The organism is Actinoplanes awajinensis subsp. mycoplanecinus (assembly GCF_001509495.1).
GTDB lineage: Bacteria > Actinomycetota > Actinomycetes > Mycobacteriales > Micromonosporaceae > Actinoplanes > Actinoplanes palleronii.
Genome location: NZ_LLZH01000289.1, coordinates 1 through 57,671, shown reverse-complemented (window position 1 = coordinate 57,671; position 57,671 = coordinate 1). Strand labels below are relative to the sequence as shown.

The window sequence follows — 57,671 nt, the reverse complement described above, 5'->3', positions numbered from 1 at the left end:
GCCACGCCGACCTTCTCGGTGTAGAACGACGTGATCCGCAGCTGCCCGACCTGGCCGCCGCCGGGCAGCGGCACGATCCGGGCCTTGAGCACCCGGTCCAGACCATCCGCAGCGCTGTCCGGGACAGCCTCGTCGAGCGAGGTGTCCCGCAGCAGATCGGTCTTGATCTCCCGGGTCAGCTCGGTGCGCAGGCTCATGCCGAGCCCCCGGGCGGACCCGCCACCGACGATCTCCGGCGGCAGGGGCGGCGACTGCTCCACCCACCACTCGGCCCGGCAGCTCACGGTCTCCGGCCCGGCCGGCCGGCCGAACCGCCACCAGCGGCGCTCGCTCTCCGGCCGCTGGTACTCGATGTGCACCCAGTTCTCGGCCGGCAGCGGTGACAGCGCCACGTGGCGGGTGGTGAGGCTCTCCAGGCCGCGGGCGAACCGGGCGGCCGGGTTGCCGCCCGCCTCCACCTCGGCGTTCTGCCGCACGGCCACCTCGATCGGCATGCCGTTCCAGTTGATGACCTCCGCGCCGACCGGGATCTTTTCCTGGTACGTAACGGTCCTGGACTTCGACACGACGAAGTGCGGCTTGCCCTTGTCGTCCCAGTACCGCTCCAGGGTGAAGCCGAGCAGTGCCCGCCCGCGGTGCGGCTCCGGCGGGATGTAGGTGGTGTGCATGTCCCGCAGCCCGTCGAAGATCCGGCGCAGTTCGCGGTGGAACGCCGCCTCCGGCATGCCCTGCTGATCCCGGCGGGCCAGCAGCCGCAGCTGCTGGCTCGCGTCGATGCCGTACATGGCCCGTTTCTGGGGCAGGTGTACGTAGACGTCGTCGATCAGCGTCCGGGCCTGCTCCACGATCAGCCGCCGCTCCGCAGAGGTCAGCGGCTGACCGTCGACAGCGGTCCGGAAGTTCTCGAGCAGGGCCGGTTCCTTCGGGCCCAGCGCCGGGACGAGTGTGGTGGTGTCTGACATGACGTGCACCTCCGGAAATCGTGAGAGTCAGGCGCAGAGGCCCAGGTCGGCGGGGACGACGCCGGTCTCGTCGAGCAGCAGCCCGAGCCGGTGCAGCGCCCGCTGCCGGACCGGGCCGATCGCGCCGACCGGCATGGACAACGCGGCGGCGATCTCCTGATAGGACCGTTCACCGTCGGCGAACAGCGCCCGGAGCAGGTCCGCCTGGCGGGCGGGGAGCAGGCCGACCGACCGCCACACCGTCGCGGCCAGCTCGGCGGTGACCACGGCACAGTCCACCGCGGCGGCCCGGTCGGCGACCAGGGCCGGTAGGTCGTCGACCGGTGTCTCGTACCGTTGCCTTTGCAGGATCCGCAGGCAGTTGCGTCGCATGGTGGTGGCCAGCCAGGCACCCACCCGGTCGTGGGAGTGCAGCGCGCCCACGTGGTGCACCAGGGCGACCCAGGTGGCCTGCATGGCGTCCTCGGCGTCGCTACGGCTCAGCCGGAACCCGGCGGCGACCGCACGCAGCCGCCCGCTGTGCTCCCGGACGAGGGTCTCCCAGGCCTGCTCGTCACCCGCTGCCGCCTGCTCGACGATTCGGCCGGGTTCCACTGTCCCAGACATGACATCTCCTAGCTGTCGGCATCGCGTCCCGTGCGCATCACGGAACCGACAGCAGCGTCGCCGGGGACGCTGGAGCGATCACTGGACCGCGCCCTGGAACGGCTACGGATCGGGCAGTCCAGCGAGGGCCGGCGGCGAGGTGACGTCGCTCAGGGCGTCGAGTTTCGCGCGGACCCGGGCGACGTCCGGGTGCCGCAGCCGCCGGAAGATCGTCAGCGCGTGCCGCCACGCCTCGCCGGCCGCCTCGGTGTCCCCGGCCGCCATCGCCGCGTCGCCCAGCGAGGCCAGGGTGTCGGCCTCGTTGTACCGGTCGTCGAACTCCCGGTACAGCTGCAGCGCCCGCTGGTAGCAGTCGGTGGCCCGGTGCGCCTGACCGGCGTGCCGGTACAGATATCCCAGGCTGTCCCAGGTCTCCGCCTGCCCGAACCGGTCGTCGGTGGACAGTTGCAGGTCGAGCGCCGCCCGGCAGTACCGCAGCGCCTGCTCGTGGTCGCCCAGCTTGATGTGGAACCAGCCCACCGCGTTGAGGGCACGCGCCTCGCCGCTGCGGTGCCCGGCCGAGCGGAACAGCTCCAGCGCCCGCTCGGCGTGATCCAGCGCCTCCCCCGGGCGGTCCAGGTTGTCGAGCCGCCAGCACATCTCGCGGTGGGTGTGCGCCTGGCCCGCCAGGTCGCCCAGCTTGGTGTACTGCTCCAGGGCCGCGTTCAGGTACCGCGCCGACTCGTCGTGGCGGCCCAGCCGGATGCAGACCCGGCCCAGCAGCCGCTGCACCAGGGCTTCGTACCCGGGGCCGCCGTGCCGCCGGGACGTCTCCAGCGCCTCGCGCCACTCGCGCCACTGGCCCTGGTATTCCAGGAACGGGCTCAGCTCGCAGATCAGCTGCCAGCGGTGCGGCTCGATCCCGGCCTCGACGGCGGCCGCCATCGCGGCCATCAGGGCCGGCCGTTCCCCGGCGAACCAGTCCAGTGCGGCCTCGTGGCCGACGATCCGTTCCGGATGCACGCCGGGCTGGATCGCCGGCAGCTCCAGCGCGACGTCGACGTGCGGGTTGAGCAGCAGCTGGGCCCGCGCGGCGGTGTGCAGGTAGTGGTCGAGCAGCCGGCGTACCGCGATCTCCCGCTCGGCCGGGGCGTGCTGCGCCTCGGCGAGCTCGGCGGCGTACGCCCGGAGCAGGTCGTGGAAGGCGAACCGGCCCGGCATCCGCTCGGTGACCAGGTGGGCCCGGGCCAGCTCGTTCAGCGGCCGGCGCGCCTCGGCCGGTGGCAGGCCGGCCAGGCTCGCGGCCGCCGCCGCCGAGATCTCCGGGCCCGGGATCAGGCCCAGCAGCCGGAACAGCCGGGCCGCCGGCGCCGGAAGTGCCTGGTAGGACCAGGAGAACACGGCCCGGATGTCGGTCATCGGATCACCCGCGTCGAAGGCGTCCAGCCGCCCCCGGACCTCGCGCAGCTCGGCGGCGACCCGGGCCAGCGGGAAGGTGCGCCGGCTCGCGGCGTGCGCCGCCGCGATGGTCAGGGCGAGCGGCAGCCGCGCGCAGGACTCGACGATGTCGTCGACCGCCTGCGGCTCCGCCCGGGTACGGTCCGCGCCGAGCCGCCGGTCCATCAGGCCCCGGGCCTCGTCCGGCGCCAGCAGGTCGAGCGCGACCGGAACGGCGCCGGCCATCACCAGGCCGGGCAGCTCGTTGCGGCTGGTCACGATCACCAGGCAGCCGGGGCCGCCGGGGATCAGTTGCCGCACCTGGTCGCCGTCACGCGCGTTGTCCAGCAGGATCAGCGCCCGGCGGTCGGCCAGCAGGCTGCGGTACAGGGCGAACTGGCTGGCCGTGCTGCTCGGCAGCCGGTGGGCCGGCACACCGAGCCGGTCCAGGAAGCCCTGCACCGCGTCGGCCGGGTCGGTGACCGGCACCGCCGGGGCGAAGCCGTGCAGGTTGACGTAGAGCTGCCCGTCCGGGAAGAGGTGGCGGACCCGGTGTCCCCAGTGCACCGCCAGCGCGGTCTTGCCCACCCCGGCGGTGCCGGTGATCGCCACCACCGCCGTGCCGTCCTCGGCGAGCCGGCCGTCGGCGAGCAGGGACGCGAGATGCTCCAGGTCCGCCTCCCGGCCGACGAAGTACGGGGACCGGCGCGGCAGCTCGGCCGGCACCGCCGCCAGCTCCGGCCGGGTGGCGGCCTCCGGCTCGGCGGCCGCGCCCAGCGACGGATCACCGCTGAGGATCTGCTCGTGCAGCCGGCGCAGCCGTACGCCGGGGTCCACGCCCAGCTCGTCGGCCAGGTGCCGGCGCGCCTCCCGGAACGCCTCCAGCGCCTCGGCCTGCCGCCCGGACCGGTAGAGGGCCAGCATCAGCAGGCCGCGCAGCCGCTCGCGCAGCGGGTACGCGCCGACCAGCCGGCGCAGCTCCAGGATCGGATCACGGACGGCTCCGGTGGTCAGGTCGACGTCGATGCGCTCCTCGATCAGGTCGACGCGCAGCTCGGCCAGGCGGACCCGTTCGGCGTCCAGCATCGGGCTGCTCAGCCCTTCGAAGGCCGGGCCGCGCCAGAGCCCGAGCGCGGCGTGCACGGCGCGGGCGACACCCGGCAGGTCGCCGGCCGCGCGGGCGGACCGGGCCTCGGCGATCAGCGCGTCCAATGACGACAGATCCAGGCAACCGGCCGGCACGGCCAGCCGGTACCCGGCGTCGGTCCAGGTCAGCGCGTTCTCGGCGCCGGGCGATCCGGCCTGCAACATGCGGCGCAGGCCGGAGATCCGCTTCTGCAGGAGATTTATCGCGTACGCCGGCGCCGCCTCACCCCAGACCGCGTCGATCAGGCGCTCCCGGCTGACCCGCTGGTTCGGGTGCAGCAGCAGGACGGCCAGCACCACCCGCTGTTGCGCCGTACCCGGACTCAGCTCGTCATCACCGTGCCGGACGAGCAGAGGACCCAGGGCCGCGAATCGGATCGACCCCCCGGGATCGCCCATGATCGTCTCCTGCCGCTGAGCAATCGAGTCCAAGCTATCCCGAATCGCTGCGGCAGTCAGTCGTCCTCCCGGCGGTCCTCACCCGCCGGGTGGCTCAGGTGACGCGACGCTCGGCGGCCGCGTCGTTGTCCGCGCGGGCCTGCTCGCGGGTCTCGGGCAGGACGCAGACGTGATCGTCGGCGACCGCTTCGCGCCAGACGAAACCGGTCAGGCAGGTGTCCGGCCCGTACGCCCCGCCGGCCGGGTCGCGCCGGTCGCCCGCGGCGGCGTTGTCCACGGCCGCCTGGTCGCGGGTTTCCGGCGTGACACAGACCTGGTCGCCGGGCACCGCTTCCCGCCAGACGTAGCCGGTGAGGCAGGTATCCGTCTTCTCCGAAGGCGAGGGCGAGGGTTCGGGGCTGGGCGTCGCGCTGGGCAGCACGGTCGGCGTCACGGTCGGCTCCACACCTCCGGCCGGCACGTTCTCGCCGCTGGTGCCGTTGCGCTGGTTGCTCTCGTCGCTCTCGCTCAACGCGAACGTGCCGGACCGGTCCTCGGCTCCCGGGATCACCGGCTGGCCGGCCGCGCCCTCGGTCACCTTGACCCCGGTCAGTGTGATGGCCAGCGCGGCGACGCTGAGGATCAGGATCGCGGCGGCCCGCACCCGGCCGTGCTCGCCGGTCAGCTTCGTCGAGAAGACCGTGCTGACCACCGGGCCGACCGCGGCCCCGGCCAGCGAGCCCCAGGGGCCGCTGCCCATCGCGGTGGTCAGGATCGTCCCGACCAGGGATCCGCCGACGGCCAGCAGCAGGGCGGCGCCGGAGAAGCCCGGCGTGTCCTGGAGTTCCTGCCGCAACGACGGCGGCGTGTCCGCCCCGCCGGCCACGGTCACCGGCCGGCCATAGATGCGTCCGGACATCGGTACCCCTCCCATCAGGCTGACGTTCGGGAGGTAGAGGCGCCGGCGGAGCGACCCTGATACACCGGCCGCGTATCAGCGCGGCCCGCCCGGAACTCAACGCTCTGTTCACACGAGAAGGGCGATACGTGATGACCAGCGAACTTCCGCGTCTGCTCGTGGCCGGCCCGATCGCCGCGCTCCTGCTCGGCATCGCGGCGCCGGCCGGGGCCGCACCGGCCGGCACGCTGCCGGCGGTCACCCCGGAGCAGCGGGCCGTCGAGCCTGTCGAGCCCGCCGTCGTCATGGTCCGCAGCGACTGGACCGTCCTGGTGACCGGCTACGTCCGGGGCCGCACCCGATCGACCCTGGTCCGCTTCGACACGGCCTGTTCCGGAACTGTCGTCAGCGGCACCGGGCACATCGTGACCGCGGCGCACTGCCTGACCGCCAAGGACCACCGCAACGCGGCCATCGCCGGCGCCGTCGGTGACCTCGTCGACCGGGGCGTGATCCGGTCGAGCCGGCGGGACGCCGTGTACCAGGACGCGATCACCGGCACGGACCGCTGGAAGGTGACCGACCCCTACTCGTCGGCGGCACCCGAACCGGACGTGCGGGTCCAGCTCGGCGGCGGCCCGGCCGGTGACGCATCGGTCAGTGTCGACGCCCGGACGCTCGACACGCTGTCGTGGCGTCAGGGTGACGTCGGATTGCTGAAGGTGGAGCGCGGCGGCCTGCCGGTGGCGTCACTCACCGGGCACGACGCCGTGTGGGCCGGCCAGCCGGTCGTCACGACCGGCTACACCGGCGGCGCTGAGGGTGCGGTGAGCGGCCGGATCAGCGCGCCCGCCGGCACCGGCACGTCCGGGCCCGGCCGCCTGTTCTACCGGACCAGCGCACCCGTCACGCCGGAACTGAGCGGCGGCCCGGTGGTCGACCTGGCCGGCCGGGTCGTCGGCATCGCCAGCCGCCGGCCGGCCGACAAGACCGGCTTCATCGTGCCGGTCGAGACGGTCAGCGGGCTTCTGGCCTGGCACAACGTGTCGAACCGGCCGGGACCGATCGACACGGCCTACGCGCACGGGCTGGACGCGTTCCACCGCGGCTACTACACCGACGCCGTCAAGGACTTCGACCGGGTGCTGGCCGCCATGCCCGCGCATCACCCGGCGGCGGAGAAACGCCGGCAGGCCGTCGAGTACCGCTCCCGCTACGGCGACCCGTCGATCCTGAGCGGTCCGTACCGCACCCGCGTCCTGCTCGCCGCCGGTGCCGTACTGCTGGCCCTGCTGGTCGCGGTGGTCCTGGTGCTGCGGCGCCGAGCCGCGCAGGATCCCGGCACACCCGAGCCGCCCGCCGCCGAACCGGTCAGGTCCCGGCCGGTCCCGGCCGGCCCGCGACCGGCCCGGATGGACGAACCCACCGAGACCATCCCCGCCCAGGACGACGACCGGACCGCGTTCATCCCCGCGCTCCGCGACGCGTTCGCCCGCTGGCAACAGGACGACCGGCCCCGCTCGTGGTCCGGCCCCGGTGACACCCGGGCGACCGCGCCGATCCTGCCCCGATGCCGCTGGTGCGGCCGGACCCACCCGCCCGGCGCCACCTACTGCCCGTCCTGCGGCCGCCACCTCACCGACCACTACCCGTCCGACCGGCAATCCGACGGCGCGGCACCGTCCGCCACCCACGGCCCGCCCGCCTGACGACCGACACCCGGCGCCGGACAGACGGCGAGCCCGGACCGCTGAAGCGGAGGCCGGGCTCGCCGAGGGTGTGCGGGTGGGTCAGCGGCGTTTCTTGGGCAGGTCGAACTGGTCGGCGGCCCGGCAGTCGGCGTGATTGCCGATCGCCGACTTGCCGAGCTTGTCGAGGGCGTCCCGGGCCCGCGCGCGGCCGAGGTTCCACGCGTACCAGGGGTCGGGCTCTTTCAGGTCGTCGGCGATCCAGCTCAGCGTGCAGCGCCGGACCGGGTCGGGCAGGCGGGTCAGGGCCGGGGTCGCGTCGGCGGAAAGGGCCCGCAGGTACCAGGCGTCGATCTTGCCGGTGGCCTCGTAGCGGACGGCGTTGCGGCTGGCCGCGTAGCCCTCCGGGTCGAGGACCGCGAGGCCGAGCAGCATCAGCACGGCGAGAGCGACGGTGGTCTGCGGGATCCACCGGCCCTGCCAGCGGATCCCGGCCACCGCGATCATCACGAAGATGACGCCGAGCAGGATCTCCGACGACATCACGAAGATGCGCTCGCCGGTGAAGCTGTAGACCCGCTGGTACTCCCACATCCGGGACAGCGCCGACACCACGATGACCACGCTCAGCGCGCAGAGCAGGCCGAGCAGGACGCGGAGCAGGATCCGTTCGATCGGCTCGTCCCGCTTGGCCCAGCGGGCCAGCGCGGCGAGCAGGGCCAGCGAGAGCAGCGTGACCGCGACCAGCTGCCAGAAGCCGCTGCGGGCGTACTCGGCGTAGCTGAGCCCGGAGGTCTTCGGCACGTGCCCGGAACCGCCGAACAGCGAGGTGAACTGCACGACCACGAACCCGGCGAACAGCAGGACCAGCGCGGACGCCATCGGCGCCCACTCGACCAGGCCGAACCGGCCCCGGCCCGGAGTGTCCAGGCTGGACGTCGCGGGCGGCGCCGACAGCGTGTAGATGCCGGAGACCGCGACCAGGCCACCGACCACGGCCAGGAAGATCCACTGGAACACCGAGCCGACGTTGAAGTCCGGCACCGCGTCGTCGAGCCACTCCGAGAACACCGCGTCGGCGGAGGACAGCAGCGCGCCGAAGACGAACAGGACCACGAGGGTGAGGCCGGCCGAGAAGCCGATCCGCCGGGCGATCCCGGTGTTGCGGCTCGCCCGGACGTGCTTGCGCACCCACGGCAGGCCGCGGAACGCCGCGTACGGTGCGGCCACCAGGCTGAAGAGGATCGACCGGACGAGCCGCCCGCCCACGATCGCGAGGGCCGCGCAGCCGAGCGCGCCGAGGACGCTGAAGGTCACCAGCCACCACGCGTTGCGGAACGCCGGCACCAGGAGCAGGGCGAGCGCCGCCGCGGCCCATCCGGACCGGATCCAGCGTTCGGAGTGCGGCAGGTCCGCGGAGCGCCGGACGGCGGCCACCACACCGGCGGCGAGCACCAGGAAGCCGAGGAACCAGCCGATGCCGGTGCGGCCCAGCGGCACGAACGCCGCGACGCCGAGCGCGCCGGCGAGCACGCCCGCCGGGACGGTCCAGCCCTTGACCGCGACCGGGCCGGGCCAGTGCTTCTCCCGGAACGTCTGCCAGGCGGTGGGCTGCGGCTCGTAGCGGCGGTAGGGGTGCACCGGCTCGCGGGCCGCGTTCGGCCGGGTCCCCGGTGCGGAGGAGACCCGCGCCGGAACCGGAGCGAAAACAGCCGGCCGTTCCTCGTCCACGTCGTCTTCAGCCGGAGCGACAACAGGAGCAGGAGCGGCAGCAGTCTCAGCCGGGGCCTCGGCAACAACCGGGGCCTCAGTAACAACCGGGGCCTCAGTAACAACCGGGGCCTCGGGAACAGCCGGCTCAGGCACCACCGACGGCGCTGGCACCGAATCGGCGACCCGCGGCACCGCGGCGGGCGACGCCGCGGCCGCGGGCTGCAGAGCGACCATCGGTACGAACAGCGCATACCCCCGAGTCCCGGCCGGGATCTGCACCGGGATCGCCCACGCGGTCTCCCCGTCCGCACCGGGCCAGACCATCGACGGGATCGCGTCGGTCGGGGGCATCACCAGCAGTTGGGGCGCCTCGGTCGCCGCGGGTCTCGCGGCATCCGTCGGAATACGTTGCTCGGGTGGCGGCTCTGCCACGGAACCCTCCTCGATCGATCGGTTCGCACACTGTAGGGCGCGCGAGCCTGATTTTCTACGTTGGGACGGGTCCGTTCCGCCGCGACGTTTTCGAGGGAGGTTAGCAGGGGTGTTCAAGTCCCGTCAGCGCTGCACCGGGATCCCATAGCCCTGCTCGACGATCCGCTGTGCCATCGGCGTGTAGTCCTCGGGCGCGGGCGGTGCGAACGTCCCGAGCCCGTCCACATAGCGGTTGAACATGCAGAACGCAGCCGCGATGAGCACCGTGTCGTGCAGCTCGAGGTCGGTGGCGCCCTCGGCCCGCGCCGCCTCGATCAGCTCCGGGGTGACCGCACGGCCGGTCTGCTGGACCGCGCCGGCGATCCGCAGCAGCGCCTTCAGCTTCGCCGTCACCGGCGCGCTGTCGAGATCGGCGCGGACCTGCGCCACGATCGAGGCGCCGTCGGCGGTGTCCGCCGCGGCGTACTGCGCGACCGCGAACGCGGTGTGCGAGTTGCAGCAGAACTCGCACTCGTTCCGGCCGGACACGTACGCCGCGATCAGTTCCCGGTCCGCCGCCGGCAGCGAGTGGGGCGCCCGCAGCAGCACCTCGGCCAGCTCGTTGAGCGGCTTCGCCGTCTCCGGCCGGTAACTCATCGGTCCGGTGATGCCAGGGAAGGTCTTCTCGTCCACGCCGAGATCGATGTATGCCATGCGCCGACTCTGGCAGCCACCCCAGGTCAGCCACATCTTCCAGCGTGCTCGGCGAACAGGCCGGTGGGCCAGCCATGATCATGGCTGGCCCACCGGCGGGCAGGGGAAACCGTCAGTCAGTGACCGTGAACGGCACCTCCACCGTGGTCGCCGAGTCGGTGCCGGCCAGCGTGACCCCGGTGACGCCCGGTGTCGCCGCGCCCGGCACGCTCACCGTCGCGCCGGAGACGACGCCGTCGCCGTTGGCCCGCAGGGTGGTGACGGTCAGCCCGGCGCCGAAGCTGCCGGTGACGGGCTCGTTCGGCGCGAAGCCGGAGCCGTCGACGGTGATCGCCGTGCCGCGCGGTCCCTCGGTGACCGAGAGCGTCACCTGCGGGGCGTACACCGGCGGCGCGGATTCACCGGTCAGGTCGACGGTGGCCGCCCTCGCGGACGCCGTGGTGGCCTTGCCGACGGTCACCGTGCTGGTCACCGTGCTGCCGGTCAGCGTGTCCCACGCGGTGACGTGCACCGGGTAGGTGCCCGGCTGGGCGTACGTGTGGGTCCCGCTGATCGCTCCGGCCGCGTCGACCGTGGCGTCCTCCGGAACCGTGCCGTCGCCCCACTGGACCCGGGCGTGATAGCCGGTGGTCCCGGCGACCCCGCCGGTCACCGTGCCGAGGGTCGCGGTGAGCGGTTGACCCGCGGTCGCTGTCTGGTCCTTCGCCGCCGAGACGACCAATGGGGTACGCGGGGTGCCGTCGTCGGCGACCACGAACACGTGGATCCGTCCCGCCGAGCCGGGGTCACCGGACTGCGTCGGGAGCGTCACCGAGACGAGCGTCTTGCCGGCCGGGATGACGTACGGAGCCGTCGCGAACAGGAACGGCTGCGCGCTGTCCCGGTCCGAGCCGTGCAGCCGGTATTCCGACTTGGCCACCACGACGTTCCCGTACGAAGGAGTGCCGTTGGGGTTGCCCCCGAGCGTCCAGTCGCTCATCTGGATCGGGATGCTCGCGGTGCTCCCGTCGCTGAACGTCGCCGTGCCGGTGGTGCTCTGGTTGCCCTGCGTCCCGGCGCCGATGAACGCGATGCTCGTGGCGTCGGCGGGCAGGTTCAACGCGATCGTCTTGCCGTTGCCGATCGCGTTGTCCGGCTGCCCGGCCGGGGTGGCGGGCAGCGTGAACCGCAGCCCGGTCCCGGGGACGGTCACCGGCTTGCCCTGCGTGACTCCGGCCGCCGCGAGCGCGGCCCGCGAGTACGCCCAGGTCTTCGCGTCGCAGTTGACGCCGAGCACCCCGTCGTCACCGATGCAGACGGTGTCGAACGCGGCGGTCAGACCGGACTCCGGCGTGTAGGCCACGTCGACACCGACCGTCGCCGAGTCCTGGCTGGTCCCGTCGGCCACGGTGACCGAGGCCTGGTACCAGCCGGGCTTGGCGTAGGTGTGCGTGCCACTGACGCTGTAGACCGCCCGCGAGCTCAGCACCGTCGTGCCGGTGGTGACCGGCGTGCCGTCACCCCAGTCGACGGTGGCCTGGTACTCGCTCGCGGTGCCGCCGGTGACGGTGGCCAGCGGAACCGACACCGCGGTACCGGAGCGGGCCGGCACGCCTGCCACCCCGTCCACGGTGACCGAGCCGCCGCCGATCTGCACGTCGCCACCGGCCAGCAGCTCGACCTCGGCGAGGTTCGCCTGCTCGGCGCCGGTGGTCTTGCTGACCGCCAGCCGGAACTGCTTGAAGCGGCCCGGACGGTCGATCCGGAAGGGCCGGGTCTGGTTGCGCCAGGTGAACACCTCACCCCTGCGGGAGTCCACAGTGGTCCAGGTGATCCCGTCGCGGGAGCCCTGCAGCTTCCAGTCCGCCGGGTCGCCGGCCTTCGCCCCCGAGGTGAGGGTGTAGTAGGTCGGCGCCTGCTTGCCGCCGCGGTACGCCCAGGTGACCTTCGGCGTGGCGTCGGCGAACGTCAGCTGGGTCGACGACGAGTCGTCGAACAGCTTCGCGGCGTCCTGGCCACCGGTCGCGGTCGCGGTGCCCAGACCGGGGCCGGTGGTGTCCTGCAGCGGCTTGGGGGCCTCATCGCCCTTGGTCAGCGACTCCGGCACGTCGTTCCGGCCGGTGCCCCAGGACGACGGCTTCGGGCCCATCCGGAACTCGACGGTGCCGCCGCGGGTGAAGACCGACGAGTCGATCGACACGCCGCGCTGCGTCCGGCCGTTGACCTCGACGCTCTGCACGTACACGTTCTTGGTGCTGTTGTTCGCGGCCTTGACCACGATGTCACCGGTCTTGCGGTGCACGGTCATCTGGCTGAACTGCGGTGAGCCGATCACCCAGTTCTCCGAGCCGTTCTGCAGCGGGTAGAGGCCCAGCGAGCTGAGCACGTACCAGGCGGACATCTCGCCGTTGTCCTCGTCGCCCAGGTAGCCCTGGCCGATCTCACCGCCGACGTAGAGCCGCTGCATGATCTCCCGCACGACGGCCTGCGTCTTGGCGGGCGCGCCGGCGTAGTCGTACATGTAGGGGATGTGGTGCGAGGGCTGGTTGCTCATGCCGAGCTGACCCAGCCGGACGGCGCGGGCCTCCAGCATCTCGTGGATGGTGCCGCCGTAGCCGCCGGGACGGTCGGCCTTCTCCGGGGTCGCGAAGAACTCGTCCAGCTTGTCCTGCAGCGCCTTGCGTCCGCCGTACAGGTTGGCCAGGCCCTGACCGTCCTGCTGGGCGGTGAACGCGTAGTTCCAGCCGTCGGTCTCGGTGTAGACGCCACCCCAGTCCAGCGGGTCGCCGTTCAGGAACGTGCCGGCCGCGTCCCGGCCCTGGAAGAACTCCGACTTCGGGTCGAACAGGTTGACGTAGTTGCGGGCCCGCTGGAGGAAGTACTTCGACTCCTCCTTGAGCTGCGACCGCCGGGCCTTCGGGGTGGCCGGGTCCTCGGCCAGCGCGGCGCCCATGTTGCCGATGCCGTAGTCGTTGATGAAGCCCTCGAGGGCCCAGGACACCGACTCGCCGGTCGAGGTCGGCGTGTAGCCGAGGAACAGCGAGGTCTCGATGCCCTTGCGGCCGACCGCGCTGCGCCCGGAGGCGACCGTCGCGTCCTTGACCGCGGAGTCGTACGCGGCGAGCGGGTCGGGGAGCTTGACCCCGTTCAGGTACGCCTCGGCGAACGCGACGTTCGCGCTGGTGCCGGTCATCAGGTCGGCGTAGCCCGGTGACGACCAGCGGGCGACCCAGCCGCCGTCGCGGTACTGCTGGACGAAACCGTCAGCGATCTTCGCGGCCACGTCCGGGTAGAGCAGCGAGTAGGCCGGCCAGACCGTGCGGTAGGTGTCCCAGAAGCCGTTGTTCACGTAGATCTGACCGTCGACGATCTTCGCGCCGGTGGTGGTCGCGGTCGACGTGCCGGTCGGTGCGGACACCGGGCTCGCGTACTGCCAGTGCGGCTTCGCGGCGGTGCCGGTGTTCTCCGACTGGGAGTTCGGGTAGAGGTTCAGCCGGTACAGGTTCGAGTAGAGCGTGACCTGCTGAGTCTCGGTCGCGCCGCGCACCTCGACCCGGGCCAGCCGGTCCTTCCAGGCCGCGGTCGCGGCGGCGTGGATCTGGTCCAGGCTGCGGCCGGTGACCTCCAGGTCCAGGTTCTTGCGAGCCTGGTCCACCGAGAGGAACGACGTGGCGAACCGCAGGGTCACCTGCGGGCTGGTGGTCAGGTCGAAGGTCGCCGAGGCGGCCGCCGTCACGGTCGGCGCGCGGTCGAACGTGCCGGCCACGAACATCCGGCTCCGGCCGGCGGACAGGCCGGAGCCGTTGTCGACCCAGCCGGTCACGGTGCCGTCGGCGCCGAGCGTGAACGTGCCGTTCTGCAGGACCAGGCTGCCGGTCGTGCCGCCGGCCGGGAAGCCGAACTGCATGATCGCGCCGTGGTCGGTCGGCGCCATCTGCGCGACCAGGCCGTTCTGCAGGCCGACCCGGTAGTAGTCGGGCCGGGCGATCTCGTCGTCGTGGCTGAACGCCAGGGCCCGGGTGCCCGGCGCCCCGGTGAGGTTGCCCCCGGCCGGGACCGGCATGACCGACATCTGGTTGCGGTCGCCCATCCACGGGCTGGGCTCGTGCGACACCGCGAGACCCTGCAACAGCGGCAGGTTGGCCGCGTTGTTGTCGCGCTGGTAGACGTACTCCCACGAGTTCGAGGTCGCGTTGGTGACCGGGGTGAGGAAGTTGAAGCCGTTCGGCAGCGCCGCGATCGGCAGGTTGTTGCCGCGCGAGAACCCGCCGGAGGCGTTGGTGCCGCGGCGCGTGTCGACGAAGTTGGTCAGGCTCGAGCCGTCGATCGGCGCGGGCGTGCCGGTGACCGTCACGTCGTCGAGCCAGCCCTGGAAGCGGGTGGTCGCGGTGGCGGCCGGGTTGTCGTACGCCAGCAGGATCCGGTCGATCGTCTTACCGTTCGCGACCGCGCCGAGGTCCGACTGCACCGCGTTCCACTCGTCGGCGAAGAGCACCTTCGACGTGCCCTGACCGGACCCGGTGAGCGCGTTGCCGTGCTGGTCGACAGGTGACCGCTTGCTGAGGTAGCTGCCGTCGGTGAAGTGCAGGTCGACCGCCGCGTACGTGGACGGGTACTGCAGGTTCTCCCCGGTCAGCTCCGGAAAGATCCGGTAGCTCAGCCGGGACTTCGGCCCGACCGGGATGTTCACGTCGAAGAGCCGGTTCGTCGCGTACGAGCGCCCGGCGGTGTCGGCGCCACCGGCGTACCGCAGTGACGCGACGCCGCTGAACCCGGCGCTCGGCAGCATGTTGGCGCCCCGCACCGGTCCGGCGCCGACCGTGCTGACCATCGGGGTGGCCGGCGGGCGGACGTCCGTACCGTCGCTGATGTCCCAATCGGCGAGCTGGATCAGCGAGTCACCGGAGTTCGCGGTGATGTTCAGCCGGTAGTACGCGTACGCCGTGGTGTTGGTGAACGTGTAGGTGTTCGTCGCGAACCGGCCGCTGAAGCTCTCGCCGGCGCGCTTGTCCAGGTCGGTCCAGTCGGCGCCGTTCGCCGAGCCCTGCAGCGCGAAGTCCTTGGGGTCGCGGCTGGCGGCGTCGTTCGCCGAGGTCAGCGAGTACTTCACCACGGTGGTCGGCGCGGCCAGCTGGTAGGCGGCCCAGCCGGTCCGGCTGAACACCAGCCACTTGGTCGAGCTGTCACCGTCCTTGAGCTTGACCGCGGTCTCGTTCGGCGCGTTCTCGGCGCTCGCGGTCACCGCGGTGACCTTGTCGAGCACGCTGCCGGGCAGCCCGGTGCGGATCGAGCCGGTCAGGTTGCCCTGCAGCGGCGCGCCCTTCGCGTCGAGCTCGGCGGTGCTGGCCGCGGGTTGCGGGTCGGTGGACTCGAACGAGGAGCGGAAGTCGCCGGGCCGGGGCGCCGCGGTGGCCGCCGAGGGGACGGCGAGCAGTCCGAGCGGCAGCAGCAGCGCACCGGCGACGGAGATCCATCGTCGAGGCGGGTGGGAGGCAGCGAGGGGGCCGCCGATCAACGTCATGCGTACTCCAAAGGAGGCAGGCACAGTGGACACCTGGATCAGAGATCGTCAGCCTCACCCCGCTATGACAACGTTGTCAAGGACAGAATCGAAATCAACTGGAAACAAAGGTTTGGGTGCCGAATCGCGGATTTCGGCGGACATTAGGCTGGCTGCGCCGCTCGGGGCACGGTCCGGGCGAGGGTACGGCGACGAGGGGGACAGTGGACCAGCGCACGTTCCTCGCGGCCCGCGCCGACCGGTGGTTCCGAGCCCGCCCGGTACGCCTCGACCTGCTGCTCACCGCCCTGACCTGGCTGGTCCTGGGCTTGCCCGGTGCCGCCCTGGCCGGCGCCACCGGGTTGCTGGTCGCCACGGTCACGATCGCCCCGCTGGTGCTCCGGCGGCGGTTCCCGGTCGTCGTGCTGTGCTGGTCGGCGGCCGCGTTCGCCGGTCAGCTGCTGCTCGTGCCGATCCCGCTGCCGGCCAACGCGGCGCAGGCGATCGTCGTCTACACGGTGGCCGCGCACGTCGGCTCACCGGTCGTACGCATGCTGGCTCTTGCTCTTGCCGTGACCGGCTGCCTGGCCGGCGGACTCCGCTGGAGCACCCCGCCGGACCAGACCCGCAATGCCCTGGTCATCGGCGTGACGCTCGCGGTCTGCTCGGTGCTGATCGCGGTGATCGGCGAGCTGGTGCGCGGCGGCCGGGCCAACGTCCGGGAGCTGCACGAGGCCCGGCGGCAGCGGGACCGGCTGGCCGAGCAGCGGCGGCGGATGCTCGCGGCCGCGGAGATCCACGACATCGTGGCGCACTCGCTCACCGTCGTGATCGTGCAGGCCGACGCGGGCGGGTACGCCGCCGGGACCACCCCGTCGTGGCGGCCGGCCGACGCCGGGGCGGTGCTCAGCACCATCGCGGGCACCGCGCGGACCGCGCTCGCCGAGGTGCGCGGGGTCATCGCGATGCTGCACGAGCCGGAGTCCGCCGAGGAGCCGCCCGGCGTCGCGGTGCACCGCGACGACGTCCAGCGGCTGGTCGACGCGGTGCGCGCCGCCGGGCTGCCGGTCGTGGTGACCGGCCCGCCCGCCTGGTTCGACGAGGTGCCGGCCGCGGTCCGGCTCGCGGTCTTCCGCACGGTCCGCGAGGCACTGACGAACGTCCTCAAGCACGCCGGCCGGGACGCCACCGCCCGGCTCACGGTCGAGCGGCACGGCGACGCCGTCCGGGCCACCGTCGAGGACGACGGCCGAGGACCCGACACCACGCCGCCACCCGGCCGCGGGCACGGGCTGGCCGGTCTGCGTGAGCGGCTGGACGTGCTCGACGGCGTGCTGGAGACCGGCCCGGCGCCGGACCGCGGATTCCGGGTCTCGCTCACCCTCCCCGGCGTGTTCGGTCCGGACCCCGGCTGGTTGTCAGGGGTGCCTCGAGACCCTCGAGGCACCCCTGACAGCCAGCCGGGCGGCGGTGACCGGTGAGCGGCGGCGAGCCCGTCCGGGTGTTCCTGGTCGACGACCAGGAACTGGTCCGCGCCGGTTTCGAGATGATCCTGCGGGCCACCCCCGGCCTGCTCGTCACCGGCTCGGCCGGGGACGCGCACACCGCGATCGCCCGCCTGCGCGAACCCGGCACCCGGGCCGACGTCGTCCTGATGGACATCCGGATGCCGGGCCTGGACGGGGTGGCGGCCACCCGGCAGGTGCTCGCCCTGCCGGACCCGCCGCGGGTGGTCATGCTGACCACGTTCGACGCGGACCACCTGCTGGTCGCCGCGCTGCGCGCCGGTGCGGCCGGCTATCTGCTCAAGGACGCCGGGCCGGCCGAGCTGGTGGCCGCGATCCGGGCCGCCGCGGCCGGTGACGCGCCGGTCTCACCCCGGCTGGTGCGCCGGCTGATCGACTCGTTCCTGGCCACGCCGCCGCCGGAGCCGGTCCCCCGCCCGGCGCTCCCGGCCGGGCTGGACCGGCTCACCGCCCGGGAACGGGAGATCCTGGCCGCGGTCGGGCTGGGCCTGACCAACACCGAGATCGCGGCCCGGCTGGGCGTCGCCGAGTCGACCGTCAAGACCCATCTGGGATCGGTGCTGCGCAAACTCGCGCTGCGCGACCGGGTGCAGGCGGTCATCGTGGCGCAGACGATGCACCGGCCCGCGCCCTGAGCCCGATCAGCGCCGCGCACCCGGCGGTGCCGAGCAGCACCAGGAACCCGGTGTCGCCGGCCAGGTACTCGTTGACCAGCACCGGGTGGTCCGTCCTGATCGCGTACGTGCTCAGCACGGCGAACGTGACGTTGTGCGCGAAGTGGGCCAGCACGGCTGGCCAGACACTGCCGGACGCGCTGCGGAACCGTCCGAACAGGACCGAGAACGCGAGCACCGTGCCGGTGAACAGCGCGAACACCAGCCACCGGTTCCCGTCCGCGTGGTAGTACGGCGTGAACACGATGTACGGCACGTGCCAAGCGACCCAGACCAGGCCGACGACCAGCATCGCGGCCCGCTCGCCGAGGAAGCTCAGCCGGGGCTGCAGATAGCCGCGCCAGCCGAGTTCCTCACCCAGGGCGAGCACCGGTCCGGTGATGCCGAGCGCGAGCAGGTCGCGCCACCAGCCGGCGCCCGGGGCGGTCCATTGGGCGTACCCCAGAAGAACGGTCGTGGCGACCGCGGCCAGCGAGACGCCCGCGGTCGTGAGCAGCACCAGTGGCCAGTGGCGCAGCCCGAGCCGAGCCAGACCGAGCCGGCGCCACCCGGCCCGGGAATACCCCTCGCGGGTCACCACCAGCATCATCAGCAGCGTGACAAGCAGCGGGGAGAAGGCCAGAACCAGTCCTTCGGCGATCGTCGCGGTGCCCGCGGACACCGCGAGGACCAGCACGATGAAGGTGACCGCGGTGGCGCGGCCGGAGAGATGGCGGAACAACGGAACCTGCTTTCGTCAGCGGTCCGCTCAGTGTTCGCAAGTCGCGACGCGCCGCCTTCCCCCCACGATCCGATCTTCCGGGCGGCTCTCCGCCCCCGGGACTAGGACCGGGGGCCGGGACCGCTTTTGCCCAGCCGGTAGCTGCCGATGGGTCGGTGGAGCGACGACGAGGAGGCAGCGTTCGTGACGCAGACCCTGCCGAACCGCGCCGACCGGGACGAACCGGCTGGCCCGGGCCGACGCCGCCCTCTACGCCGCCAAACGAGCCGGCCGCAACCGAGTCTTCGTCTCCAGCACCCGCTAACCCAACCCCCATTTTGGTACGCATACGGAGCGCCCGCCCGTAGGCGACACGCCACGTCCCGTGGTGGTCTCACGCCAGACCGAGGCCATTCCGGACCGCAGCGCGCCCACGGCCCTGGCTGGTTACCAGGGGTGCCTCGAAGAGGTTGAGGCACCCCTGGTAACCAGCCGGGATCCGGCACTCGGTGGCTGACCTCAGAACGGGCTCATCTGGTCCATCACCCGCGCGGCGACCCCGAGGATCTCCTCGACCTTGGGGAGGTCGCGTCTCGTCTCGTCCGGTGTGATGGCCGGTGATGCCGCCGACGGGTATTCCAGCTGGTTGCGGCGCCGGCGCATCCGGTCGAACGGGCGGAGCACTCCGCCGAGCGGCGGCTCGAGCTGGGCCGACAGCGCCTCTCTTACCGCGATGTGGCCGCCGCGGCTGGTGGCGCGCAGACCCTGGTTCTCCAGCACCGCGGCCAGGGCCTTGCGGGCCGCGTCGTAGAGCAACTGGTAGGCGCCCGCCGGGTCGCCGTCGGCGATCGCGCCGGCCGAAGCGAGGTGGCGGTGTGCCTGGGCCAGCAGCAGGTCGGCGTGGTCACGGCTGGCCGGCACCCGCTCGAGTTCGGCCCGCGCGAGCATGCCGTCGATGGCCTCACGGCCCTGCTGCCACCTCATCCGGATCTCCCAGTCTGAAAAGGGGGCGGGAACGCACCGATGTCAGGAAGGGATCATCGCCGGGCGTGTGCCATGCGCTGACGGACACCTGGTGCGCGTTGACCTCGCGGCCCAGCCGTGACTCCGCCGTGCGGGCGAGGTCAGCCACGTCGTCCGGGTCCGCGTCGCCCACGATCAGGACGTCGACATCGTGCGGGGGCGGCCCCGCTTCGCCCGCGTAACGAGCGGCCCACGACCCGTAGATGTAAGCCTCGGCCACGCCGTGGAGGGCGGCAAGCAGCTCGGTCAGCACCGCGGACGGCCCGTACGTCAGAGCGAGCAGCTCGGTGAGCGGGCGGGCCAGCCGGTTCGTGACGTCGGCGCGCAGCAGTCGCAGGTTGCCGCGCCGCTGCCCGGTCACCAGGCCGGCGACGATGAGGGCGTCGGCCTCCCGGCTGATCGTCGAGGCGGAGACGCCGAGGATCCGGGCCAGTTCCGCACCGGAATAGTCCCGTTCGGGGTGCAGGTAGAGCCAGGCCAGCAGCTCGCCCAGCAGGGGCGTGCGCAGCAGCGGCAACAACTGAGACCTACCTTGCATACTCTGCAATATAGCGTGCAGGGCGTGCAAGGTAGGTCTTCGGCTGGTCGTCAGGGGTGCCTCAACATCGGGGAGGCACCCCTCAGGACCAGCCGGGGGCCCGGGGCGCGGGGCGGTCCGCGGTGGTCTCGGTCTGGCGTGAGACCACCGCGGGACTCGGCTCGTAGCCTGCGGGCGGGCGCTCCGTGGTCGTACCAAAGAATGGGTGACCGCAAGCGGTCTAGAACAGTTTGGCGGCGGTGATGGCGGTTTGGATGATGCCGTAGCCGAGCAGGACGGCGATCAGGAGCCAGGAGACGGCCAGGCGGGCGTTCATCCGACGCTCTCCTTCTCGGACGGGGCGGTGGCCTCGTGGTGGTGGGCCGGGACCGGGCGGATCAGCAGGTTCGCGACGAAGCCGACGGCCAGCACGCCGACCATGGTGAGCAGCGCCGGCTGGTAGGCCGCCGACGTCAGCGTTCCGGGTTTGCCCTCGTTGTCGAGGAAGCCGTTGACGATCAGCGGTCCGGCGATGCCGGCGGCCGACCAGGCGGTCAGCAGACGGCCGTGGATCGCGCCGACCTGGTACGTGCCGAACAGGTCCCGCAGGTATGCCGGAACGGTCGCGAACCCGCCGCCGTAGAACGACAGGATCACCCCGGCCAGCAGCACGAACAGCGGGATCGCGGAGTCACCGACGGTGGCCAGCAGCAGGTACGTGACCATGCCGACGCCGAGGTAGAGCATGTAGATGGGCTTGCGCCCGATCAGGTCGGACGTCGACGACCAGGCGAACCGGCCGGCCATGTTGAACAGCGACAGCACCCCGACGAAACCGCCGGCCGCGACCACGGTGACCGCGGAGCCCGACGACGTCCGGAAGAAGTCCTGGATCATCGGGCTGGCCTGCTCGAGGATGCCGATCCCGGCGGTCACGTTGCAGAACAGCACCACCCAGAGCAGCCAGAACGAGCGCGTCTTGATCGCGTTGGCGGCGGACACCTGCGCGGTGGTGACCAGTGGCTTGGCCGCGACGGTGGCCGGGTCCCAGCCCTCGGGCCGCCAGCCGGGGGCGGGCACCCGGATGTTGGCGACGCCAAACATCATGATCAGGAAGTAGCCGGCGCCCAGCGTCAGGAAGAGCAGGACCAGGGCGTGGCCGTCGGCGACCGAGGTGGAGACGCTCGGGTCGTAATCCGCGTCGTAGAACGACAGCAGCTGCCGGGAGGCCGGGCTGGCGATCAGCGCGCCGCCGCCGAACCCCATGATCGCCAGGCCGGTGGCCAGGCCGGGCCGGTCCGGGAACCATTTGATCAGCGTGGAGACCGGCGAGATGTAGCCGATGCCCAGGCCGATCCCGCCGAGCACGCCGTACCCGAGGTAGACCAGCCAGAGCTGGCCGGTGCCGATGCCGAGCGCGCCGACCAGGAAGCCGGTGGTCCAGAAGCTCGCGGAGACGAACATGGCCTTGCGCGGGCCGTTCTTCTCCACCCAGGTGCCACCGAACGCGGCGGAGAGCCCCAGCATCACGATCGCGATGCTGAAGATGATCCCGATCGCGGTCTGGCTGACGCCGAAGTGCGTGATGAACGAGTTCTTGTAGACGCTGGTGGCGTAGACCTGGCCGATGCACAGGTGCACGGCGAGCGCCGCGGGCGGGATCAGCCAGCGGTTGAACCCCGGTGGGGCCACGGTGTGCTCGCGGTCGAGCGCGGTCATAAGCGACATGATGGACGCCTCCCCTCAGGCGCCCATCATCGAACAGATTCGATCTACAAAGCAACTATTGACAACGCAACGTCAATCGCTGATCAAAACCGGACGTCGGCGCCGGCGGATGACCAGCCACACCGTCAGCAGCGCCACGGCGGTCAGGACCACGGCCGGCGCCACCACCCACCAGACGACCGGGCGCGCCGGGAAGGCCGCGGCTCGCGGCGCCGGCCCGCCGAAGCTGCCGGCCCGGACCAGGTCGGCGGCGACGTCCATGGTGGTCACGTCGCCGGGCGGGTCGAGCAGGGTCCGCTGGGCGCCACCGGCGCACAGGGCCACGAGCGTGATGTGCCCGGTCTCCTCCCAGCCGATGTCGCTCCACCGCTGGTCCGGCAGTTTCTCGGCGCCGTTCTCCGGCTCGTGCCGGGTCACCACCAGCTCGCCGGACCGGGTCCAGCCGAGCGCGCGGATCGCCATCGCGGTCACGGCGGGCAGGTCCGGGCCGGTGGCCGGCTGCCCGGTGGCAGCGTCCAGATAGGAGACTTTCCAGGTCCGGGCCGCCAGGGCGTCCCGGTCGCACCGGTCCAGGCAGCCGGTCAGCTCGGCGATCGCGATCCGGGCGCCGTCCGCGCTGAACGCGCCGGCGCCGGCGAGATACCTCCGGTCACCGAGCGTCGTGGTCCAGCTCTCCTTTCCGGTACGGTCGATCAGCCGCAGCCGGTCGCCCTCGCTGACCACCAGGTGCTGCCCGTCCGGGGCGAACGCCCCGCGCGACGCCTGGCGGACCGGGTCGGCCGGGCGCTCCGCACCGATCGGCAGCACCGTGTTCGTGGCCAGGTCGAGCAGCCCGAGGCGGCTGCGGGACTCGAGCGTGGCGGTGCCCGGTCTCCGGACGTCCGCGGCGGTCGTCTCGACCAGCAGCGACCGGCCGTCCGGCGCCCAGGCGGCCGGCGCGCAGCAACCCGCGGCGGTGAGGCCGTACCCGATGGCGACCGCCGGCAGCCCGCCGGTGTACTTGGTGCTGCGGCCGGTGGTCAGATCGACGACGTCGAGGCCGTCGGCGTACTCGCCGGCGGTCGAGCCGGCCAGGTACCCCTGTGCCGCGTACCGGCCGTCCGGGGAGAGCAGCACGTCCTGGCCGGGGGTGACGGTGCTCCAGTCGGCGTAGAGCAGCATCCGGTAGTCGCCGTCGCGCCCGACCGCGGCCACCTTGCCCTCGGCGTCGTAGTCCTCGACGCCGCGGAAGCCCAGGCTGTCCCCGCCGGCCAGGATCGAGGCCGGCCCGGGTGGGTCCTGCTGCACGGTCGCCTGCCACATCCACGGCAGGGTCAGCCCGCCCGGAACGGTGTCGCCGGGCGCGGGCCCGCCGTCCACCAGCCGGACCACGGTGGCGAAAACCACACCTGTGAATATCAGGGCTGCCAGGGCCTTCCGCATGGCCATGATCATCGCGGCACTGCGCAAGGTGACTACCCGGAGCGGCGCGGTGACGCGATCCGCAGGTCAGCCTCGATCGCGGCGGCCGCGGCGAGCAGCGGAGGGAGCAGGCGCTCACGTACCGCCTCGATCGTCGCCCGGGCCGCGTGCACCGAGATGTTCAGCGCCCCCGCGGCCGCGCCGGAGCGGTCCCGGATCGGCGCGGCGATCGCCCGCAGCCCCTCCTCCAGCTCCTGGTCGACCACCGCATGGCCGGTCGCCCGGACCCGGTCCAGCTCGGCGCGCAGCTCGGCGGCTGAGCAGACGGTGCGGTCGGTGAGCTGCTCCAGCTTCGCCCGGGCCAGGTACGCCTCGAGCTCCGGCGCGGGCAACGCGGCGAGCAGCACCCGGCCCATCGAGGTGGCGTACGCCGGGAACCGGGTGCCCACGTTGATCGCCACTCGCATGATCCGGCTGGTCGGCACCCGGCTCACGTAGACGATGTCGTCGCCGTCCAGCACGGAGAGCGAGCACGACTCGCGCACCTCGCCGACCAGGCGTTCCATGTGCGGCTCGGCCACCTCGGGCAGGGTCAGGCCACCGAGGAACGCGTACCCGAGCTCGAGCACCCGAGGGGTCAGCGAGAACAGTTTGCCGTCGGTCTGGACATAGCCGAGATCGGTCAGCGTGAGCAGGAACCGGCGGGCCGCCGCCCGGGTCAGACCGCACTGCCGAGCCACGTCACTGAGGGTCAATTCGCGGTGTTCCGCGTCAAATGCACGGATCACCGCGAGCCCCCGCTCGAGCGATTGGACGTAGTACGGTTCCCGCGTCATCGGATGATCGACACAAATGATTGACGTGACACGAGCCACATCTTAGCGTTCTGCATGAGAACTTCCGTTCGTTATGCGCACACATTTACTGGAGGATGGGATATGCGGCGGCGTTTGATCGCGGGCGTGGCACTGGCCATGGTGGCCAGCACGGTCACGGCCTGTGGTTCGGACAAGGGCTCAGGCGATTCCGGCGGTTCGTCGGGTGGCGTGGACAACGTGACGGTCGGGGTCATCCCGATCATCGACGTCGCGCCGATCTACCTGGGCCAGTCCAAGGGCTTCTTCAAGACCCGCAACATCGAGCTGAAGATGGAGGCCGGCCAGGGCGGCGCGGCCATCGTGCCCGGCGTGGTCAGCAACCAGTTCCAGTTCGGGTTCAGCAACCTGACCTCGCTGATGATCGCGCAGACCAAGAACGTGCCGATCAAGGCCGTCGCGGCCGGCGTCTCCACGACCGGCGTGCAGGGCAAGGACTTCGGCGCCGTGGTGGTCAAGGGCGCCAGCCCGATCAAGACCGCCAAGGACCTGGCCGGCAAGAAGATCTCGGTGAACACGCTGAAGAACATCGGTGACACCGTGACCCGCGAGTCGGTGCGGGTGGCCGGCGGCGACCCCAGCAAGATCGAGTTCGTCGAGATGCCGTTCCCGAACATGCCGGTGGCGCTGGACAAGGGCGACATCGACGCGGCCTGGGTGGTCGAGCCGCAGCTCAGCACGATCAAGGCGGCCGGCGGCCGGGAGGTGGCCTCGACGTTCGTGGACACCGACCCGAAGCTGACCATCGCGGCGTACTTCACCTCGCAGAAGCTGCTCGCCGACAAGCCCGACCTGGTCAAGCGCTTCACCGAGGCGATGAACGAGTCGCTGACCTACGCGGACGCCCACCCGGACGAGGTGCGGCAGATCCTGTCCACCTACACCAAGATCGACGACAAGGCCCGCGCGCAGGTGGTCCTGCCGAAGTGGCCCATCGAGATCAACAAGGCGTCGGTGCAGAAGCTGGCCGAACTCGGTACCACCGACGGCATCTTCGCCAGCGCTCCGGACCTGGACAAGCTGCTGCCGTGACGACGGCTCACCGTGGCAACCCGGTCCTGCTCGGCTCCGCCGGGCTGGCCGGGTTGCTCCTCATTGTGGAACTGCTGCCGCGACTCGGCCTGGTGAACGAGCGGTACCTGCCGCCGACCAGCCGGATCGCGGCCGCGCTCGCCGACGAGGCGGCCACCGCGACGTTCTGGCAGTCGCTCGGCGACACCCTGTACGCCTGGGCGATCGGCCTGCTCATCGCGGTGGTCGCCGGCGTGCTGGCCGGCCTGGTGATCGGGTCGGTGCCGGTGCTGCGCGCGCTGACCGCCTCGACCGTCGAGTTCCTGCGGCCGATCCCGTCGGTGGCGCTGATCCCGCTCGCCGTGCTGCTCTACGGGACCGAGCTGGGCTCCACCCTGATCCTGGTCTGTTACGCCGCGTTCTGGCAGGTCCTGGTCCAGGTCCTGTACGGCGTCGCGGACGTCGACCCGGTCGCCGAGGAGACCGCGCGCAGCTACCGGTTCTCCACCTGGGGCCGGGTACGCCACGTGCTCTGGCCGACCGCCCTGCCCTACGTCTTCACCGGCGTGCGGCTGGCCGCCTCGGTGGCCCTGGTCCTGGCGGTCACCGCCGAGCTGGTGATCGGCGCGCCGGGGCTGGGCAAGGAGATCGCGACCGCGCAGAACTCCGACGCGGTGGCGACCATGTACGCCCTGATCGTGGTGACCGGCGCCCTGGGTGTCGTGATCAACCTGCTGACTCGTACCGGCGAGCGCCGCCTGCTCGCCTGGCACCAGTCGATCAGGGGCGAGGTAGCGGTATGACCGACTGCACCGAGCGGCACCCACGTGGAGCGCCCCCACGGCCTCGCAGGCGAGGGCCACGAGGGCATGCCCAAGGAGGCACAGCCTGATGGTCGTACTAAAAAGGATCTTGTTTGTCCTGGGGCTGCCCGCGGTGTTGTTCGCGGGATGGTTTTTCCTCAGCGAGGGCAGTGAGAGCTTCTACTCGCCGCCGCTGCGGACCATCCTCACCGCGTTCGGCGACACCTGGAAGCCGGACCGGTTGCTCGCCGACGTGGTGCCCAGCCTGCTCCGGTTGTTCGCCGGTTTCCTGCTGGCCTCGCTGATCGGCATCGCCCTGGGCGTGGCGATCGGCCTGAACCGGAATCTGCGCGCGGTCATGGAACCGGTCCTGGAGTTCTTCCGGGCCATCCCGCCACCGGTGCTGGTTCCGGTGATCATGCTGTTCGCCGGGATCGGCGACGGCATGAAGGTGATCGTGATCGTGTTCGGCTGCGTCTGGCCGGTGCTGCTCAACACGGTGGAGGGGGTGCGCGCGGTGGACAGCGTGGTGCTGGACACCGCCCGCGCCTACGGGCTGACCGGGCCCGCCCGGCTGACCCGGGTGATCCTCCCGTCGGCCTCACCGCGGATCGCGGCGGGCCTGCGGCAGGCGCTCTCCATCGCGATCATCCTGATGGTGATCAGCGAGATGTTCGCATCCAGCAACGGTCTGGGCTTCACCATCGTGCAGTTCCAGCGCAGCTTCGCGATCCCGGAGATGTGGAGCGGGATCATCCTGCTCGGCCTGCTCGGTTTCGCTCTCTCGCTGTTGTTCCGGCTCGCCGAACGGCGGGCGCTGCGGTGGTACGAGGGGCTGCGCGCGGCGCAGCGCCGGGCCGGCTAGGAGGGCCACGATGCTCGAAGTGAAAGGCCTGCGCAAGGTCTACAGCTCAGGCAACCGGGAGGTGGAGGCGCTGCGCGACCTCACCTTCACCGTCGACAACGGCGACCTGGTCTGCCTGGTCGGCCCGTCCGGTTGCGGCAAGACCACGCTGTTGCGGTGCATCTCCGGCCTGCTGACGCCGACCGGGGGCTCTGTCAAGGTCAACGGCAACGCGGTCACCGGTCCGCCGCCGGGGATGGCGGTGGTCTTCCAGGAGTACGGCCGCAGCCTGTTCCCGTGGGCCAGCGTCTGGGACAACGTGGAGCTGCCGCTCAAGCAGAAGAAGGTGCCGAAGGCGCGCCGCACCCAGCTGGTCGAGGAGGCACTCGACGCGGTCGGGCTGACCGGCACCGGCAAGGCGTACCCGTGGCAGCTCTCCGGTGGCATGCAGCAGCGGGTGGCGATCGCCCGCGCGGTCGCGTACGAACCGGAGACCCTGCTGATGGACGAGCCGTTCGCGGCCGTCGACGCGCAGACCCGGGCCGACCTGGAGGACCTGGTCCGGTCGCTGTGGCAGCGGCTCAAGGTGACCGTGCTGTTCGTGACGCACGACATCGACGAGGCGGTGTACCTGGGCCGGCGGGTGGTGATGCTGTCGTCGTCGCCGACCGTGGTGCAGGACGAGCTGGTGGTGGACCTGCCGGCCGAGCGGGACCAGCTGCACACCCGGGCGGATCCGAAGTTCGTCGCGTTGCGGACCCGGGTCTACGAGCAGATCCAGCTGGCCAAGAAGGAAGCTGCGGTCCAGAGATGACGGTGGGGAGTTCGGGTGCACTGCGCACCCGGACTCCCCACGTCGTTGACTAGCGCTGTGCTCCGGACTCCTGCAGCACGGCGTGCGTGCTGCTGTTACCGGAGACGCCCTTGCGCAGCGTGGAGACCGCGGTCGGGTCCGGCTGCGGAACCGGCGCGCACTGCTTGTCGGAACGGTTGCCACTGACCCGCTTCGGCAGGGCGCCGGTCGCGAGGTAGGTGGCGATGGTGTCGTCGGTGCACGCGATCCCGCTCAGCGAGCCGGAGTGCGTGGTGCCGCCGACGCCCTCGATCAGCACCGACTTCGGGAAGCGCTTACGCACTTCCAGAGCACCGGTGTACGGCGTGGCCGCGTCGTTGGTCTCGCCGATCAGCAGGAACCCGGCGGCCTTCTTGCCGGAGATCTTGACGGGCGTGCCCGGCTTGGCGCCCCAACCGATGCAGGGCGCGTTGTACCAGGCGTTGTTCCAGGTGATGAACGGGTACTTGGAGTGGATCTTCCAGTTGTCCCGCTGCCACTTCGACCAGTTCTGCGGCCACTTGACGTCGCTGCACTGGGTCGCGAGGTACATCGCGTAGTTGTTGTCGGCGCCCACGCCACCCGGCTCGGCGTAGTTCGCCAGCAGCAGCGACGGGTCCTTGTCGTTCACCCACGCGGCGAACGCGTCGGCGACGTCCTGCCAGCCGTACACGTAGTAACCGGCCGAGACGAAGATGTCGTTCCACTCGTCCGGACCGATCTTGCCGGCCGCCGGCGTCTTACGCAGCGACGCCAGGGTCGCGTAGTACTTCGCCTTGACCGACTTGCCGGTGGTGCCCAGGTGGTAGACCGCGTCGTACTTGGCGATCCACGCGAAGTAGACGTCCATGTTCTTGTCGAACTGGATGTCCTGGTCCAGGTTGGCGGCGTACCAGACGCGGGTCGGGTCGACGACGCCGTCGAAGATCGCCCGGCGGATCTTGTCCGGGTGCAGCGTCGCGTAGACCTGGCCCAGGTACGTGCCGTACGAGAAGCCGTAGTAGTTGATCTGCTTGGCGCCGAGCGCCTTGCGCAGCGTGTCCATGTCGGCCACCGTGTCGGTGGTCTTGACGTGGTCGAGCAGCGCGCCGCCGGCCTTGTCGCACTTCTTGGTGTAGGCCGAGGTCTTCTTCAGCCAGGCCTTCTCCAGCTTCCGGGTGACCGGCACGTAGTACGGCCGGTTGTAACCGGCGTAGTCGACGTCGCAGGAGAGCGCCGGCACGCTGGAGCCGACACCACGCGGGTCGAAGCCGATCCAGTCGTAGAAGTCGCCGGCGCCGTTCGGCACCGACTCGCCGATCACCGGCAGGCCCAGACCGGAGCCACCGGGACCGCCCGGGTTGGTGAACATGACGCCCTGGTACTGCGCGGCGGCCGACTTGTGGTTGATCCGGGACACCGCGATCTTGATCTTGGTGCCCTTGGGCTTCGCGTAGTCCAGCGGGACGACCAGGAAACCGCACTGCGCGTTACGGGCCTTGAGGCTCGCCCGGGTGCAGGTGGTCCAGTCGATGGCTGGTGGGGTGTAGCCGCTCGCGCTCGTATGCGTGGTGTGGGCCGCCGCGGCGACCGGGATCGTACCGGCCCCGATCAGCAGCCCGACCGAGGCGGCGACGGTGGCCGCCAGGATTTTCCGCATCCCTTGCCTTCCGTTGGTGATACGCCCGCGAGCCGTGTCGGGCCCGGGCGATCTTCGCAGACTAGTCATTCAGACATGGAGATGTGGCACCCCCGTTACGGCTGATTTCCCGGCGGATCAATCGATGCCGCATTAGGAAATAGGTAGGGATTGATATGGGGGCGCCGGATCGGGATCCTGAGATGCTCGTCGATGCTTCGACAAGAAGGGACTCCCCGTGCGAGCACTCCCCCTCATCGGCGTCGCCGTGCTGACCGCCGGTCTTGCCGCCGTGCCGGCCCAGGCCGCGGTCGCGACTCCGGACATCCCGGTCGCGAACGTCAAGGCCCACCTCGCCCAGCTGCAGAGCATCGCGACCGCCAACGGCGGCAACCGGGCTCACGGCCGCCCCGGCTACCTCGCCTCGGTCACCTACGTGAAGGGCCTGCTGGACGCGGCCGGTTTCACCACCACGCAGCAGAGCTTCACCTACAACGGAGCCACCGGATACAACCTGATCGCCGACTGGCCTGGCGGCGACACCAGCGACACCCTGATGATCGGCGCGCACCTGGACAGCGTCACGGCCGGTCCGGGGATCAACGACAACGGATCCGGCTCGGCCGCGAACCTCGAGGTGGCCCTGCAGGTGGCCCGGTCCGGGTTCCAGCCTGCCCGCCACCTGCGGTTCGGCTGGTGGGGCGCGGAGGAGCTGGGCCTGCGCGGGTCCACGGCGTACGTCAACTCGCTGACCACCGCGCAGAAGTCCGCGATCGGCGGGTACCTGAACTTCGACATGGTCGCGTCGCCGAACCCCGGCTACTTCCTCTACGACGGCGACAACTCGGACAACACCGGCTCCGGCCCCGGCCCGACCGGCTCCGCCGAGATCGAGCAGACCCTGGCCGACTACTACACCACGATCGGCGTGCCGACCCGCGGCACCGACTTCGACGGCCGCAGCGACTACGGCCCGTTCATCAGCGCGGGCATCCCGGCCGGCGGCATCTTCACCGGCGCCGAGGGCCGCAAGACGGCCGCCCAGGTCACCCTCTGGGGCGGCACCGCGACCGCGTTCGACGCCTGCTACCACGCGTCCTGTGACACCACCGCGAACATCAACGACACCGCGCTGGACCGGAACTCGGACGCCATCGCGTACGCGGTCTGGACCCTGGCCAACGGCGGGACGACCACCCCGCCGACCGGCTCGACGGTCTGGTCGGACACCTTCGAGACCGCGACCGGCTGGACGGCCGGCACCGCGGACACCGCCACCTCCGGCAAGTTCGAGCGCGGCGACCCGGAGGCGACCACCAGCTCCGGCGTCACCACCCAGCTCGGCACCGCGGCCGGCGGCACGTACGCCCTGGTCACCGGCGCGACAGCGGGGGCCAGCGCGGGCGCCAACGACGTGGACGGCGGTCTCACCACGCTGACCTCACCGGCGATCACCCTGCCGGCCGGGACGCTGACGCTGGGCCTGTCCTGGTACCTCGCGTACCTGAACAACGCGACGAGCGCGGACTACCTGCGGATCTCGGTGGTCAGCGGCACGACCACGACCGCGCTGCTCACGGTGAACGCCGCGGCGGCGAACAAGGCCGCGGCGTGGACCGCGGCAACCGCGAACCTCTCCGCGTACGCCGGCCAGACCGTCCGGCTGAAGGTGGAGGCCGCGGACACCGGCACGGCGTCGCTGGTCGAGGCGGCCGTGGACAACGTGGTGATCACCAAGTCCTGATCGGATTTCCGCCCGAAAGGCCCCCGGCGTGCCGGGGGCCTTTCGTTGTGCCACTCGGATGCGTAATACTCGTGGACGAGCATTCGGAGGCGAGGGAGCAGATGGCGAAGCGGCGCAAGGTCGGCAACCTGCTCGGGCTGCACATCCTGGCGACGCTGAGCATTCAACAGCTGCACCCGTACGAGATCGCCGCCCAGCTCAAGGCGTTCGGCAAGGACCAGGACATCAAGATCCAGTGGGGCTCGCTCTACACGGTCGTGCAGAACCTGGAGAAGCACGGTTTCATCGCCGCGGCGGAGACGGTCCGGGAAGGCCGCCGCCCCGAGCGCACGGTGTACCGGCTGACCCCGGCCGGCCGCGACGAGCTCACCGACTGGGTGCGCGAGCTGGTCGGCACCCCGGAGGCGGAGTTCCCGAAACTGCAGGCGGCCCTCTCGGTCGTCGGGGTGCTCCCGCCCGACGAGGTGATCGAGCTGCTCGAGCAGCGGCTCAGCATCCTCGCCGTGGAGAACGATCAGATGCGCCAGGTCCTGCGCGCCACCGCGCACGAGGTCCCGCGCCTGTTCCTGGTCGAGGGCGAGTACCGCCTGGCGATCCGGGAGGCCGAGGTCACCTGGCTCACCGGGTTCCTGACCGAGCTGCGCGACGGCACCATGGCCGGGATCGGCGCCTGGCGGCGCATCCACGAGACCGGTGAGCTGCCCGAAGACCTCTCCGAGTTCATGACGGAGACGTAAGAGAAACGCGGCCCCGGCCGGTGCGGGAACACCAGCCGGGGCCGACTGTCCCATCCACCCGGCCGCGGGAACGGCCCGGCTATCCGAGACGTGTAGCAGCAAGAAGGATAACCGGACACGGACCGTGGCGACCTCGAGTGAGGATCACCATGAGTGATGCCGTGACGGCACACGACCTGCACAAGACGTATCCCGGTGGGGTGCGGGCCCTCGCCGGGCTCACCCTCACCGTCCGCGCCGGCGAGGTGTTCGGCCTGCTCGGGCCGAACGGCGCCGGCAAGTCCAGCACCGTCAAGATCCTGACCACGCTGGCCCGCCCGGACTCCGGCACGGCCACCGTCGCCGGGCACGACGTGCTGCGCCACCCGGACCGGGTCCGCCGTGAGATCGGCGTGGTCCCGCAGCGGTCCGCGCTGGACCCGATGGCCAGCGGCCGCGACAACCTCACCCTGCAGGCCCGGATCTTCGGCATCCGGGGCTTCCGGCGGCGCGTCGACGAGCTGCTCGAACGGTTCGGCCTGACCGAGGCGGCCGGTCGCCCGGTGCGCGGCTGGTCCGGTGGCATGCAACGCCGCCTCGACGTGGTACTCGCCCTGGTGCACAAGCCGGGCGTGCTCTTCCTGGACGAGCCGACCACCGGGCTCGACCCGGAGGGCCGCGCCCAGCTGTGGACCGAGATCGCCCGGCTCGCGGCCGACGAGTCGATGGCCATCCTGCTCACCACGCACTACCTCGACGAGGCCGATCGGCTCGCCGGCCGGCTGGCCATCGTGGACGGTGGGCGGATCGTCACGGAGGGGACGCCGGCGCAGCTCAAGGGCGAGCTGCGCGGGGACGCCGTACACCTGGAACTGCACCTGGCCCCGGACGGTCCGCAGGCGCGGCAGGCGATCTCGCACGTCGCGGGCCTGCGTGATGTCGCCCTGGACGGGCGGACGCTGAGCGCGCGGGCCGACGACGGCGCGGCGGCCGTGCCCGCGGCCCTCGCCGCCCTGGAATCGGCCGGGATCGGCGTGGCGACCGTGACGGTGGCCCGGCCGTCGCTCGACGACGTGTACCTGCGGCACGCCGGGCGGCGCTTCAGCTCGCCGGGGGTGGCGGCATGACCACACTCGTGGCGCACACCTGGTGGATGACGAACCGGCGCCTCAAAGTGCTGATCAAGCAGCCGGCGTTCGTGGTCATCCTGCTCGTGCAGCCGGCCATCTGGCTGTTCCTGTTCGGCAACCTGTTCCGCAGGGTGGTGGAAATTCCCGGGTTCGGCGCCGGGTCCTATCTCGACTACATCGTGCCCGGGGTGGTCGCGATGACCGCGGTGTCGTCGAACATGTGGTCCGGCATGGGCGTGCTCGAGGAGATCGACCGCGGCACGCTGAACCGGCTGCTCACCACCCCGATCGCGCGGGGAGCGATCATGAACGCGCTGGTGGTGGAGCAGGCGCTCAGCACGGCCGTCCAGGTCGGCGCGATCATCCTGCTCGGCCTGGCCGCGGGCGCGTCCTACCCGGGCGGCGCGGCCGGCCTGACCGTGCTGATGGTCTCGGCGCTGCTGCTGGGAACGATCTTCAGCGCGCTGTCCAACACGGTCGGCATGCTGGCCCGGCAGCGGGAGACGATCATCGGGATCAACACGCTGTTGCTGCTGCCGCTGACGTTCCTGTCGTCGGCGTTCATGGCGACGTCGCTGATGCCGTCCTGGATGCGATCGATAGCGGACTGGAACCCGGTGAACTGGGCCCTCGCCTGCGCCCGCGCGGCGATGCGACCGGAGCCGGACTGGGGGATCGTGGCGAGCCGCGGCGGGTGGCTGCTGGGGCTCGCGGTGGTGACGCTGGTGCTGTCCACCCGGACATTCCGCGCGTATCAGAAGTCGGTCTGATTCAAGATCAAATTCAGGATGTCGTGCGTCCGCCGGGGTACAGACCGCCGCTCCCGCCGGGACCCTGCGGGCTTCGCTGGCCGCTGACGCGTCCAGAACGCGAAGCCCTCCGGGCGACGTCCGTGGGTGGTCGCGGAAAAACCCCAAGCGTGTGAAGTTCGGGTGCGCTCCGCACCCGAACTTCACACGTCGGCCGGGGGCCGGGCGTCGATCCAGGAGGAGACGGCCGGCATCGCCAGCATGAGGACGGCGGTCAGGTGGCACAGCGCCGCCAGCACGTGCGCCGCCAGCGCGGCCGAGGTGTAGGACATCGCGGTGTCCCCACCGTCCTCGTTGCCGACCGTGGCCACCGCCATCCAGGTCACCACGGCACTGAACACCACCGTGTGCACGCCGAGCAGGGTCACGGCGTAGGCGGCGGCCCGCATCGTCCACCCCCGGGTCCGGCGGGCCGCCACCACCAGCACGAACGCGAAGACCTCCGCCACCGCGCCCCCGCCGGAGATGATGACGGCCCGGTCGACGGCCCACCCCACCCGGTCCACCGCGTCGGCCGTCGGGGTCGTGGTGAGCAGCAGGAACGCCACCGGAACCAGCACCGCGGCGAGCCCCAGCAGCACCGACGACGCACTGATCATTTGCTGCCCCCGCTCGGCACGGCCCGGTCGCCGGAACGGCGCCAGGTACCGGCGGGCGGACGGCGCCAGCCAGCAGACCGCGGTGATCGGCAACGCGGAGATGCCGACCACCGCACCGGCCTGCGCCAGCCACAGCAGCGTGACCAGCACGGTGTCCCCGTCGTGCAGCCGCGCGACGAGCAGCGGCGTCTCACCGGCCCGGATGAACACCACCCCGGCCAGCGCCGCCGGCCCCAGCGTCCACAACACCGCCAGCCCACCCGGCCGTGGCCGCACGCCCGACACCCGCACCGCACTCCAGGCGACGAGCGACGGCACCGCCAGCACCAGCGCGACGACGAGATAGAGCAGGCTCAGCCCACCCGGGTCAGCGCCGAAGTCCCCGTCGGCGATCGAGCGGGCGACCAGCGCCACCATCGTCATCACCCACTGCACCAGCACACCACCGAACGCCACGAGGGCGGTCCACCGCGCCGCCCGGACCACACCGGGCTCCGCGATTCCGCCCGGGGCGGGCCGTGGCATCGGGCTGGGCGGGGGCGCTGACGGGCCCATCCGCGGCGGCAGGCCGGGCGGGAGCACTGACGGGCCCATCCGCGGCGGCAGGCCGGGCGGGACATCCGGGTGCCAGCCGGGAATCACCCGCGCACCGCCCGGTCCCACCGCAGGCGCCGGACCGCCGGGAGGCGAAGCAGGTTCCGTGAGGCCCGGGTGCGCGGGAAATCCGGGGTGGGCAGGGAAACCGGGGTGGGCGGCAGGGGTGGCTGGTGGCGGTGCGCCGAGCACCGGCGGGGACGCGGCGCGGATCACGGGTGGGATGTCTCAAGGCGGCGGGTTCCGGGCCGATGGGGCAGACCGTCCCTGGCCTTTGCCGGAAAGAGGATCCGCACCGATGACGAGCCCCGCGCAGCCCGCTGGATGGTACGCCGACCCGAGCGGTCTGCCCGCGACCCGCTGGTGGGACGGCGGGCAGTGGACCGACCATCTCCAACCGGGTGCCGCGGTGCTGCCGCCGACCGCCGGGCTGGGTGGCTACTACCCGGCCGCGGCGCCGTCCGGGCCGCTGGTCCCCGGCCCGCACACGGTCGAACCGGCCGACCCGGAAGCCGCCGAGATCTTCGCGGCCCGGTCCACCGGCGCGGCCGGCGCGGTCTTCCCCGCTGCCACCACGCCCGGCAGGGCCACCGGCGCGCTGGCCGCTCCCCCGGCCGAAAACATCGACTACTCCATGCCACCGGTGGACGCCTCCGGCCCGGCAAGGTTCCCGGCGAGCGCCAAGCCGGCGGCCGCTCCCCCATCACTCAGCGACGAGCTGGACAAACGCCCCGAAGCCCGGCACGCCAAGGGTGTCCTGACCCACCCCCTGCTGCTGGCCTCCCTGGCCGCGGTCATCCTGGCCGTCCTGGTAGCCCTGGCCCTGCTCCGCTGACCATCCAGCCGGTGCGATCGGGCGGGGCGGGGGCGCCAACGGCACGCGATCCGGCAATGCGTGCGGCTGCCGCCCACCAGGGGGCGGCAGCAGGCCGCGATCCGGTAATGCGTGCACGCACCGCCCCTCCCGAGGCGTAATCACGCGGCCGAACCCGAGACAACGTGGGCCCGAGGTCAGGGCTGAACCTCAGACCAGCCCGACCCGAGACCCGGCTGAACAACCGCGGCACCGGCTGGTCCTCAGGGGTGCCAAACCCGCCGCGAGACACCCCTGGCGACCAGCCAAGGGACCGCCGCCAGCGAACGGCGCGAGACACCCCCGGGACCAGCCGAGGGTCGCCGCCGGCGTGCGGCGCTTCTGGGGACCGGGCGGGGTGTCTGCCATGACGGGGATGGCACTTCGGCGGGCATTGAAAAGGGGTGGGGTGGGGTACCTGGTGGGTGTACGAGCGAGCGAGAGTCCGAAGTGACCGATCACGGATAGAACGGTGCGGGCCGGCGGGGTGGCCGCTAGCGTAGCGATTCACCCCGTGATGCGGTGTATCTCCGATTCATCCGTATCGCTGCCCGACCTGGCGTCACCCCGGAGGTCATGACATGGCCGGTACCTCAGCGAATCGACGGAACTGGCTGGTCGCCCTCGCCGCGGCGGTCCTGCTGCTGATCCTGCTGGCCATGATGCTGTCCTATTGCGACCGGCCGGCCGGCACCACCGACGCCGGGCCGCCGGGTGCGGTCGCCTCGACGCTGCCGCCGGTCACCGGGCCGGGCTCCCCCGGCACCCTGTCACCACGGTCGACCGCGCCCGAGCCCGGAGCCGGGACGACCGAGCCGCAGCCCGGCGACACCGCGACCGGAAATGATCCGACCACTGACCCGGTGGCCACCTCCTCGACGAAGGCCAAGGCGTCACCGTCGCACACCCGGGCCACGCCCCGGGGCGGCGTCGACGCGGGTGGCGGCGCCGGGCTCAGCGGGCAACGCACCGCCATGCTGATCACCGGCATGTTCCTGCTGGCCGCGGCGGTGATCGCGGGACGGCACGCGGTCGGCCGCACGACGCGGGACTGATCCGGCGCGATGTTTGTTCGTACCAAAAAAGCAACCCGGACCACCAAGAGCCGGCCAGACAGGACGGAACGGCTCGCCCTGTCTCTGGGTTTTGCCGAGCCCAGGCGGAGGCGGCGGCTGCGAGTACGCAACCGCCGCGCCGCGGTCTTCTCGGTGATCCTCGCGCTCCTCGGCTCCACGATCACCGTGCTCGGACTGCGGACCGACGACGCCCTCCCGGCACCCGATCTGGCCTGGCAGGATGTCCCGGCCCCGAGCCCGGCCACCACCAAGGGCACGAAGAGCACCACGGGGCTGCGCCGCTCACCGCCGACCCGGCTGGACATCCCGGCGATCGGCGTGCACACCGCGGTCACCCCGATCGGCCTGCGCGACGACGGCACCCTCGACGTCCCGCCGCTGGAGTCGGACGCGCCGGCCGGCTGGTACCGGGGTTCACCGACGCCGGGTGAGGCCGGACCGGCGGTCATCGTCGGGCACGTGGACACCGCACGCGACGGTCCGGCGGTCTTCTTCCGGTTGCGGGAGCTCACGGCGGGCGACATCTTCTCGGTACGACGTGACGACCGCACCGTCGCGCGTTTCCGGGTCACCCGGGTGGCGAGCTACCCGAAGAAGGCGTTCCCGAGCGACGAGGTCTACGGCCGGACGCCCGGCCCGGCGCTGCGCCTGATCACCTGCGGCGGCTCGTTCGACCGGGACCGGGGCAGTTATCGCAGCAACATCGTGGTCTTCGCCGCACTGGTCCCATAACGCCCATAAGAGAGCGCTCCCGGGACCGGTTCCGGGAATGAATAACATTCACGTTCCGGAACCCGGGTGTTGTGCCCGGGTTAGCGGCCTATGCGGTTGCCCCCCTCTTGACATGCAGGCTCACCGATTGCTTCCGTGACCAGGTTCATTGCGATCTTGTTTCGGAAGGGACTCCTCCGTATGACGAGCAGTAGGCGCGCCTTCGCCGCGGCGCTCGCGATCGGCCTGGCCATCACCGGCCTCGCCACGCAAGCCACGCCGGCCGCCGCACATCCCGGTCCGGCCACACCGGACCTGGGCAAGAACGTCACCGTCTTCGACCCGAGCATGCCGGTCAGCCAGATCCAGGCCACCCTGGACGCGGCGAACGCCAAGCAGGTCGACAACGAGATGGGCACGGACCGGTACGCGTTCCTCTTCAAGCCGGGCACCTACGGCACCACCGAGCAGCCGCTGCAGGTGAAGGTGGGCTACTACACCGAGATCACCGGCCTGGGCGAGACCCCCGGCGACGTGGTGATCAACGGCAAGGTGGAGGTCTACAACCGCTGCCTCGCCGACGGCGGCACCAGCAACTGCCTGGCGCTCGTCAACTTCTGGCGCACCGTCTCCAACCTGACCGTCAACATCAACGGCGCGGGCCAGGACGGCTGCCGGCAGACGGCGAACTTCTGGGCCGTCTCCCAGGCGGTCTCGCTGCGCCGGGTCCAGTTCACCGGCGGCACGCTGTCGCTGATGGACTACTGCACCGCCGGCCCGCAGTACGCCAGCGGCGGCTTCATCGCCGACGCCAAGCTGCCGGCCACCGTGAACGGCTCGCAGCAGCAGTGGCTGACCCGCAACAGCGAGGTCACCAGCTGGTCGAACGCGGTCTGGAACCAGGTCTTCTCGGGCGTCGTCGGCGCACCGAGCGAGGCCGACTTCCCGGCCACGCCGTACACCACGCTCGACAAGACCCCGGTCAGCCGGGAGAAGCCGTACCTGTTCGTCGACGGCAAGGGCAAGTACCAGGTCCGGGTGCCGGCCGCCGAGCGCAACACGTCCGGTGTCGGCTGGAACTCCCCGGGCCGCACCCTCCCGCTCTCCGACTTCTACGTCGCGAAGCCGGGCGACTCGGTCGCGAAGATCAACCTGGCCCTCACGCTGGGCAAGAACCTGCTCTTCACCCCGGGTGTCTACGACATCGACCGCACCATCAACGTGTGGCGGCCGAACACCGTGGTGCTGGGCCTCGGCCACGCCACGCTGACCGCGACCAAGGGCTCCACCCCGCTGCAGATCGCGGACGTCCCCGGCGTGATCGTCGCGGGCCTCACCATCGACGCGGGCCTGCAGAAGTCGTCCGCGCTGCTGCGCGTCGGCCGCAACCACGGTATCGGCTTCACCTCGCCGAAGAACCCGACCACGCTGCAGGACGTCTACTTCCGGGTGGGCGGCCCGCACATCGGCAAGGCCACCACGGCACTCGAGGTGAACAGCGACGACGTGCTGATCGACCACACCTGGGTGTGGCGCGGTGACCACGGCGTCGAGGGCTTCACCGGTGGCGACACCGAGCGCTGGAACACCAACATCGGCACCTACGGCGCCGTCATCAACGGTGACGACGTGACCGCGACCGGCCTGTTCGTCGAGCACTTCCAGAAGTACAACACCATCTGGAACGGCAACGGCGGCACCACGGTGCTCTACCAGAACGAGCTGCCGTACGACCCGCCGACGCAGGCGGACTGGATGAACGGCTCGGTCGAGGGCTACGCCGGTTACAAGGTCGGCGCCAAGGTCAAGACCCACAACCTGTACGGCGGCGGCGTGTACGTGTTCAACCAGAACAACCCGTCGATCCACACCGAGAACGGCTTCGAGGTCCCGCAGACCCCGGGCGTCAAGCTGCACCACATCATGACGGTCAACCTGAGCGCCGGCGTCGTCGACCACGTGGTCAACGGCGTGGGCGAGGCGGCCGACACGACGAAGGTGGGCGTGCCGGTCTACGTCACGCAGTACCCCGCCGTACCGTAAAAGATCACTCTGCGGTGGTCACCGCCCATCGGACGGTGACCACCGCATTGTTTTTCCCGTTGGTACGGGTAAGCCAGGACGATGACAGCCACCACCGCGGACCCCTCGCTCAAACGGGTGATCGGCCCGGGACTCCAGCACGCCCAAGGCGTTCGCAGGCAACTTCGGGTCGGCGGTGCATCTCTCCCTCGGCAAAGGACTCGCGCTGACCGCTGTCGCGGTGGGCGATCACCTACGCCTGGAACCGGTACGTGCGGCACGAAGAGGCACATCTCGATCCCACCCACCTGGCGGAGTGACCACCCCCGTCGTGGCTACTGAAGGTGATGTGCGAAGCTGCGCGCTACCACACGCACCCTCATCTCCTGCCCGGAGGCCCGTTATGGACTCAATTCTCCCCCTCGTAGCCGGGCTCCTCATCGGCCTGATAGCCGGATGGTTCATCCGGGGAAGCCGTGACGGGGCTGCTCGGACCGCCACCACCGACACCACCGCCTCGTCCGCCGCCCCGGTGGCCGTCGTCGAGCCGGCCGCCGCGACCGAGTCGAAGGACGACGCGGCCGCCGAGACCGCGATCATCGAGCCGGTCACCGAGCCCGCCGCCGAGACCGTCGTCATCGAGACGGCCGACGAGCCCGCCGCCGAGACCGCTGTCATCGAGCCGGTCGCCGCGGAGCCGGTGAAGGACGAGCCGGCCGAGGAGACCGCCGTCATCGTGCCGGTCGCCGAGGCGCCGACCGAGCCGATCCCGGCCGTCGACGAGCCGGCCACCACTGTCGACTCGTCGTCCGCCGACACCGTGCCGGTCGCCGTCGCGGAGCCGGTCGAGGCACCCGAGCCGGTCGAGGCGCCGGAGCCGGTGCCGGCCGCCGAGCCGGTGGCCGAGCCGGTCGGCGAGTCCGCGCCGGTCGGCGCCGAGGCGATCACCGCCCCGATCGCTCCCGCCACGTCGGACGAGGTCACCGAGACCAGCGAGTTCATCGACGAGCCGGTCGACGAGGCCGCCGAGGAGGCGTCGCCGATCATCGAGCCGCTCGCCCCGGTCGCCGTGGACGAGCCGGCCGTCGTCGCGGCCGAGCCCGTCGCCGTCGTCGCGCAGCCGGCTCCGGCCGCTGTCGTGGCGGTGCCGGTTCCGGACGCCGTCGTCGCCGGGCCGACCTCGGCCGCTCCGGTCGTCGTCGAGGACGAGCCGGCCGTGGAGACGATCATCGTCGACACCGAGCCGGTCGAGGTCGAGCTGGACGCCGCGGGTGAGCCGATCCCGGCCGACGTGCACGAGCCGGACGACCTGACCCGGATCCCCGGCATCGGCCCGAAGGTCGCGATGGCCCTCGCCGCGGCCGGCATCACCACGTACGAGAAGCTGGCCGCCGCGGACGCGGTCGACCTGAAGGCGGCCATCGCCGCCGCCGGTATGCGCGGTTCGGCGAGCCTCACCAGCTGGCCCGCGAAGGCCAGTGAGCTGAACGGCGCCACCAACTGACGGTTGCGGCCCGGTGCCCGTTCGGACACCGGGCCGCGCCCGATCGGCAGTGCGGCTGTCGCCTAGGTCACTCGGAAATCGGCCGGAAAAAGTAGCAACTCAGGAGCGGCACCGCCGATGTGTGGGGCTGTCCGGTAGCCAGCTCGTTTCTTCCGAGGAGACCCCGATGGCCACGATCACCGCCGTTGACTCACCTTCCTACGACCACCAGGCGGCTTGGACGCGGCTGCAGGCACACCGCCGCCAGCTCGCCGGCGACCTGATCCCGGTCCAGGCCAGCGCGCAGACCATCGCCGCCGACAAGGCCGCCGTCGCCGCCGCGGAGGCCGAACTCACCCGGCTCGGCGCCGCGAAGTCGGTCACCGACACGCAGACCGTCTCGTCCGCCGCGGTGTGGGCCGCCGCGCAGTCGGTCGCCCCCGACCAGCCGAAGAAGGAACTGCCGCACGGCCGCGTTCTCGACGTCACCGTGTGACCGATACCGATCAGCCGTGGGCACCCCGGTCACGGATCGGGGCGCTTTCCCCGCGTACCGGAAAGTGGTGTTGATCTGCATAGCGGACCGTGCGCCGCGCGGTCTGACGGATGACCGACATCCCGCTCCGGTGAAAACGGCACGTCGCCGCTGTTGCCTCGGATGCTCCGCGCAAGACCACGTCGGACCTGCTAGATCGTCGCACAACGCCCGGAAACCGACAAAGATCAACAACTCAAGGTCATCGCGTCGGGACAGTTCGTAATCTTCCAGGGGTTCCGGCTCGGCCCTGAAGGTCGCAGGATGGACCGAGGGTGATGCGATGAGTGGGCGACGGCTGGCGGTTGTGGTGACGGTCGAACACCACGACGATCCCGTCCTGCGCAGGTATGCGGTGCCGTCCGCGGACGTGCGGTCTCTCGCCGCCGTCCTGGGCGATCCGGCGCTGGGCGGGTTCGATGTGGAGTTCCTCCAGGACCCGGACACCTGGGGCACCTATCAACGCCTGCAGACGCTCTGCGACGGGCGCACGGGTGAGGACTGCCTGCTGGTCTACTTCCGCGGCATCCTGCTCTCCGGCCCCGGCGGTGGCCTCTACCTGGCCACCCCGGACACCGTCATGCAGCGCCCGGCCGACACCGCCGTCGACGTGACCCGGATCGACGCGCTGATGCACCGCAGCCAGGCCGGCCAGATCCTGATCGTCCTGGACGGGCGCACCGGCGGCCCGGTCGACGCCGGCGCGTATTTCCGCGCCGCGCGCTCCGCCGGCGGCCGCAGCCGGGTGGTGATCACCGCGGCTGCCCGCCCGGAACCACCCACCTTCGCCGGCCTGCTCGCCGACACCATCCGCGGCGGCACCGCCGACCGCGACCGGGACGGCTACGCCGGCATCGACGAGACCGTCGACCACCTGCGCGAACGTGATCCTTCCGTCCGCAACTGGGTGTTCGGGGCGGGCCGCCAGCCGTACCTCTCGAAGGTCCGCAAGCCCGGCAGCGACCGGATGGCCATGATCGCCGACATGGCCGCGGCCGCGGCCGGCACCGACCTGCACCGGGCCGCTCAGGCCCGCGCCGCTCTGACCCGGATGGCCACCGGCGACGACCGGGTCGCCGCCGCCGCTTCCGCCGCCTTGCGGCGCACCTCTCTCCGCCTCGCCGAACCGTCGTTCTCCTTCGGCCAGGTCGCCCCCGGCACCAGGCAATTGACGGTACGGGTGCCGGTCGTCGGGCCGCCGCTGCTCGCGGCGTCGACGGTGACGACGTCGGGCGAGGGGCTGCACGCCCGGATGGAGGGCGAGCTGCTCCGGATCTCGTGGTTCCCGACCGTGGGCCGCCTGGCCGGGGTCGTCGGCCTGGACGGGCCGGCGGGTTCCGCCCAGCTGGCGGTCACCGGTGAGGTGTCGGAGGACGCCCCGGCGGAGTCGCCGCTCGCGGAGCCGGAGCCGGGGGCGCGGTTGGCGTTGCCGGCCGGCCCTCCGCCTGCCGCCGCGCCTCCGGGGTCCTGGAGCGACCAGCCCGCAGCGGCGTCGTGGGGCGGGCAGGCGCCGTTGGCGTTGCCTCCTGGCTATCCGGCTTCGGGGGCGGCGGCTGGGCAGCAGCCTGCACAGCCCGGACCGCCGGTGGAGGGCGGGCGGTGGCCCGCGCAGCCGGCGATCGGCAGCGCTCCGTGGCCTGGCCAGCCGGTTTCCGGCGCGGCTTACCGACCGCAACCGTCTCGGGGTGGCGCGGGCGCTGGTCAGTGGCCTGGGCAGCCGGTGTCCGGCGCAGCCTACGGACCGCCTCAGGGCGGCGGCGATGACCAATGGCCCGGACAACCGGTGTCCGGCGCGGCCTATGGCCCGCAACCAGCACAACCGCCCCAGGGTGGCGGCGCTGACCAATGGCCCGGACCGTCCTATGGCCCGCAACCAGCGCAACCGCCTCAGGGTGGCGGCGGCGCTGGCCAATGGCCGGGCCAACCGGGCCCTGGCGGCAACTGGCAGAATCAGCCGACCTCGAGTGCGCCGTCCAGTTATCAGCAGGCGCAGCCGGGCTCTGGCTCTTATCAGCAAGCGCAGCCGGGCTCTGGCTCGCCGTTCGACCGCCAGCAGGGTTGGCCTACCTCTGGCGCGCCCGCCGGTCAGTGGCCTGCCCCGTCGGCGCCCGGCGGCGTCCCGTGGCCGCAGCAGCCGGGCGTGCCCACCGGACCGCAACCGGGGCAGGCCCCGTGGACTGGCCAGCCCGCGTCCGGTGAGGGCGCGCCCTGGCCGACCTCCGGTGGACGCGGCGGCCCGCAACCGGGTCAGCCTGCTCAGGGGTCAGCCGCGGGGCAGCCCGCAGCTGGCGGCGCTGTTCCCGGGCAGGGCCAGCCCGACCCGGGGACAGCCTTCGGCCGATGGCCGGGACAACCCTCATCCGGTGAGGGAGTTCCCTGGCAGAACCAGCCCACCAGCCCGCCATCAGCCCCGCCACACGCTGGCGGACCTGCCGCCCAGTGGCCCGATGCGCAGCAGGCGGCCTGGCAGAACCAGCCCCCGCCGGGTGCACCGTTCGATCCGCAGGCGGGTCGGCCGGTTTCCGGTCCAGCAGCCGGCTGGGGGCCGGATCAGCCTGCCTCCGGACCGCCTGCCGGTTCGTGGCCGGGTGGACCGCCTCCTGGTTCCTGGCCGGGCGGACCGCCTGCAGGTTCGCGGGCGGGTTCGGCGCCGTCGGCGCCGAACGGCTCGCCGCCTTCCGGCGGGCCCGATGGGCAGTGGCCGGGACAGCCTCCGCTCGGCGTACCGATCGATCCCTGGCCGGACGCACCGACGTGGACCGCGCCGGCTTCCGGTCCACCGGTCGACCCCTGGCCGACTCCGTCCGGCTGGCAGCCGGACCAGTCACAGTGGACTGCGCAGAACCCGGCCGGCCGGCCCGGTGGTGGGGCAGGCCGGGGCGTGGAGACGTCCGACCAGGCCGGAGTCATTCCGGCGCAGCGTCGTCCGCCCGGCGGGAACTGGCCCGGGGCGCACCCGGAGGACGAGGCGACCAGGCCGTTGGCATCAGGCGACCCGGCCACAAGTCAAATTTCTCCCGGTGCCCAGCCGCTGCCTGGCACCCGGATGCCTTCTGCCAACCAGATGCCTCCCGGTAACTCCATGCCGCCCGGCGATCCGATATCTCCCGCCGATCCGACGCCTCACGGCCATCCGATATCTCCCAGCCATCCGGGGACTCCCAGCCATCCGGTGTCTCCCAGCACCCAGGGGCCGGCCCGGCATCCGGAAAGCGCGGCCGTTCCGGCGCGGGATGAGACGGGTCATCGGGCCGGCGACACGGAGCCGGCGGCGTCTTCGCCGCAAGGCCCCTGGTCAGGGGCACCGCATCGGCCTGGCATGACGCCCCATTCCTGGTCCGGCGGCGCCACCGACGACCTGTCACCGCCGAGCGGCACCTGGTGGGCGCCCTCTCCGGAGGCCAGCCAGCAGCCCGGACCGGCATCCTCGGTTCACGGCTCGGCCTCGCCCGCCGCGGAAGTCCCCGCCCAGAGGGCGGCCCCCAGCGGCAACGTCCCTGAACCTGTTCAGGAGCAGGACACGTCCGGCAGCACGTCCGCCGGCGCCTTCCAGAGCCGCGATCCCAGCGACCCGGATGTCACCCAGATCGCCACCAGCACTGCTGCCGATGCGATCCCCCAGCACCAGGTCCGGACCGGTGAAACTGATGCCGGCACGCTCCCCGAGCACCGGGCCGCGGGCGGTTATGCCGCTGCCAGCTTGATCCCGCAGCATCAGGAGACGATCGGCCGCGCGCCTGACGGTTCGGATCCGCAACACCAGGACACGCCCGGCCGCGACGCCAACGGCCCGATTCCGCAGCAACGGGATCCAGCCGGCTTGGGTGCCTCTCGCCCGGTCTCCGGACATCCTGTTGTCGGTGGAGCACCTGAGGCCAGCACGGAGCAGACTGCCGAGATCCGGCTGGAGGTCCCGGCTGACGCAGACAGCGTGGTGCCGTCCCAGTCGAGCGGTCCACGCTCGGACTCTGCGACGGACCTGGCCGCCGACCGGCCGCCCACGGCATCACGCGAGACAACCGAGCCGCCGACACCCCAGCCCGCGGATCCCGCAGCGAGAGCGCCCGAGTCGGTAGCAACCGTGCCTGGAGCGACCGAGCCGACGATGGTGGAGTCTGCATTGTCCGCGCCTGCGGCGGACGAGGCGGCAGCGGCCGAGGCGGCGGGGACTCGGCCGGCGGATATCTGGCCCGGTTCGCCCGCAGAGCCGTCTGCCCGCGCGGAGAATCCCGGCCTGTGGCCCAGCTCCTCCGAGGTCTTGGCGAGCGCGCCGGCCATCGAACCCACACCGCCGCGCGCGCCCGAAACCGCGGATGACCACAGCTGGGGCGAGGCCGGCACCGACGCGGAACCCGTCACCGGGGCCGTCACCTCGATCCCGACCGAGACGAACCTGCCCAGCGACCACGGTCTGTCCGAAATCGATGAGCCGACCGATGTCATCGGCCTGTCCGAAATCGATGAGCCGACCGGCGCCATCGGCCCGGCCGGAACCGACAACCTGGCAGGAGCACACGGCCCTGCCAAGATCGACAATCCGGCCGAACCGGCCAACGGCCCTGCCGTCAGCGACCAGGCCGAGAGCGGAGTCGGCTACCAGGGTGAGGAACGCCAGCCCGAGGAAACGCCGACCTGGTCGGATGCCACACCGGCCTGGTCCGACGCCTCGTCGGGCGGACCGTCCACGGAATCCCCCGGTCTCGAGGACGAGCGATCCACGTCCGGCGCCGAGCCGGACGCGCAACGAGCGGCTTCCGGCAGCGACTCTCAGTCCTGGCACGCCAGCTCGGCGTCCCTAGCCGAACATCCGGAGTCCCCCGCCGTCACCGATGCCGACGAAGCCGAGGCTCACGACGCCCCCGCAACGGCGCCGATCACCGCCGGCGGCGACCTGCGGGCGGGGCAGGCAAGCCCGGACGGCAATGCCGACTCAGCGGACGACGAGGGCCCGGCCGCGGCCGACGAGCCGCCCGCGAGGGCGGACAGCGAGGAACCCGCAACAACCGATGATCCCTCCGCAAGCGCGGCCGGCACGACCCCGGACAGCATCGAGCCTGCCGCTACCTCCGACACCGAATCCCCCCAGGACATCATGACCAATCACCCTGAGAGCAACGGCGCCGTACCCGCACGGCCTGGACCGGAAAGCGCCGCTGAAACCGACGAGACCAGCGGAAACCCGCCCCGCGACGACGATGGCCGGGCCAGTTCCGCCACTGCGGCAGGTGCCGCGGCCGCCGGGTTCGCCGGCGGATTCGTGGGCGGCTGGCTGAGTCAGCCGGCGCCGGAGCCCGAAGCCGCAGACCCGCACCGCCCTGGCACCCCGGCAAGCGCCGAGCCCGGCACGGCGCCGCACACCTCCGGCGCGAACGAGGCGGACACCAGCGGCATCGCCGACCCCGGCAGCGAACCGGCACCGCCCGGCCCGGTCTCCGGCAACGCTCCGATCGCCGCCTCCTGGCCCAGTCCCCGCACCAGCACCGACGCACCGGCCTCCGGCAGCCCGGCCGAAACGTGGCCGAGCACCCAGGCCGCGACGCCGACGTCCGGCAGCCCCACCGGCACCTGGCCCAGCCCGCAGGGCGGGGCGGACACGCCGGTCTCGGGAAGTCCGGCAGTGCCATGGCCCGGTGCTGGAACCGTGGGTTCGACCGACCGGACGCAGCCCGGTAATGGATGGCCGGCGCAACCTGCCGCGCGTGACGCCGCACCGCCGGAGCGGCAAGCTGCCGGGGCCGACACCGCGGGAGCCGCCCCGGTCCAGGCCGGGCGTGGGGCTCAGCAAGGGCTTCCGTGGGAGGCCGGTTCCGCGGCAGCCGCGGCCGCCGGCTGGCCGCAGTCGGCGCAGCCGACACCGGACGAGGCGACGACTCACGGCACCTCAGCGAGCAGCGGCTTTGCCAGCTCACCGAGCGGTGGTGGCCTTGCCGGAACACCGGGCGGCGGAGTGGCAGGCACACCGACCAGCGGCGGTGGGCTGGCCGGGACGCCGCCGGGGCAGACCGGCTGGGGCGGTCCGGACGACTGGACTCAGGCTGCCGGCGGCGGGCTGGCCGGAACGCCGGGCGGTGCCGGCTGGCCGGCGACACCGGGCGGTGCGGGCGGATGGCCAGGGCCGGCCGCCGGCACCGGATGGCCGGCCACCCCCAGCAGCGCCGATCCGACCCGCCAGCCTGCCGGCGGCGGACAGGGCGGCGGGCTCGCCGGCACGGGAGGACGAGGCGGCGGATGGGACGAGACGACGACCGCGGCAGCGGCGGGCGGATGGCCGCAGACGCCCGGAACCGGCACTCCCCTGGGTCAGGCGTCCGGGGCCGGCACCTCCTGGCCCACGTCACCGGCCGGGTGGCCGAACTCGCCGAGCTGGCAGCAGCCGGACGGCGTCCCGCCCGCGGGCGGCGACGGGTCGTACACCGAAAATCCGCCGACGGGCCGGCGGCGCCTCAGGGTCGCCGGGGTGCTGCTGCTGGCGCTGCTCCTGGCCGCGGGGGCCTATCTGGGGATTCGGTACGTGTCCGGAAAGGACAAGCCGAGCGCCGCGCCGACGACGGCGGCCCCGCAGCAGACCGGAGGCGCGCCGTCCACCGCACCCTCGCAGCCGGCCGTGCCGGGTGAGTCGGAGGCGGCCGCGGCGCCGGCGCCGGTCAGCCTCGCGACGCCGGTCGTGCTGGACACGATCAAGGGGGTCGGGCGGGAGCCGGAGGGTGTGGTGGTCTCGCCGGACAACAAGACGGTCTACGTCGCCGATCAGGGCGCCAAGAAGGTCTTCTTCGTCGACGCGAGCAGCAAGAAGACCAGCTCGGTCGACGTGCCGAACACCCCGCGGTTCCTGGCGCTGTCGAAGGACGGCGGGAAGCTGTACGCGTCGATGTTCGAGGACGACTTCAGCGCCAACGGGATGACCGTCATCGACACCGCGAAACGCAGTGTGATCACGTCGGTGGCGACCGGGCCGCGGCCGTTCGAGCCCGGTGTCGCGCCGGACGGGCGGGTCTGGCTGCCGATCCACAACGGCGCGCGGGTGGAGATCTACGACGGCGGCACGCTGGCCAAACTGTCGCAGATCAGTGTGCCGCCGAACCCGCACTGGGTGGACTTCGCGCCGGACGGCTCCCGGGCGTACACGTCGGATCACGAGTCCAACAAGCTCTCCGTGATCGACACGAAGAGCCTGAAGGTGCTGTCCAACATCGCGGTCGGCAAGTCGCCGCACAGCGTGGCGGTCACACCGGACGGCGGGACCGTGGTGGTCACCAACTACGACGTGAACACCGTGGAGACCTACGACACCAAGACCCTCACACTGACGAAGCGCTACGAGGTGGGCAAGCTGCCGCAGGCGGTGCTGGTGTCCGCGGACGGCGTCCATGCGTACGTGGTGAACGAGGGTTCGGACACGCTCTCCGTGCTGGACCTGAAGAAGAAGCAGGTGGCCGCCACGGTCAAGGTGGGCGACAGTCCACGGGTGGTGGGGCTCTCCCCGGACGGGCTGCGGCTGTACGTGACCGCGGGCCGGGACGGGGCGGTCACGGTGTTGAAGGCGGCCGGGAAGTGACCGGTTAGCCTCGCCGGATGCGCCTGCTGACGTTCAACGCCCTGTTCACCGGGGACGTCCGGCCGCGGCTGCGGGCGCTCGGCCACGTCCTGCGGGAGTCCGATGTCGACATCGTCTGCCTGCAGGAGGTGATGTACCGCGCGCACGTGCGACTGCTCCGGCAGGGCTTTGCGCACATGGCGTACGCGGGCTCGGTCGTACTGAAAGGGGGTCTTGTCCTTCTTTCCCGTCGACCGGTCACGCGGTGGAGGTTCGTGCGGTTTCCCCTGGCCGGGCCGTTGCGGCCGGAGTTCCTGATGCGCAAGGGCGCGCTGATCGCCGAGATCGGCGACCTCGTCGTGGTGAACACCCACCTGTCGGCGAACCGGGACGACGACTGGTCGCCGGGCAACCGCTACACCGTCGTCGAGCGCGCCGAGCTGGACGTCGTGGCCCGGTTGCTGGCCGATGTCGATCTGGAGCGGCCGGTGGTGGTCACCGGGGATCTGAACCTGCCCCGGGGCAGCGCGGCCCTCGAGGAGTTCCGGGTGCGGGCCGGGCTCACCGACGCGATGGCCGGCGACGCCCGGCCGACCTGTCGGCCGACGCCGCAGTGGCCCCATCCGCCCGCTTTTGATCACGTGCTGACCCGGGGTGTCACCGCGCGGGCCGACCTGATCCTGCAGGATCGGATGGCGCTGGCCGGCGGGCGGTCGGGCTACCTCTCCGATCACTACGGAGTTCTTGCGGAAATCAGACCTGGGTCTGATTCGAAGCCGTGGAATCCCTGATAACTTCGCTCCATGCCGACGGATTCCGGGGTTGACCGCCTACTTCTTCAGCAGCTCGCCGAGCGTGAGCGAGCCGCCTTCGCCGCACGGCATCCCCGGTCCGCGGCCGCCTACGGCCGGGCCGATCATCTTTTCGGCCGGGTCCCGATGACGTGGATGAACAAGAACGCGGCCGGGTTCCCGGTCTACCTGAAGACCGCCCGGGGCAACCGGCTGACCGATATCGACGGCAACGAGTTCCTCGATTTCTGCCTCGGTGACACCGGCGCGATGGCCGGGCACTCGCCGGCACCGGTGGTCGCCGCGGTCACCCGGCGGCTCGGCGAGCTGGGCGGCGCTGCCACGATGCTGCCGACCGAGGACGCCGCGGCGGTCGGCGCCGAGCTGGCCGGCCGGTTCGGGCTGCCGTTCTGGAGTTTCGCGCTGACCGCGACCGACGCGAACCGGTGGGCGATCCGGCTGCTGCGCGCGGTCACCGGCCGGCCGAAGATCCTGGTCAACAGCTACTGCTATCACGGCTCGGTCGACGAGTCGCTGATCGTTGTCGGTCCGGACGGGCGCGGGCAGAGCCGCGAGGGCAACGTCGGCGCGCCGGTCGACGTGACCGAGACCAGCCGGGTCGCCGAGTTCAACGACCTGGCCGGGCTGGAGCGCGAGCTGGCGCACGGCGACGTGGCCGCGGTGCTGATGGAGCCGGCGCTCACCAACATCGGGATCGTGCTGCCCGAGCCGGGTTATCTGGCCGGCGTCCGCGAGCTGACCAGGAAGTACGGCACCTACCTGATCAACGACGAGACCCACACGTTCTCGGCCGGGCCGGGCGGGGCGACCAGGGCCTGGGATCTCTCGCCGGACGTGCTGACCATCGGCAAGGCGATCGGCGGCGGCATCCCGGTCGGGGCGTACGGGCTCTCCGCCGAGCTCGCCGACGCGATCCTCGGGCGCGCCGACCTCGACCTGATCGACATGGGCGGCGTCGGCGGCACGCTCGCCGGCAACCCGGTGTCGATGGCCGCGACCCGCGCGACCCTGGAGGAGGTGCTCACCGAGGGCGCGTTCGCCACCATGCTGACGACGGCGTCGGCGTTCGCCGACGGCATTCAGAAGATCATTTCAACGTACGGCGTTCCGTGGTCGGTGAGCCGCCTCGGCGCTCGGGTGGAATACCGGTTCGCCGACCCGGCTCCCCGCAACGGCACCGAGTCGGCGGCCGGCGGTGACGGCGAGCTGGAGGACTTCCTGCACGTCTATCTGGCCAACCGTGGCGTGCTCCTGACACCGTTCCACAACATGGCGCTGATGTGCCCGGAGACGACCCTCGACGACGTGGCCCGCCACCACGAGATCTTCGACGCGGCCCTGGCCGAACTGACCGCCTGACGGCGCGGCAGACCGGCTGCGGCCCGCCCGCCTGCTCGGCGCCGCCGGGACGCGCGGCCTGGCCGTGGCCACGTGACGGCGGTCGGGCTGGTCCGCGGGCCGGCCAGGGCCGCGCTGCCAACGGTCGCGCCGGCCAGAGCCGCGGTGCGCACGGTCGCGCTGCCCAGGCCGCGCTGCCCACGATCACGCTGCCCAGGCCGCGGTGCGCACGGTAGCGCTGGTCAGCGCACTGGCCGGAGGCGCGGTGCCCACGGTCGCCCGGCGGGCCGCGGACCGGTGGCCGGCTGCGGTGCCGGGCGTGGCGTGCGGAAGGTGAACGCGTAGGTGCCGCGCCGGCCGGCCGCGTAGAGGTCGAGGCTGCCGGGGGCCCAGGCGCAGCCGACGAGAGCGCCGTCCACCCGCATCGCCGCGACCGGCTCGAACCCGGCGTCGACAGCGGTCAACGGCCAGATCCGCAGTTCACCGTCGGCGTCGGTGGTCGCCAGCCACTGCCCGTCGGAGGAGACCGCGGCGTCGGTCACCGGGCCGTCGCCGAACTCAGCCGCACCGGCCAGACGCAGACCGCGGACCGTGTAGAGCGCGACGCCGAACGGATCGACCACCACGACCCGATCCCCGGCCACCTGGATCGCCCGGACCTCACCCGGGGCGGCACCGGCGCGGCCGGGAACTGATCGGATCCGGCCGGCCCGGTAGCGCCAGACCGTCAGCGCTCCGGTGTCGTCGGCGACGATCAGCCGATGCCCGGGCAGGAACGCCGCGGTCCGGACCGGACGGCCCATCGCCTGCCGGAACACCTCCGCGCCCGCGACGAACGCCCCGGGGAGCAGGCTGCCGGCGGCCGACTCCGCAGCGGGCCCGGGCGCGAAGACCGACGAGACGGGACGCACCGACAGCACCCCGTCCGGACCCCAGGCCGCGAGCAGGTCCTGGTCCGGGGCGGCCACCCCGCCGGACGTCCCGGGCAGCTCCCCGGCCACCCACTCGCCGTCCGGGTCCCGCCGCAGGAGCACCAGCCGGTCACCGCAGACCGCCGTCACCCACGCGCCACCCGGGCCGAACCCGCAGCGGGTCACCGGCTCGGACCCGCGCCAGATCGGCGCCGCGACCGCATCCGCGGTGCGCCACACCCGCACCGCGCCGTCCCGTTCGCCGGTCACCACCTCGCCACCGGACGGGGCGACCGCGCAACTGGTCACCCAGGTGATCGGCCCGGCCACCGTCTCCTGGGCCAGCCGCGGCACGTCCCAGATCCGGATCGACGCGTCACTCCCGGTGGTGATCAGGGTGCGCCGGTCCGCGGCGACCACACACGACGTCACCCAGCCCGGGTGGGCGCGCACGACCGCGACTTCACCGCCGTACCGATCCCAGACCCGGACCGTCCCGTCCTCCCCGCCCGAGATGATCTGGTCGCCGAAGGCGGCCAGCGTGCTCACGCAGCCACGGTGCCCCACCAGCGCGACGGCCGTGGTCCCGCCGTCCCGCGGGTGCACCTCGATCCCGCCGTCCGCCCGGCCGACGGCCAGCCACGCGCCGCCCGGGTCCGCGGTGAACGCGGTGACCGACTCCCGCGGCGACCCGGCCGGCACCGGCGCCGCCGTCCCGGTGCGCAGGTCGTGCCGGACGACCGCGCCGCCCGACGTCACCGTGAACACCACGTCCTCACCGAGGAACGCGCACGCGACGAGCTTCTCCGGCTCCCGGCGGGCGAAGATCCGCTCCCCACGTTCAAAAACGGCCAGCTCGCCCCGGCTGTCGACCGCCGCGACCCGCTCGCCGCCGGGCGACGCGGCACAGCCGAGGATCTCGCCCGGCGCGGTCCACAGGATCCGCTCCGGGCACAGCCGGGCCACGTCCCAGCGGCGCAGCGTCCGGTCCGCGCCGGCCGACACCAGGCCCTCGCCGTTCCGCGTCACCACCAGGGCCTTCACCCCCGCGGTGTGCCCGAGGAGCCGGCCCAGCAGGGCGCCGGTGGCCGCGTCGTGCAGGCTCACCGCGCCGGTCTCGCCCCCGCTGGCGATCCAGCCCCGCGCGGACGTCACGGCGCAGTCCAGCCACCCGTCGCCACCGGTGATCACCCGGGTCAGGCTCTCCGGCCCGGCGTCCGGAAGCGGCCAGCGCGCGGTCAGCCCGGCCCGGCCGCGCTGCCCGGCGGCGAACGCGGCGACCTCGGCGGCCACCTCGGGCGCGCCGGCCAGACGGGCGATCAGCACATCGGCGAAGGCGGCGGCCGGGCGGATCGGCCGGAGCAGGCCGGCGCCGCGGGACAACCGGGCGCGCAACGCCGACGCGCGCTGATCCGGCAGGCGATCCAGATCGGCCACCACGGCCGCCACGCCGACCAGCGGGATCGCCACGGCCAGCCGATCCAGATCGGTCACGACCGCGAACAGCTCGTCCCACCAGCGGGCTTCGCGCAGGTGGAAGCCCAGGTGCCGCCACAGGTAGCGGTCCGCTCGCGGCAGCGCCGGCCACGGACCGCCGCTGCGCGGGCGGGCCAGCTCCACCAGGCGGCGGTTCACTCGCGCGAGCTCGGGCTCCGGGAGGCGTTCGCGGAGGTACGTCCGGAGCACGTCGTGCAGGCACACCCCGCCGTCGCCCGGTTCCACCAGCCGGAGCCGGGCCAGTGTCGTACGCAGAAGGGCGGCCTCGCCCGACGACAACCCGCCGGTCCCGGACCACAGCAGGTCGACGATCCGGTCCGGGACGGACCCGCCGGCCGGGAAGACACCCAGCTCCAGGTAGCGGTGCCGGTCCGCCTCCGGGAGCAGGTCCAAAGCGGCCCGCACCACCCGGTCGACGGCCCGGTCCCGCTCCCCCGGCACGGCCAGGTCCAGCGCCACCGCCGGTTCCGCGCCGAACCGGTCGAGCAGCTCGGACGCCTGCGGGCGCTGCCGCAGCACCCCGTTGACCACGGCGGTCAGCAGCGGCCACCGCCCGGTCCGCGCGAGCAGCGCGGCGCGGACCGGGCCGGACAGCGCGCTCAGGCCCCCGGTCAGCAGCGCGGTCGCCTCGCCGGGGGTCATCTCGTTGACGGCGAGCCGCGGGAGGTCCGCCGGGAGCAGGTCGCGGACCCGGGTGACGATCAGCCGCCGGGCGGTCGTGCCACCGATCAGGAACGGTTCCAGCTGCTCCCGGGTCCACACGTCGTCGATCACCAGCAGGACCGGCGGACGCTGATCCAACGCGGTCCCGAGCCGCCGACCGGCCTGGGCCGGGCTGACCGTGGCGGGCCGTTCCCCGGTGAGCTGCTCGATCAGGTCACCGAGCAGGTCCGCCAGGGCCGGGCCGGTGGTCCGCTGGCCGACGCTCACCCGGAGCAGGCCGCCGGGAACCTGCGCCCGCACCCGCGGGAGCCGGGCGACCTGCTCGGCGAGCGTGGTCTTGCCGACGCCGCCGGGGCCGTGCAGGCCGGCGTCCCCGGCGAGCAGCAGGTCGCACAGGCGGGCCTGCAGCTCGACGCGTTCGACCAGGTCACCGGCCAGCGCGTCGATCACCCGGGGCGCCGCCCGGGGCGCCGGGACCGGGGCCGGCGGCTTGTTCACCCGACTGAACATCCCGGACCATCCCCGCCACCGATCGCCGTTCATCACGGTGGGACCAACGGCCCGGTGGCGGGCAGGTCACTGCTGTTACTTGGTGACGAACTTCCGGAGCTGGGCGAGCACCGCCCGGTCACCGGCTGTCGCATAGATCTTCTTGTCCGGCCCGACCAGCACCGAGGACGGGCAGGTCTGCTCGTCACCGGGCAGTTTCTTGTCCAGCAGCAGGCGGTGCGTGGCCACCTCGTAGATCCGCAGACGCCAGGTGGCCCGGTACAGCGCGAGGGTGTCCGGCTCCGGGTCGTCGTACTTGCAGTTGCGGATCTTCGTGCCGACGGCGGCACGGTCGGTGCACGCGACGAGCTGCACCTTCGCCGGGTCGTCGGAGCCCCAGATCCGCTCCTGCGCCTTGGTGGTGCCCTCGTCCCGGAAGTAGTAGACCCGGTCCTGGAAGCGCACGTCGTCCGGGCTGTCCTTCTTCAGCACGACCACCGGGTGCGGGGCCTTGCCGGTCCGCTTCGGCGATGCGGGGTAGTAGACGTTCTCGTCGCAGACCCGGTCCAGGTCGTCGATGTCCCCGGCCGGGAACGTGCTGGCCTGCGGGCCCTCGTCGACCGAGGGCTCGCTGACCCCCGGGACACCCGGGGTCTCGGTCGGGAGGGCCGGGAGGCTGGGGAACGTCGGGAAGCCGGACGGGAGACTGAACGGCAGGTTCGCGATCGGCGGTGGGTCGTCCTGGCCGCGCGAGGTGGCGTACAGGCCGCCGACGGCGACCACGGCGATCGCCATGATCACGGCGAGGATCACGCCGGTGCGCACCCCGGCCGGTGCGGCGGGCGGAGCGCCGGGCGGCGGCCAGGCGGGTGCGGCGGGCGCGGTCCCGGGCTGCGGCCACGCGGGTGCGGCGTGATAGCCGGGCGGCGGGTAGGCCGCCGGCGGGGGCGGCTGCGGGAACGGGTACGCCGGCTGTGCCGGGCCCTCAGGTGGCCGCGCCCACTCGGACACCGGCGGCACCGGCGGCACCGGCCAGGCAGGCGCCGCGAACGTCGGATCCGGTAGCGGATTGATCGATGGCTGCGAAGTGGGGTCCGGTGTCGCGCTACCGCCGGATTCAGCCCCCGTGCCGGTCACGTTCAGTGCCCTCCCCTGTCCGATGCGCGTCGAATGTATCGAAGGCCGTCACATCAGGAGAGGGCGGGTGGCCCCGGCCACTACCGGAACCACCCGCAGGTCACGGACGGTTTCCGAACCGGGTACCGACGGTCACCGGGTACCCGCGGTCACCGTGGCGACCTGGGTGCCGGAGAGCGTGCCGCCGGTGTAGTAGCCGCCGCCGACCGCGGTGCCGGAGACCGTGCCACCGGTCCGGATCGCGTACGTCGTCCCCCGCGTCACCCCGCTCAGCGAGAAGATCACCTGCTTGAACGCCTTCGTCGACTGGTACGCCGCGAGCTGCGTGCCGGACGTGGTGGCCAGGTGCACCACGGTGCCGGCCGCCTGGTTCGCGCTGAACGTGTACGACACCCAGCCCTGCCCCGAGGTGGGCAGCGTGCTGGTGCTGGCGCTGATCCCGGACGAGACCAGGGTGCCGCCGGTGATGGTGAGCGCGCCGTTGGAGTCGAGGCCGCCCTCACCGCCACCACGGGTGGCCGAGCCGCTGACCACCACGGTGCCGCCACCGATGCTCAACGCGCCGTTCGAGTCGAGCCCGTCGGTGCCGCCACTCACCACGACCGTGCCGCCGGTGATCGAGATCAGGGCGTTCGGGGAGTTCTGCATCTCGCCGTAGGTCGGGTCGGAGGCGTTGAACGCGTCGTCCGATGCGGTCGTGCTGACGCTGCCGCCGGTCACGTAGACCTTCAGGCCCTCGACACCCTCGTACGATTTGGTGACGTTGACCGTGCCCGCGCTGACCGTGACCGTTCCCTCGGCGTGGACCCCGTCGTCGGCCGTCGCGACCGTGGTCGTGCCACCGTCGACGGTGACCGTGGCGTCCGAGTGCACCCCGTCGTCGGAGGCGTTCACGCCCGCGGTGCCGCCGCTGATCGCCACCAGCACCCCGGCCTTGAGGCCCTTCGCCGAGGTCTCGCCCGGAGTGACGGTGCTGCCGCCGCCGGACTTCAGGGTGAGCGCGCCGCCGGCCAGCAGCACGTCGGTCTGCCCGGTGACCGCGTCACCGGTCGCGGTGATGTTCGCCGAGCCGCCGCCGACATAGACGTAGCCGCGGGTGGTGTCCTCGGCGTTGTCCGATTTCAAGCCGTCGCCACCGGCCGTCGCGGTGATCGTGCCACCGTTGACGATCAGGTAGTCCTTGCCCCGCAGGGCGTCGTCGCCGGCCGTCACGGTGATCGTCCCGGCGTCGACGACCAGGCCGTCGGCGGTGTTGACGCCGTCGGCGGCGGTCGCGGTCAGGTTCAGCGAGCCGGTGCCATCGATGGTCAGGTCGGCGGCCGCGTCGAGGGCGTTCCCGGTCGACGAGGTGAGCCGGTTGGTCGTGCCGGCCTGCAGGTACACCAGGGCCTCGTCGGCCGCGACGATGGTGATCGCCGCCGCCGTGTTGGTCACGGTGACCCCGTTGAGCAGGATCCGGACGATGCCGGTGCCGGTGCTGTTGACCACGATCTGGCCGCTGGTCAGCGTGCCGGAGAACCGGTACGTGCCGGCCGCGGTCACCGTCACCGTGCTGCCGGAGACGGTCACGCCGGAACTGGTCGTCGTCGCGCTGCTGCCGGTGAGCGTGACCGCGGCGACGTCCGCCTCGTTCCAGACGCGGTCGGCGGCGCTGTCGTGGCTGGCCTGGTTCGCGGCCAGCGCGGTGGCGGCGGCGGTGCCGGCGGCCTGGGCCGGACCGGTCAGCAGGGCGAGCGCGGTGGCGGCGAGCGCCACGGGTGCGACCAGCCGGGGGATGCTGGGCATGGTGATTCCTTTCCTCGGGGACGGGTTTCTCATCAGGACCGGATCAAGATCCAGTTCAAGATCTTTTTGTCGTGCGTCCGCTGGGGTGCGGACCGTCGCTCCCGCCGGGACCCCTGCGGGCTCCGCAGGCCGCCGGCGCGGCCAGAACGCGAAGCCCTCCGGGGCGACGTCCGCGGGTGGTCACGGCAAAACCGCTGGTGGCGGCGGCGCCGACGACCCAAGCTGTTTCCACAGCTCGGGGTTGTCCACAGCCCCTCAGCACCCCACCCC

Annotated in this window: 40 protein-coding genes (1 of these 40 running past the window's edge); 20 read left to right on the top strand and 20 right to left on the bottom strand. The window is 72.2% G+C overall.

The features are described from left to right. The 4 genes from ADL15_RS32195 to ADL15_RS32180 form a co-directional block, all read right to left on the bottom strand. On the bottom strand, positions 1-962 hold the 5' portion of the coding sequence (locus tag ADL15_RS32195) for a S41 family peptidase (RefSeq protein WP_067699038.1). It extends 691 nt beyond the left edge of the window; the window shows 962 of its 1,653 coding nt (coding positions 1-962); the start codon lies at positions 960-962; its stop codon lies beyond the left edge, outside the window. 27 nt (positions 963-989) lie between these two features. Beyond that, complete coding sequence (locus ADL15_RS32190) at positions 990-1,568, bottom strand: RNA polymerase sigma factor (RefSeq protein ID WP_083972016.1); 579 nt, start codon at positions 1,566-1,568, stop codon at positions 990-992. 102 nt (positions 1,569-1,670) lie between these two features. Further along, complete coding sequence (locus ADL15_RS32185; RefSeq protein ID WP_067699034.1) at positions 1,671-4,529, bottom strand: AfsR/SARP family transcriptional regulator; 2,859 nt, start codon at positions 4,527-4,529, stop codon at positions 1,671-1,673. A 94-nt stretch (positions 4,530-4,623) separates the two neighbouring features. After that, positions 4,624-5,427 (bottom strand): hypothetical protein, encoded by an 804-nt coding sequence (locus tag ADL15_RS32180; protein WP_067699032.1) that lies wholly within the window; start codon positions 5,425-5,427, stop codon positions 4,624-4,626. 131 nt (positions 5,428-5,558) lie between these two features. Here ADL15_RS32180 and ADL15_RS32175 point away from each other — a divergent pair, with 131 nt between their 5' ends. Further along, positions 5,559-7,115, top strand: coding sequence for a trypsin-like peptidase domain-containing protein (locus tag ADL15_RS32175; protein WP_067699030.1), 1,557 nt, complete (start codon positions 5,559-5,561; stop codon positions 7,113-7,115). Between the two features lie 81 nt (positions 7,116-7,196). Here ADL15_RS32175 and ADL15_RS32170 read toward each other — a convergent pair whose 3' ends face one another. The 3 genes from ADL15_RS32170 to ADL15_RS32160 form a co-directional block, all read right to left on the bottom strand. After that, positions 7,197-9,158: a DUF4153 domain-containing protein gene (locus tag ADL15_RS32170; protein ID WP_157441732.1), complete on the bottom strand. Its 1,962-nt coding sequence runs from the start codon at positions 9,156-9,158 to the stop codon at positions 7,197-7,199. Positions 9,159-9,362: 204 nt separating this feature from the next. Continuing rightward, complete coding sequence (locus ADL15_RS32165) at positions 9,363-9,932, bottom strand: carboxymuconolactone decarboxylase family protein (protein ID WP_067699027.1); 570 nt, start codon at positions 9,930-9,932, stop codon at positions 9,363-9,365. A 112-nt stretch (positions 9,933-10,044) separates the two neighbouring features. Continuing rightward, a complete protein-coding gene (locus ADL15_RS32160) occupies positions 10,045-15,432 on the bottom strand; it encodes a GH92 family glycosyl hydrolase (RefSeq protein ID WP_083972014.1) in 5,388 nt (1,795 codons plus the stop codon). 203 nt (positions 15,433-15,635) lie between these two features. On the opposite strand from ADL15_RS32160, the gene ADL15_RS32155 reads away from it, so the two are divergent. Continuing rightward, entirely contained in the window at positions 15,636-16,892 is a 1,257-nt protein-coding gene (locus ADL15_RS32155) for a sensor histidine kinase (protein WP_067699025.1), read from the top strand. After that, on the top strand, positions 16,889-17,572 hold the full coding sequence (locus tag ADL15_RS32150) for a response regulator (RefSeq protein ID WP_067699023.1): 684 nt from the start codon (positions 16,889-16,891) through the stop codon (positions 17,570-17,572). Before ADL15_RS32155 ends, ADL15_RS32150 begins: the two co-directional genes overlap by 4 nt. Here the strand turns inward: ADL15_RS32150 and ADL15_RS32145 are convergent. From ADL15_RS32145 to ADL15_RS32120, 7 genes are all read right to left on the bottom strand, one after another. Further along, on the bottom strand, positions 17,535-18,332 hold the full coding sequence (locus tag ADL15_RS32145; RefSeq protein ID WP_067699022.1) for a CPBP family intramembrane glutamic endopeptidase: 798 nt from the start codon (positions 18,330-18,332) through the stop codon (positions 17,535-17,537). The two genes, ADL15_RS32150 and ADL15_RS32145, sit on opposite strands and share 38 nt — an antisense overlap. Positions 18,333-18,830: 498 nt before the next feature. Further along, a complete protein-coding gene (locus tag ADL15_RS32140) occupies positions 18,831-19,295 on the bottom strand; it encodes a hypothetical protein (RefSeq protein ID WP_067699020.1) in 465 nt (154 codons plus the stop codon). Beyond that, positions 19,273-19,872 (bottom strand): MarR family transcriptional regulator, encoded by a 600-nt coding sequence (locus ADL15_RS32135; RefSeq protein ID WP_067699018.1) that lies wholly within the window; start codon positions 19,870-19,872, stop codon positions 19,273-19,275. The genes ADL15_RS32140 and ADL15_RS32135 overlap by 23 nt, the downstream gene beginning before the upstream one ends. 220 nt (positions 19,873-20,092) lie before the next feature. Then, positions 20,093-20,188, bottom strand: a complete 96-nt coding sequence (locus ADL15_RS57395; protein WP_425548456.1) for an MFS transporter small subunit — start codon at positions 20,186-20,188, stop codon at positions 20,093-20,095. After that, positions 20,185-21,579, bottom strand: a complete 1,395-nt coding sequence (locus ADL15_RS32130; RefSeq protein WP_067699016.1) for an OFA family MFS transporter — start codon at positions 21,577-21,579, stop codon at positions 20,185-20,187. Before ADL15_RS32130 ends, ADL15_RS57395 begins: the two co-directional genes overlap by 4 nt. Positions 21,580-21,651: 72 nt before the next feature. Beyond that, positions 21,652-22,965 carry a hypothetical protein gene (locus ADL15_RS32125; protein WP_157441731.1) on the bottom strand — a complete coding sequence of 438 codons (1,314 nt, stop codon included), beginning with the start codon at positions 22,963-22,965 and terminating at the stop codon, positions 21,652-21,654. 68 nt (positions 22,966-23,033) lie between these two features. Next, positions 23,034-23,816 (bottom strand): IclR family transcriptional regulator domain-containing protein, encoded by a 783-nt coding sequence (locus ADL15_RS32120; protein ID WP_067699013.1) that lies wholly within the window; start codon positions 23,814-23,816, stop codon positions 23,034-23,036. 102 nt (positions 23,817-23,918) lie between these two features. On the opposite strand from ADL15_RS32120, the gene ADL15_RS32115 reads away from it, so the two are divergent. The 4 genes from ADL15_RS32115 (at position 23,919) to ADL15_RS32100 (ending at position 27,327) form a co-directional block, all read left to right on the top strand. Beyond that, positions 23,919-24,887: an ABC transporter substrate-binding protein gene (locus tag ADL15_RS32115; RefSeq protein WP_067699011.1), complete on the top strand. Its 969-nt coding sequence runs from the start codon at positions 23,919-23,921 to the stop codon at positions 24,885-24,887. Further along, positions 24,884-25,669: an ABC transporter permease gene (locus tag ADL15_RS32110; RefSeq protein WP_067699009.1), complete on the top strand. Its 786-nt coding sequence runs from the start codon at positions 24,884-24,886 to the stop codon at positions 25,667-25,669. Before ADL15_RS32115 ends, ADL15_RS32110 begins: the two co-directional genes overlap by 4 nt. Before the next feature lie 88 nt (positions 25,670-25,757). Then, positions 25,758-26,534 (top strand): ABC transporter permease, encoded by a 777-nt coding sequence (locus ADL15_RS32105; RefSeq protein WP_067699007.1) that lies wholly within the window; start codon positions 25,758-25,760, stop codon positions 26,532-26,534. Positions 26,535-26,544: 10 nt separating this feature from the next. Further along, positions 26,545-27,327, top strand: a complete 783-nt coding sequence (locus ADL15_RS32100; RefSeq protein ID WP_067699005.1) for an ABC transporter ATP-binding protein — start codon at positions 26,545-26,547, stop codon at positions 27,325-27,327. Between the two features lie 49 nt (positions 27,328-27,376). On the opposite strand, the gene ADL15_RS32095 is transcribed toward ADL15_RS32100, so the two are convergent. Then, positions 27,377-28,984, bottom strand: a complete 1,608-nt coding sequence (locus tag ADL15_RS32095) for an alpha/beta hydrolase (protein WP_067699003.1) — start codon at positions 28,982-28,984, stop codon at positions 27,377-27,379. 217 nt (positions 28,985-29,201) lie between these two features. Between ADL15_RS32095 and ADL15_RS32090 the strand changes: the two genes are divergently transcribed. The 4 genes from ADL15_RS32090 to ADL15_RS32075 all read left to right on the top strand — a co-directional run bounded on the left by ADL15_RS32090 (position 29,202) and on the right by ADL15_RS32075 (position 33,323). Next, entirely contained in the window at positions 29,202-30,707 is a 1,506-nt protein-coding gene (locus ADL15_RS32090) for a M28 family metallopeptidase (protein WP_067699001.1), read from the top strand. 71 nt (positions 30,708-30,778) lie between these two features. After that, positions 30,779-31,444 (top strand): PadR family transcriptional regulator, encoded by a 666-nt coding sequence (locus ADL15_RS32085; RefSeq protein WP_232344634.1) that lies wholly within the window; start codon positions 30,779-30,781, stop codon positions 31,442-31,444. Positions 31,445-31,593: 149 nt separating this feature from the next. After that, entirely contained in the window at positions 31,594-32,550 is a 957-nt protein-coding gene (locus ADL15_RS32080) for an ABC transporter ATP-binding protein (protein ID WP_067698997.1), read from the top strand. After that, positions 32,547-33,323 carry an ABC transporter permease gene (locus ADL15_RS32075; RefSeq protein WP_067698995.1) on the top strand — a complete coding sequence of 259 codons (777 nt, stop codon included), beginning with the start codon at positions 32,547-32,549 and terminating at the stop codon, positions 33,321-33,323. The genes ADL15_RS32080 and ADL15_RS32075 overlap by 4 nt, the downstream gene beginning before the upstream one ends. A gap of 182 nt (positions 33,324-33,505) precedes the next feature. Here ADL15_RS32075 and ADL15_RS32070 read toward each other — a convergent pair whose 3' ends face one another. Beyond that, on the bottom strand, positions 33,506-34,603 hold the full coding sequence (locus ADL15_RS32070; RefSeq protein WP_157441730.1) for a hypothetical protein: 1,098 nt from the start codon (positions 34,601-34,603) through the stop codon (positions 33,506-33,508). A 250-nt stretch (positions 34,604-34,853) separates the two neighbouring features. Between ADL15_RS32070 and ADL15_RS32065 the strand changes: the two genes are divergently transcribed. The 6 genes from ADL15_RS32065 to ADL15_RS32040 all read left to right on the top strand — a co-directional run bounded on the left by ADL15_RS32065 (position 34,854) and on the right by ADL15_RS32040 (position 41,196). After that, positions 34,854-35,390 carry a DUF2510 domain-containing protein gene (locus ADL15_RS32065; RefSeq protein WP_067698992.1) on the top strand — a complete coding sequence of 179 codons (537 nt, stop codon included), beginning with the start codon at positions 34,854-34,856 and terminating at the stop codon, positions 35,388-35,390. Positions 35,391-35,989: 599 nt separating this feature from the next. Further along, a complete protein-coding gene (locus tag ADL15_RS32060) occupies positions 35,990-36,463 on the top strand; it encodes a hypothetical protein (protein ID WP_067698990.1) in 474 nt (157 codons plus the stop codon). A 153-nt stretch (positions 36,464-36,616) separates the two neighbouring features. Next, complete coding sequence (locus ADL15_RS32055; RefSeq protein ID WP_232344632.1) at positions 36,617-37,216, top strand: class F sortase; 600 nt, start codon at positions 36,617-36,619, stop codon at positions 37,214-37,216. Positions 37,217-37,396: 180 nt separating this feature from the next. Next, positions 37,397-39,238, top strand: coding sequence for an adenylyl cyclase (locus ADL15_RS32050; protein WP_067698988.1), 1,842 nt, complete (start codon positions 37,397-37,399; stop codon positions 39,236-39,238). A 382-nt stretch (positions 39,239-39,620) separates the two neighbouring features. Beyond that, positions 39,621-40,721, top strand: coding sequence for a helix-hairpin-helix domain-containing protein (locus ADL15_RS32045; RefSeq protein ID WP_067698987.1), 1,101 nt, complete (start codon positions 39,621-39,623; stop codon positions 40,719-40,721). 166 nt (positions 40,722-40,887) lie between these two features. Next, complete coding sequence (locus tag ADL15_RS32040) at positions 40,888-41,196, top strand: hypothetical protein (RefSeq protein WP_067698985.1); 309 nt, start codon at positions 40,888-40,890, stop codon at positions 41,194-41,196. A gap of 241 nt (positions 41,197-41,437) precedes the next feature. On the opposite strand, the gene ADL15_RS53360 is transcribed toward ADL15_RS32040, so the two are convergent. Beyond that, positions 41,438-42,481: a hypothetical protein gene (locus ADL15_RS53360; RefSeq protein ID WP_157441729.1), complete on the bottom strand. Its 1,044-nt coding sequence runs from the start codon at positions 42,479-42,481 to the stop codon at positions 41,438-41,440. A gap of 3,012 nt (positions 42,482-45,493) precedes the next feature. On the opposite strand from ADL15_RS53360, the gene ADL15_RS32025 reads away from it, so the two are divergent. From ADL15_RS32025 to ADL15_RS32015, 3 genes are read left to right on the top strand one after another with little or no spacing between them, the layout of a single operon-like run. Beyond that, positions 45,494-48,790, top strand: coding sequence for a beta-propeller fold lactonase family protein (locus ADL15_RS32025; protein WP_067698978.1), 3,297 nt, complete (start codon positions 45,494-45,496; stop codon positions 48,788-48,790). A 17-nt stretch (positions 48,791-48,807) separates the two neighbouring features. Next, a complete protein-coding gene (locus ADL15_RS32020; RefSeq protein ID WP_067698976.1) occupies positions 48,808-49,560 on the top strand; it encodes an endonuclease/exonuclease/phosphatase family protein in 753 nt (250 codons plus the stop codon). A 12-nt stretch (positions 49,561-49,572) separates the two neighbouring features. Next, positions 49,573-50,940 carry a transaminase gene (locus ADL15_RS32015; RefSeq protein WP_067698975.1) on the top strand — a complete coding sequence of 456 codons (1,368 nt, stop codon included), beginning with the start codon at positions 49,573-49,575 and terminating at the stop codon, positions 50,938-50,940. Between the two features lie 221 nt (positions 50,941-51,161). Here the strand turns inward: ADL15_RS32015 and ADL15_RS32010 are convergent, their stop codons facing one another. The 3 genes from ADL15_RS32010 to ADL15_RS32000 all read right to left on the bottom strand — a co-directional run bounded on the left by ADL15_RS32010 (position 51,162) and on the right by ADL15_RS32000 (position 57,401). Beyond that, positions 51,162-54,488, bottom strand: a complete 3,327-nt coding sequence (locus tag ADL15_RS32010; protein WP_198171104.1) for an NB-ARC domain-containing protein — start codon at positions 54,486-54,488, stop codon at positions 51,162-51,164. Between the two features lie 87 nt (positions 54,489-54,575). Further along, positions 54,576-55,490 carry a hypothetical protein gene (locus tag ADL15_RS32005; protein ID WP_157441728.1) on the bottom strand — a complete coding sequence of 305 codons (915 nt, stop codon included), beginning with the start codon at positions 55,488-55,490 and terminating at the stop codon, positions 54,576-54,578. Positions 55,491-55,748: 258 nt separating this feature from the next. Then, positions 55,749-57,401 (bottom strand): carbohydrate-binding domain-containing protein, encoded by a 1,653-nt coding sequence (locus ADL15_RS32000; protein WP_067698971.1) that lies wholly within the window; start codon positions 57,399-57,401, stop codon positions 55,749-55,751. Positions 57,402-57,671: the final 270 nt, after the last annotated feature.

What these genes read in the sequence shown, in the direction of transcription:
- ADL15_RS32115 (WP_067699011.1), top strand. Translation starts at nt 23,919, where the DNA reads ATGCGGCGGCGTTTGATCGCGGGCGTGGCACTGGCCATGGTGGCCAGC.
- ADL15_RS32100 (WP_067699005.1), top strand. Translation starts at nt 26,545, where the DNA reads ATGCTCGAAGTGAAAGGCCTGCGCAAGGTCTACAGCTCAGGCAACCGG.
- ADL15_RS32015 (WP_067698975.1), top strand. Translation starts at nt 49,573, where the DNA reads ATGCCGACGGATTCCGGGGTTGACCGCCTACTTCTTCAGCAGCTCGCC.
- ADL15_RS32075 (WP_067698995.1), top strand. Translation starts at nt 32,547, where the DNA reads ATGACCACACTCGTGGCGCACACCTGGTGGATGACGAACCGGCGCCTC.
- ADL15_RS32180 (WP_067699032.1), bottom strand. Translation starts at nt 5,427, where the DNA reads ATGTCCGGACGCATCTATGGCCGGCCGGTGACCGTGGCCGGCGGGGCG.
- ADL15_RS32120 (WP_067699013.1), bottom strand. Translation starts at nt 23,816, where the DNA reads ATGACGCGGGAACCGTACTACGTCCAATCGCTCGAGCGGGGGCTCGCG.
- ADL15_RS32140 (WP_067699020.1), bottom strand. Translation starts at nt 19,295, where the DNA reads ATGAGGTGGCAGCAGGGCCGTGAGGCCATCGACGGCATGCTCGCGCGG.
- ADL15_RS32105 (WP_067699007.1), top strand. Translation starts at nt 25,758, where the DNA reads ATGGTCGTACTAAAAAGGATCTTGTTTGTCCTGGGGCTGCCCGCGGTG.
- ADL15_RS32135 (WP_067699018.1), bottom strand. Translation starts at nt 19,872, where the DNA reads ATGCAAGGTAGGTCTCAGTTGTTGCCGCTGCTGCGCACGCCCCTGCTG.
- ADL15_RS32045 (WP_067698987.1), top strand. Translation starts at nt 39,621, where the DNA reads ATGGACTCAATTCTCCCCCTCGTAGCCGGGCTCCTCATCGGCCTGATA.
- ADL15_RS32165 (WP_067699027.1), bottom strand. Translation starts at nt 9,932, where the DNA reads ATGGCATACATCGATCTCGGCGTGGACGAGAAGACCTTCCCTGGCATC.
- ADL15_RS32095 (WP_067699003.1), bottom strand. Translation starts at nt 28,984, where the DNA reads ATGCGGAAAATCCTGGCGGCCACCGTCGCCGCCTCGGTCGGGCTGCTG.
- ADL15_RS32185 (WP_067699034.1), bottom strand. Translation starts at nt 4,529, where the DNA reads ATGGGCGATCCCGGGGGGTCGATCCGATTCGCGGCCCTGGGTCCTCTG.
- ADL15_RS32170 (WP_157441732.1), bottom strand. Translation starts at nt 9,158, where the DNA reads ATGCCCCCGACCGACGCGATCCCGTCGATGGTCTGGCCCGGTGCGGAC.
- ADL15_RS57395 (WP_425548456.1), bottom strand. Translation starts at nt 20,188, where the DNA reads ATGAACGCCCGCCTGGCCGTCTCCTGGCTCCTGATCGCCGTCCTGCTC.
- ADL15_RS32190 (WP_083972016.1), bottom strand. Translation starts at nt 1,568, where the DNA reads ATGTCTGGGACAGTGGAACCCGGCCGAATCGTCGAGCAGGCGGCAGCG.
- ADL15_RS32050 (WP_067698988.1), top strand. Translation starts at nt 37,397, where the DNA reads ATGACGAGCAGTAGGCGCGCCTTCGCCGCGGCGCTCGCGATCGGCCTG.
- ADL15_RS32060 (WP_067698990.1), top strand. Translation starts at nt 35,990, where the DNA reads ATGGCCGGTACCTCAGCGAATCGACGGAACTGGCTGGTCGCCCTCGCC.
- ADL15_RS32080 (WP_067698997.1), top strand. Translation starts at nt 31,594, where the DNA reads ATGAGTGATGCCGTGACGGCACACGACCTGCACAAGACGTATCCCGGT.
- ADL15_RS32175 (WP_067699030.1), top strand. Translation starts at nt 5,559, where the DNA reads ATGACCAGCGAACTTCCGCGTCTGCTCGTGGCCGGCCCGATCGCCGCG.
- ADL15_RS32040 (WP_067698985.1), top strand. Translation starts at nt 40,888, where the DNA reads ATGGCCACGATCACCGCCGTTGACTCACCTTCCTACGACCACCAGGCG.
- ADL15_RS32065 (WP_067698992.1), top strand. Translation starts at nt 34,854, where the DNA reads ATGACGAGCCCCGCGCAGCCCGCTGGATGGTACGCCGACCCGAGCGGT.
- ADL15_RS32130 (WP_067699016.1), bottom strand. Translation starts at nt 21,579, where the DNA reads ATGTCGCTTATGACCGCGCTCGACCGCGAGCACACCGTGGCCCCACCG.
- ADL15_RS32160 (WP_083972014.1), bottom strand. Translation starts at nt 15,432, where the DNA reads ATGACGTTGATCGGCGGCCCCCTCGCTGCCTCCCACCCGCCTCGACGA.
- ADL15_RS32000 (WP_067698971.1), bottom strand. Translation starts at nt 57,401, where the DNA reads ATGCCCAGCATCCCCCGGCTGGTCGCACCCGTGGCGCTCGCCGCCACC.
- ADL15_RS32020 (WP_067698976.1), top strand. Translation starts at nt 48,808, where the DNA reads ATGCGCCTGCTGACGTTCAACGCCCTGTTCACCGGGGACGTCCGGCCG.